Genomic DNA, 57,671 nt, shown 5'->3' on the forward strand with positions numbered 1-57,671 from the left:
TGCGGTAGCGACAAGCCGCGCGCCTTGAGCGCCTTCATCAGTCGTACAGCGATAAAGTCATTGGCGCATACAAATGCCTGCGGCCATTGAACCAGCTGCTCCAGTCGTTGTTCCATCCAGTCTGTTTCAAAAATAAAAAATTGATCATCATCCATAATACACAGCCCCGGATCAAAGGAAATGTCCTGCTCCAGCAAGGCATGGCGATATCCGAGCCAGCGCTCGTGAAAGCTTTTGCAATGCTGTCTGTCGCCGACAAAGCCAATTCGTTCGTAGCCGCTATCCAGCAATTGTTTGGTCAAGCGGTAGATGCTATGTTCATTTTCCATTAGCAGCACGTCTGCTTGAAAGCTGGAATAATCCGTCTCTGCTGCGCAATCGATGAAGATCGCCGGAATGCCCAATCGGGTGATCATATCGCTGTAAGCGGCATCAAAAAGTTCAATACATACGATGCCATCCACCGCAGTGCTGTCGAAGTTGTTCGGCAGTTTGCCAGCGTCGCGCTCATCACTGCGCACAATATGAATCGATAGATTATAGCCTTCGGCGCTAATTTTTTTCTCCAGACCGCTGATCAGAGCGGAGCCAAAGTGTGACGTATTGGGCATATTGGTCGTCAGCAGAGCGATATTGCCATTTTTGCGCGGTAGCAGATTGTCGGTTTCCATATAGGCGAATTGTTTGTATTTTAGCTCAATTGCTTTTTGAATGACCTTTTGCCGGGTTTCGGCGGGGATGGCGGCATTATCGTTGAGTGCTTTGGATGCGGTATTGCGCGAAATGCCCAGCGCATCGGCAATATGCTGAATCGTTATCTTTTCTCGGGTCATAGTCCGTATCCACCTTTGTATGATTGGGTTGGAAAATCCGCTCATAAGATTACATAGTTTGAATATAAATCAGTTTAAGGGCAAAAGCAATTCCTGATGTACAAATGTAAACTATAATTGTGCAAATGTTTATTTTTTGATAATGTTTTTGTCTCTTTATTTTTACATTTTATATTGACATATGAACAATTTATTTGTTAAATTGTAAATGAAAAAAGCGACAAATGGATGAAGTACAATCGCATATGTAAACACGAATACGAATTAGCAGTGCGGAACAGAAGGGAGCGGAACATTTATCTGGCGGGAAACAGCCATCGTAACCGCACAAAAATGTAAGCGATTACTTATAGAGCTGATTCTGGGGTTAGAACGTAACTGTAATACTATCACCGACATGAAACGGGGGAACAAGCATGGAAAGCTCCGCCAAAGCAAGCAAACGGCATACCGGGCAAACGTTACTGCACAAGCGTCGGACGAGCGAAGGCATCTGGGCGCAGCTCAAGAAAAATCGGTTTCTATATGTGCTGCTTACACCTGCACTGCTGCTAACGCTCATATTCAAGTACGGTCCGATGTACGGCGCGATCATCGCGTTCAAAGATTTCAGCCCGATTCGCGGCATCTGGAACAGCGAATGGGTTGGGCTCAAGCATTTTGAGAAATTTCTGACCTCGCCAAATTTTGAAACGATTTTTATGAATACGCTTAAATTAAGCGTCTACGGACTGATCTGCGGCTTTCCGATTCCAATTTTGCTAGCGCTGATGCTTAATCAGATTCGCCGCCGTGGGATTAAGAAAAATATTCAGCTTTTTCTGTACGCACCGAATTTTGTATCGGTGATCGTAATCGCGGGTATGCTGTTTATTTTTCTGTCACCAACCGGACCGATCAATCAGCTGATCAGCTTCATTACAGGCACGCCATTGATGTTCATGACTGATCCAGAGTATTTCCGCTGGGTGTACATTTTGTCGGATATTTGGGCAACAGCGGGCTGGGCATCAATCATCTATGTGGCAGCACTTGCCAATGTTGATCCTGAGCTGCACAATGCTGCCAGTCTGGACGGAGCGAGCTTACTGCGGCGCATCTGGCATATTGATCTGCCGACGATCAAGCCAATTATGGCGATTGTGTTCATTTTGGCAGCGGGCGGCATTATGTCCATCGGCTTTGAAAAGGCGTATCTGCTGCAAACGTCGATGAATCTGCCATCCTCTGAGATTATTGCAACCTATGTGTACAAGATCGGTCTGCAATCAGGCGATTACGCGTATTCTGCTGCGGTTGGACTGTTCAATTCCTTAATTAATGTCGTGCTGCTGGTCGGCGTGAATCTGATCGTGAAGAAGCTGAACGATAATGAAGGGCTGTATTAAACGCTAATCGTAACTAAGATTCACGAAAGGATGAAGCTCATATGCTAATTCAAAATTCGCCATTTGACCGGTTCATGCTGGTTTGCATGAAGCTGTTTCTCATATTGGCGGTGCTGGTCGTCGTCATTCCATTTGGCTATATTATCATCGCTTCATTTATGGACCCGACCGTGCTGCTCAATCGCGGACTGTCCTTTCATCCGGGCGATTGGAGTCTGGAAGGCTATCGCAAAATTCTGAGCAATGAAGCAATGATTCGCGGATTTTTCAATTCGGTCTGGTATGCGGCGGCATTCTCAATTATTACGGTGCTAGTGTCGATTGGCGCTGGGTATGCGCTAGCTGACGATTCGCTAGTTGGACGCAAGACGGTGATGACGCTACTCATTATTACGCTCTTTTTCGGCGGTGGATTGATTCCGACCTATCTGTTGATTCGCGAACTCGGCATGCTCAATACACCGTGGGCGCTGCTCATTCCGGGCGCGGTCAATGTGTGGAATATCATCTTGGCACGTACCTTTTTCAAAGGCATCTCGCGTGAGCTGAAAGAAGCGGCAAATGTAGACGGCGCGTCTGACCGAATCATTTTCACCAAAATTGTACTGCCGTTGTCCAAGCCGATTATGTTCGTACTGGCGCTGTATGCGTTTGTCGGGCAATGGAACTCGTACTTTGACGCGATGATCTATCTGGAAGATTCCAAGCTGTTTCCGTTACAGCTCGTGCTGCGCTCTATTCTGATCCAGAATCAGGCGGCACCCGGCATGATCGGCGATCAGCAGGCGATGGCAGAGCTGAAGCGATTGTCTGAGATGATCAAATATTCGTCGATTGTCATCTCCAGTTTGCCACTGCTGGTCATGTACCCGTTCTTTCAGAAGTATTTTGAAAAAGGCGTTATGGTCGGCTCGCTGAAATAAGCGCAAGCCCATCACAATGTAGGCACATCATAATAATCCGGTACAACCGGAGGAGGTTGCGATCTATGAAAACAGTCAAACCCGGCAAGAACATCTATGCTGCTGTCGGTATTCCTGCACTCGTACTGGCACTGCTAGTCACCGGTTGTGGGGGTGAATCGGCTCAACCGCAGAAGACCGCAGACGGCAAGCCGATTCTGCGCATTCTCACTTCCAGTTCGCCGCTTGCGCCCGCCGATCCGAATGACAAGCTAATCCTGCAACGCTTGGAAAAGAAGACCGGTGTACATGTGGAATGGACAAGTTATACAAGTGATGTATTCGCTGAAAAGCGCAATCTGATGATTGCTAGCGGTGATCTGCCCGATGCGATCTTCGCAGCGGAATATAGCGATTACGATCTGCTCAAGCTGGCAAAGGACGGTGCGATTGTGCCGCTGGAAGACCTGATCGACCAGTATATGCCTAATTTGAAAAAGGTGCTGACGGAGCGACCGGAATATCGCACGATGATCACCGCACCGGACGGGCATATCTATTCGTTTCCGTGGATCGAGGAGCTGGGACAGGATAAGGAACGCATTCAGTCCGTAGACGATATGCCGTGGATCAATCAGCAGTGGCTGGACAAGCTACATCTGAAGATGCCAACGACGACGGATGAATTGAAGCAAGTTCTGACCGCCTTCAAAACGCAAGACCCGAACGGCAACGGGCAGGCGGATGAGATTCCGCTCTCCTTTATTGACAAGCCGGGCGGCGAGAATCTGACATTCCTGTTCGCCTCGTTCGGACTAGGCGACAATCCTGATCATACAGTTGTGACCAATGATGGCAATGTCTTGTTTACCGGTAATCAGGATGGCTACCGGGAAGCGGTCAATTATATCCACGATCTGTACAGCAATGGATTGATCGATATCGAGTCGTTCCAGCAGGATTGGAATACGTATCTTGCCAAAGGCAAAGATGATCGGTACGGATTGTATTTTACATGGGACAAGGCGAATATTACTGGCATGAATGAGACATACGATCTGATGCCGCCAGTCGCCGGACCGGATGGCAAGGTGAATGTAACGCGCAACAATGCCATCGGCTTTTTCCGTGGCAGCATGGTTGTGACGAGCAGCAACCAGCAGCTTGAGCAAACTGCCAAATGGGTTGATCAGCTGTATGAGCCGCTGCAATCGGTACAGGATAACTGGGGCACATACGGCGATACTACCCAGCAGAATATTTTCAAACTGGATGAGCAAAAGCAAATGCTCAAGCATCTGCCGCTCGAAGGATCTGCACCGGTAGAAGTGCGTCAGAAGACGAGCATTGGCGGTCCACTGGCGATCTTGAGCGATTATTTTGGCAAATATACGACGATGCCGGATGATGCCAAATGGCGGATGGATCTGATGAAAAAAGTACTGGTGCCGCATATGCAGGCAGATCATACGTATCCGAATGTCTTTTTCAGTATTGACGAGCTGGATCGTCTATCTACGATTGAAGCCGATCTATTCCCGTACATGCTGCGCAAGCGAACCGAATGGTATCAAAATGGCAAAGCAGATCAGGAGTGGAATGAGTATATACAAGAGCTGGATCGACTTGGACTACAAGAATGGCTGAAAATCAGGCAGGACGGCTACAACCGCAGCCTACAACAGACGGGAGAGTGATTGCATGTCTTTGCAAATACAACATGATTATCGTGGGGCGTACCATTTCTCGCCTGCACGCGGCTGGATGAACGATCCGAACGGTATGGTATATCTGGATGGGGAATATCATCTCTTTTTTCAATATCATCCGTTTGGCGAGACGTGGGGACCGATGCACTGGGGACATGCGGTATCGGATAATCTGGTGCACTGGAGGGAGCTTCCAATTGCGCTGGCACCGGATGAGCTGGGTACGATCTTCTCCGGCAGTGCGGTGGTCGATTGGCACAATACGACTGGCTTTTTCCCGGAGCAGCCGGGCTTGGTGGCGATCTTCACCCATCATGACGAGCAGCCTGGGCAAATGGTACGGCAAAGCCAGAGTCTTGCTTATAGTCATGATCGTGGACGAACATGGCAAAAGTATGCTGGCAATCCGGTCCTGACTTGTGAGACACGACCGGATTTTCGCGACCCCAAAGTATTTCGATATGAGCCGGACAATAGCTGGATTATGATCGTTACGTGTGGGCAGACGGTGGCACTGTATCGGTCATTCAATTTGCTGCAATGGAGTGAATTGAGTGTATTTGGCGAAGGCATTGGTAGTCATGATGGCGTATGGGAATGCCCAGATATATTTCCACTGCCCGTGCACAATGGAGAGCCGGATGAGCAGCGCTGGATTATGCTGGTCAGTATCGGTGATGCAGGCACCAGCGCGGAAGGATCGCGAACCCAGTATTTTATCGGACAGTTTGACGGGACGCACTTCATACCGGATGAAGCTTCACAGCAGGTGCGCTGGCTAGATCATGGGCGAGATAATTATGCGGGTGTGAGCTGGTCAGACATTCCGGCAGCAGATGGACGACGGCTGTATATTGGTTGGATGAGCAATTGGCGGTATGCGAATACGACACCGACTGGCAGCTGGCGCGGAGCGATGACGATTGCCCGCGAATTGCTTTTGGAAAAAGGAGTGGACGGTTCCTTGCAGTTGCTTCAGATTCCGGTGAGCGAATTAGAGCAATGTCGCCATTCACTACTGCAACTGGAACAGGCGACACTAGAGCAAGTAAGGACAGCGCTAGCTCCATTGCGACTACGCAGTTATGAGCTACATGTTGTTCTGTCGACGACAGCATCGGTGGAATGGGAAGTGCTATCCGATGGACAGCATCGTACCGTGATCGGAGTCGATGCGGTGGCTGGCACATTGTATATTGATCGTACTGTATCCGGTGATGAAGTATTTCATGATCATTTTGCCGGACGGCATGAAGCTGTGTTATCGGCAAATGAGGCTGCGCTGTCAGCGCATGTACAGGTGCGGGAGCTGCGTATTTTCGTAGATCGCGGATCGGTGGAGGTGTTTGCCGACGGTGGTCGTGCTGTGATGACCGATCTGGTCTTTCCGACAGCGGGTGCAGAGCGATTAGGCTTGATGAGCTGTTCTGATGAACAAAATGAGAAGCCAAGGATATCAGTAGCTGTTTATGATGTATCCACCAGTCGGCAAGCGTAAATACGAGCATACAGCATCTCTACATACAAGACGCGGGAGATGCAGGTATGTACGATGACAAGAATGTACAGACCAATACATGACGCTTCAAGGAGGCGGGAATTTGAATAGCGAACAGGTCGTCACATCCCAGTGCAACATGAGCGATAGAAGCCCGAATACAGGCAATAGTAATGGAATGCAACACAATCATACGATGCGCAAGCAGCACAGGAACGTTGGAAATCATCACTATCCAATCTTGCTGCGTAGATGGGGTGCATTGTTGCTTGTTGTCTGTCTGTACAATTGGCTAAGTGCCACGGCGCAGGCGGCAGACACATCGCAGTCAGGAGAGGGCGCAACTATGACCACTCATCCATCGGTACTGGCGGCAGCGATTGCCGCCGAAGGCGAAACAGCAACATGGAATCAGAATTTGACCAATGAATATACAGTAGGCGATGCAGTCTGGGCGCTGGATCGGCGCGGAATGAGGGGAACAGTATCAGCAGGAGAACAGGGCAGTATGAAACTATACGCCCAGCCAACAGGCAAAGACATGGTACTGATGACCGATCTGATGCCAGTGGACGATCAGTCAGAGACGCAGCAACAAACACCGTCACCGATGCAGGCAGGGCTTGTATTTCGTACCGATGAACAAGGACAGCAGGGATATGAAGTGATTGTTGTTCGTAATGGCAATCGCATCACTGTCCGCTTGCAGCAGTCTGATGGCACTATCATTCAGCAATCGCAGCACAGTTATCCTAGCGAATCCGGCGTGAAGCATCGGCTGGAGCTGCATGTGCAGGATCATCATATGCAGCTGTATGTAGATGGCTATGCACAACCGGCGCTTGATACCGAGCAGCTGACCGATGGCGCGGACGCAGATATGGCGGGTATTATCGTACAAAGCGGTGCGGCTTCATTTCAGGATACGTATCGGATGACCGGGCAGCAATTTTACGGCGAGGATTATCGTCCGGCATATCATTATTCCGCGCTACGCGGCTGGGCGAGCGATCCGAATGGATTGGTGTATTATGATGGCGAGTATCATGTATTTCATCAGGACGGCGGACGCTGGGCGCATGCAGTTAGTACCGATCTGCTACATTGGAAAAATCTGCCCTTTGCGCTGGAATGGAATCAGCTCGGACATATCTGGTCAGGCTCTATTATCGCTGATGAGCACAATGTCTCCGGTTTGTTTGACGGAACGGCAGAAGGCAGCGGCTTGATCGCGTATTATACGTCCTATACACCAACGCAACATAATGGCAATCAGAAAATTGGAATCGCTTACAGTTCAGATCACGGGCGTACGTGGCGGTATCCGACCGACCGTCCAGTTGTGATTGATAATCCGGGTAAAAGTGCGACAGAACCGGGTGGATGGGATTTTCGCGATCCGAAGATTGTGCGTGATGATGCGAACAATCGCTGGGTGATGGTCGTATCCGGCGGTGATCATGTGCGCTTGTTTGTATCGAATAATCTGCTCGATTGGACATTAACGGACAATTTTGGATATGGCAATTATATTCGTGGCGGTGTGTGGGAATGCCCGGATCTGTTTCCGTTGCAGGCGGCAGATGGCACGGTCAAATGGGTGCTAATGATCAGCACCGGTGCCAATCCCAATACAGAAGGCTCGGACGCGGAATATTTTGTCGGTCAACTGCGTGCGGATGGCAAATTTATTAATGATAATCCTGTTGGTACGGTGCTGAAGACAGATTGGGGCAAGGAATTTTACGCTTCCATGTCATTTGCCGGATTGCCACAGCAGCAGCGCATCGTTATGGCATGGATGACCAATTGGGATTACGCATTTGACCAGCCGACCGGCGATTGGAAAGGCGTACTGACGATTCCCCGTCAACTGACGTTAGTATCAACACCAAGCGGATATCGTCTATCCCAGCAGCCAGTGCAGCAATTGAACACACTGCGCACCCCATTATGGCAAACGCAAGCGACAGAGCTGACCCCGGACAGCCCCAATCTGTTAGCTGGTCTATCTTCTGCTAGTTACGAGATTGAGGCAGAGATACGCTTGCCACAACAGCAACCGGCATCATCGTTTGGCTTCCGTTTGTTGGCAAATGGTGACGGTACACAGTTTACCGAGGTCGGCTATACGGCAGCAGATCAGCAGCTATTCATCGACCGTTCGCAATCTGGCATTACGAACTTCTCACCGTTATTCCGTACCCGTCAGCAAGCGACATTGCCATCAACCGATGGCGTGATTCGATTGCGTATATTGGTGGATCGCTCGACTGTAGAAATATTTGCCAATAACGGACAAACGGTGTTCAGCAGTATCGTATTCCCAGATGCCGCCAGTCGCCAGATGAGCTTGTATACAACCGGCGGTAATGTACAGATTGTATCGTTAAAAGTGAATCGATTGAGCAATGTATGGGATAGTCAGCGACCATAACATGAGCATGGACGTGCTGCTTATTTTCACAAATAATAAGCAGGCTCCTCCTCCGCAGACCGCGCGAAAAAGCTGCTGCGATACAGCGACGGGCTAATGCCGAAGTGACGGGTGAATTTGCATGTAAAATACGTCTGCGAATTGAAGCCAACTTCATAAGCAATCTCGCCAATATAGCGGGAAGTACTGCACAATAGCTGTTGTGCCTGTTCCAGTCTTAGCCGAAGTACCGTATCCATAATCGTCTCACCTATATGTTGCTTGTATAGATGGGATAAGCGCGAAGGCGACAGACAGACGAGCTGGGCAAGCTGCTCGACGCGAATATCTTCTGTATAATGGCGCTGCAAATACTGCTGCACCTCTTCAATGCGAGGATCGGAATGCTGATGATCCGTTCCAGCGTGCATGGCAAGCAGCAGCAACACTTCACTAAGCAGATGAAATGTCAGCTGACGATAACCCGGATGATCGGCGCGATCACCGTATTCCATCAATCGCTCCAGCACATATTGCAGTTCCTGACATAATCGACCATCCTGAATCAGTAGCGGTCGTTCCGCATGCGGGGTTTGCAATTGATGCAGCCAGCTGATCCATTGCGGACAGGCTTGGAACTGACAGCATACCCCAGCTGCTCTGCCAGGGAGCGGTTGTACCCAGTGCACATCCTGCCCCGGCGGAATCAAATATATTCGTGATCCACCTGTCGCTACCGATGTACTAACAGCGGAAGGTAAATAGATTAACGTCCAGCGATGCGTCCCGGTTGCGGCATCCAGCGGGGATAATATGGGAAGATGATGATACTCCATTACAAAATCGGTATTCATCCAAACGACCTCCTTCTCCATCAATCAGGCAGACTCAACACCTTCATATGCGAAATGTAAGCGTTTTTATAAATAGGATAATCAAATTGCAAATGCCGCACAAGGGAGAAAAGACGCACTGTCATATAAAAAAAGCGCAATCCGTAACGACTACGGGTTGCGCTTTTTTGCATATGCAATGGTGCGTTATGGATAGAATTCATCAAACGTTATGATTCATGCGATGTTAGGAGAATAGAATTCAAAATACGATTACCAGGCAGCTTCCGGTTTCAAGCGCGCGGAAGGAACCACTTCGGAAGGTTTCGGTGGAATGATCAGGTACAGCTCACTTGGTGTTTCTTCAATGGTCGTCAGCTTGATATGCTCTGGAAACGAAATGCCCATCACTTCCTGCAATGCCTGTTTGGGATTGGTTTTCAAAAGCTCCAAAAATCCCGGGTCTTCCCATGCTTTTTGAATCACCTGATTGTGAAAAATGGCTTGGCTGGACATACCCATCATTCCCTTCTTCAAATGGTTATATTTTCCTATTACTATAACATGCAATAATCCTAAAATCCATATCTTTTGTCATATTTTTCTTGTTATTTTAAGGAGATATGCGAGCATGGTACCATAGACTGCCTTGTTGCATCAGCAAATTGCGGTGCTGATCGACTTGCTCTGTCATTCGATTTAATTGGCGAATCAGATACGCATGAAAATGGTTCAAGTATGGAATGGAAGAAGAAGGGGAGACAGCCAGATAACCGTCGGCAGCGATGGCGGCATAGCGCCGAAGAATATGATGATCGTAAATAGCCTGATGCACTCGTTGTTCCGTCAGAACTGGCACGGCTATCGACATGGGAACATCTGTAGAGGAAGTGGATTTGATCGACAATTCCTGCCGAATCAATGACAGCAAACAATTGTAATTACCGTCCGCCAGATCTTCCGGCCAGTCTGCGGCATCATCGTTCATTTGTAGAGCGATCAGCACTTCATCCAGTTGTTGCATCAGCACTGGTAATTGATCTGGCAATCGTGCTTCCAGCAGTAATAGTGCTGCTGACAGCTTGAGCGGACTGGCTTTTCCAGCAATTTTCTGCCGATCCTGTGCAAAATAATCGCTTTCCTGCTCCAGACTCACCGCACTCGCCCATTCGCTAACAAACCGGTGATAATATTCCCACAACCGCGCCTGATCATGAGTCGTCTGTGATAAAATCAGCAGAAACTCGCTGTGTAGCATCTGACTGAGCGGCACGAGCTGCTGGCGATCGATGCCATCAGATTGCCGATCCTGACGATCCATCAGATCATCCTGAATGAAAAAGTGCAGCATGCCCATCACATTGCCCAGCGCTGCTAGCTTGGCTACTGGAAGCAGCGATGTCGGTGACAGATGATGCAGTCGCATTGTTAGTGTGCGTTCCAACCAGAACGGTAATAGATAACAGATATAATTTTTGATGCTGCCCTGTTTGCGAATATCAAACCCGGACAGGTAATGAAGTCCCAGAACATTCAGCGGTGCCGGGAAGCGGTGAATCCGCTGCTCTGCTTCAGCAAACAATTCATAGATTTGCGGCCTGAAATCCTCCAGCCAGTCCATTGGCTCACCCCTTTCTGTATCTATTTATTATAACTTGCCAATTATTGGATTCCAAAGAGGAATAAAGGGGGTATTTTGGCTTTTATTGAGGAAATTTGTCGGCTGGAATCTAAGCCCATCATAACCCTATTTTTTACTTTTTACATAGGGCGCAAGGCATGGAAATGAGGTCTGGCATATAATTTTTTTTGAATAAGTGATACAAACATTTGAACCTGCCCGTCTTTCTTATAGCTGCAGCGGAAAGGAGCATTCCAATCGATGAACAACCCGGAACCGGAACAGTTCAAACAAATCTTTTACGATCATTATCCGACTGTAAAACGCAAACTATACGCGATGGTACGTGATGATGCCGCGGCGGACGATCTGGCGCAGGAGGTCTTTTTGCGGCTCTACCGCAATCCGCCCGACAATCCCGACGTGATCGGCGCCTGGCTGCACCGAGTGCTGACCCGCATCGCTTATGACTATATGGACAAAAAAGCGCGTGAGCGCCGATTGCAGGACAAGCAGGAGCAATACTACGATCTGAATCAGCCGTCTCCATCCAATGGCGAGGATGTGATGATCCGTCAACTGGAACATGAGGAAGTGCATCAACTGCTAGATCAGTTGCCCGAGCGTGACCGACAGGCACTGTTGATGAAGTATTCCGGCTATAGCTATTCCGAGATCGCGGAACAACTTCAACTGAGACCGCCAATCGTAGGCACCCTGTTGCATCGCGCCACGAACAAACTACGCAAGAAAATGCTGAACTCCACCTGAGGAGACAGAGACAAAGGAGGAATTTGCAGGTGACTAGACATCCTGTGCAAGGCAACAACAACCATGGCGATCGCCACGAGCATCCGCAGCGCCCCATTGATACTACCACGCCAAACTCGGCTGCCGATCAGACAGAAACCGATGCGGCATGGATGAAAATGCAAACCCTGCTTGCCGCCGAAACGCCTCATCCCAGCTGGCAGGCATGGGCAGAACGTGATCACGCTGTATCCGCATCCGCAACATCCGTACCGGAAACAGCCACTACATCGACCACGAAAGGATTGAATACTATGAATCATCCATCACCCGCTGCACCAGAGCAGCATAATCGTACCAAGTCCCGTCGCTTCAGCAGCAAAGCTCGCAAATGGACAACCGGCATTGCCGCGTGTGTCGTAGCTGGCGCCGTGCTGGCAACACCATTTGGTAATAATGCGCTGGCATCGCTGCTGAATCAATTCCGTATGCAGGAGCTGACCGCTGTGAACGACGAAGGCATTTCCGACATGCTCACGCAGTATCAGCAAAAAGGTGTGACTTCCGAAGACATCAACCGTTTTGGCGTCTTTTCCTCATCGAATGGTTCGTATGAAGGTGAGCATACCGCTGACGAAGCAACGAGCAAGCTCGGCTACAGCTCCATTCCAAAATCGGCTTTATCCCCAGAACAAAATCGCGTCTATGTGAATCCGTCCCATACCGAAACGTACAAGCTGAATACCGAAGCGGTGAATAGTGCGATTACCCGTCTCGGCGGTACGATGCTGTTGCCAGAAGAAATGAACGGCAAACTCATCACCCTGACTATGCCGGCAACGATCTCCTATACATTGGAGCAGAATGATGATGTGTGGATGAACCTCGATCAGATGGATGTACCGAATGTGACCTTTGATGAAGGGGTAGATGCAGCGCGTGTATTCGAGACGATTTCCAACCTGCCGTTAATGCCGCAAGATGTCAAAGACATGCTGCAAAAAGAGAAAATTCTCAAAGGCGAACTGCCACTGCCGATTCTGTCCAATGCGCCAAGTGAACGTGTACAGGTGAACAATATTCCGGTCGTGATTCAAACACAGCAATACGGCGATGTGGACATGAATACAGCGCAAACCGAATATAGCGCATACTGGATCAAGGATGGCGAGCTGTTCACCCTGCGTGGCAATGACAAAGCATTTACCGGTTCAAGCGATGTAGCTGCCAAAGTGAAGGAATTGACTGCCTCATGACGCAACCCGCTATTCATATCAATAATCTAACCAAACAATATGATAATGGACGCGGCTGTCGCAATGTACAGATTACCGTTGGACAGGGGGAAGCCTTTGGCTTCCTCGGTCCCAATGGTGCTGGCAAAAGTACACTGGTGAAAATGCTAGTCGGTCTGATCGCACCGACAGGCGGATCGGCTACTCTGTTCGGTGATGCGATCGGCACTGTTGCTGCCAAGCGGCATATTGGCTATGTGCCGGAGCTGTATCGATATCAGGAATGGTTGACCGGCAGAGAGGTCGTTCAACTTCACGCTCGTTTGTGTGGATTGGACAAACCAACGACACAGCGCCGTACAGCCGAATTGCTAGATCGTGTAGGGATTGGCAATCGTGGCAAGGACAGAGTGAAGCAGTATTCCAAAGGCATGCAGCAACGTCTCGGCCTCGCCTGCGCGCTTATCGCCGATCCACCCATCTTGTTTCTGGATGAGCCGTCATCTGCGCTTGATCCGGTCGGTCGACTGGATGTACGTAATCTGCTGCGGGAAATGAAGCAGGAAGGCAAGACCATTTTCCTGAACTCGCATCTGCTGGAGGAAGTGGAGAATATTTGTGATCGGATTGCGCTGCTGAACAACGGCGAGATTTTGCGCCACGGAACAGTACAGGAAGTACTGTATACGCAGACACGCTGGCTATTCAAAATCGGGGGCTATACTCCCGATATTTTGCCGTGGTTAACCGAAACGAGCGGTGTACCGATCCATCCGGCACAATCGCTGCCATCCGGTGAACGTAACGGTGGCAGTATGGGCGACGAAATCTGGCTGGAAGCGGCGATTGATAATGAGCAGCAGGTCGGTCTGATCACGACGCTGATCGTCAATCAGGGTATGACGCTGTATCATGTATATCCGGTACGGGAACGGCTGGAAGAATGGTTTATGGAAGCCGTATCTGGACTCAGTCACCGGGGGGAACAGTAATGAATATTATTATCGGAATGACATGGAAAGAACTGATGCGCAAAAAGGTACTGCTGATGACGATGGTCATGACTGTGCTATTTCTCATTCTATTCTGGTTTATTGCTCGCACATTGACTGGCGACAATGTGGCGTCAAACACAGGAGCGGTCGATCTGGTAGCGCGATATGCGCAAGGTTCGATGCTGCTCACACTTGGCTTTTTCTTCGGTAGCTTTATTTTGGCGTTTCTCGTTATATTCAGTTCCTTTTCGGCGATTTCTGGTGAAGCGGAGATCGGTATTATGCAGGCGACATTGACTCGCCCGGTTCCTCGCTGGAAATGGTATGCAGGTCGCTGGCTCGGTTATGTATCGTTTGGTGTCCTGTATGCGCTCGTATTGTACGTATCGATTGTTATCGTGACTGCTACGCATACGATTGTACCCGGCAACTGGCTAATTCATCTGCAATCCTTTTTGTTATATGCGCTGACCGTACCGATTCTGATTACGCTCAGTTTACTCGGCTCAACTGCCTTCTCCGCGCTCGGTAACGGCGTATTCATGACGATGCTATATGGTGCAGGCTGGCTAGGCGGCATGGTGGAAAAAGTAACTTCTATGATGGGATTGAAACCGGATGTACAGCAGACATTAAGCAATATTACCGGTCTTATCTCGCTGCTGATGCCTGTCGATGCGCTTCAGCGCAAAATGCTGGCAGTCATGCTCGGACTGAAAGATCTCGCTGGGCTGGTGGATGTCGGCGCCTCGCTATCTTCGACTATGGGGCTGGGGCAGGTCGTGTCGACGAGCTTTGTCGTCTATGCCATCTTGTATGCGTTAGTGTTGCTAGTATGGGGCATGCGCCGCTTTCAGCGCAAAGAATTGTAAAGCCAAACACTGCTTCCCGATACAACTGCGGGTATGCGGTGTTTTTGCTTTGTTCTACTCTTCTATATACTGCACATCCTGCGATGGAATATGGTACACTAATGCCTGTACGAACAGACAGGAGATGACCTCATCATGATTCACGAATTTATACTGGATGCCGACTGGAAAGGCGGACGCAATAGCGAAGGCACCATTTCCACCGGTAATCTGAATATAGTAATCTCGATCCCGCAGCCGATGGGCGGACCGGGCACAGGAACCAACCCTGACGAGATGCTACTTGGCGCAGCAGCCACCTGTTATATCATTACACTGGCAGCGATGCTGGAACGTTCGAATATTGAAGTGGAACAACTAACGATGCAATCGCAGGGCAATGTCGATGTGACGAACAATATTTTCACATATAAGGAAATTATTCATCGTCCGCATATCGTACTGCCTGCCAGTGCGACGGCGCAGGACTTGGACAAAGCCGAACTACTGGCACACAAAGCCGAGCAATCGTGCATGATCTCGCGTGCCTTGGCAGGCAATGTACAGCTGTCCACCGAGCCGAATATTCATACAACTACAGAATAACGATACATCCGCGATATATCCCTATACTCCATGAAAGAAGGTCTATGTATGAAAACTCAATTACCTGTATCTCCACTCGTTGCTGCACTTGGTCTGACTCCGCATGAAGAAGGCGGCTGGTATCGTGAAATGTGGAAAGCGTCGTTCGAAATTCCACAGCAAATTTTGCCACCGCAGTATTCAGGTCCACGCTTCTCCGCAACGTCGATCTATTTCCTGCTGCATGCTGATGAGATTTCCGATTGGCATGTTGTGCATTCAGACGAGCTGTGGCTGATCCATTCCGGCAGCCCGTTAGAATTGACACTTGGCGGTAAAGGCGACAGCCCGGAAGAAGGAGAGAAATTCATCCTCGGTTTGGATATCGAAGCAGGGCAATTGCCACAGGTGCTCATTCCAGCCGGTGTATGGCAAATGGCACGTCCGCTCGGCGATGAGCCGGTATTCGTCTCCTGTGTAGTAGCTCCAGGCTTCCACTATGACGATTTCAAGCTGATCGAGCGCTAATTACTATGACCTGGTACACGCTAGGTCAGCTATTGTCGGCAATCCGTATCGGGCAGAAGGCACGAACGATGGATGGTATACGCGTCGTTCTGCGCAGTGATGCCGGGTTGGTCTGGGCAGAAGGACGCACAGCCGGTCAACCGGTTGGATTGCAAGAGCATCTGTTCAGCGATCTGTGGACGATTTTCGAGGATGAAGAGACGCAGAAGTGGCTGCCAGAGCGCGATAGATACGAACGGCGTTTACATGAGATGCTGGAAAATCAGTATTTGGAATGGCGCGCCGATCGTCTGGAAAGTTAACCCGTTATATTCAGCTTCAGGATGCTACAATAGTAAGAATGCAAGATTATTGTATAAACGTGATTGGACTCGACCCTGGACGGCATATTCATATGCGTGCGGGGTCTTTCTATATGGATTTATTTAGTGAGCTACGGTACAATAAATATTAGTCATCTTTTCCAGAAATTAATAGAAATTTTCAGCGATATCATATTATTTTTTTGGAAATCAGATGTAGGCTGGCACAGTTCATGGTATGATCGAAGAATAGAATCGAACTTTGTCGACAAAATGGCTAATGTACTTATCTATCTATGCATAAATATGAATGCTCATAGGCAAGTACTGATATAAATGGGGGTAAAACTGCAATATGAAACAGCGCAAGAGCCTGTTGCCCAAACCGATCCCGGTCACTGTATATATTCTCATTGCTATGACCGTCGTATTGCTCATTGTGAATACGATTTATTACTTAACGTCACGCAGTGCCCTGATCTCTGTACAGGAACAGAATATGCGCGTCATCTCCGAACAGATCCGTTCATCGATCAAGCTGTCTCAGAACGGAGAAGAGTTTGTGGAGAATCTGAACGGTGAGAATCTCAGAATGGCAGCGCAGGCAGTCCAATCTACACTTGGCAATCAACTTGATAACATTACCGACGATGAATTAAAGGCGCTAAGCAAACAGATTGGTGTAGATCGGATTACATTATTCCAGCAACAAGGGGATAATGTGGTACCGGTTCGCTCTTCCGATGAAACTGATCTGTCCCGGTGGAGCACTTGGCGTTCCGATTGGCTGAAAGCAGTCAAGCAGCTCATACGTGGGCAGGAGCCGGATGTTGAACTTGGACAGAAGCTGCCCAATTTCTGGGCGGCACCGCTTATATCCAGTGAAGATGCGGATGTAACGAGTAGTGAGAAAATGGGCTTTTACTATGATGGTTCTGCCGATTACGTGATTAATGTCTATACGGATGATGAATCGGTTCGCGAATACCGCAAGGATACCGGTGTAGAAGCAATTATCCGCGAAATTCTAAATGGCGAAACGAATCGTCAGACGCTGGGGATTTCTATTTTCAATCCACCGATCTTTTTGGATCAGTCGAATCAGTACAATTCGCATGGTGTAATCTGGTATGACGAGAACAATACGATCAATAATGATTACTCGTACAAAAGCGCAACTGACCGCGATAATATCCGGCAGGTGAATCGTACCGGACAATTGATCTCGGTTACCGAAACCTACAATGGTCAGCAGGTACTGAAAACCTTTATCCCGGTAGAGCTAACCTATCCGGCAATCATTATGGTAGTCTCTGATTTGACTGATCTACAGGGAAGATTAAGCGAGCAGCTGTTGTTGATCTCGCTGTCCATCATCCTGTGTACGTTTATCATTATTGCGATTGTGCTCGCCGTTATCGCTATGCTGAATCGCCGCACCGAAGCAGTGGCGCAAAGCGTACAGAACGTATATCTGGAAAATATCGATGCCCTGTTCAACTCGATCAAGGAGCAACGACATGACTTCAATAATCACGTCAATACGATTCAATTATTGGTCAAAATGAAAAAGTATGACGATCTATCCGCCTACACCGCCGAGCTGGTCGGTGAGTCGATCGCGATGAACCAGATTATCAACATCAATCTGCCAGCGATGTCCGCGTTGATTCAAGCGAAAATGACGCAAGCGTATGATCGCAAAATTCGATTTGAATACGAGATTGCCAATCTGAAATCAGTACAATTCGGTACAGTCAAATCGACCGAGCTGGTCAAGATCGTCAGCAATCTGATCGACAATGCCTTTGATGCTGTAACCGAAACCGAGAATGCTGACAAATTGGTCAAAGTAACGGGGAGTATCCGTGGTGAACAATTAACGTTTACCGTCGGCAACAATGGCAACCCGATTCCCGAAAAGCTAAGACAGCAGATCTTCGAAGCCGGATTCAGCACCAAACCATTGAACCGCAAAAACTCCGGTCTCGGTCTGGCAATCGTGTCCAAGATCCTGAAAAAGCACCGTGGGGTCATTATGGTGGATAGCGACGAGGAATGGACCGAATTTTCAGTGCGTTTGCCACTGTAAACGGACTGTCGTATGCTTGGTATCATTTGAGATGTTGTGCTGGGCATATCTCGTAATGTTCACACGGATACGATTCAACATAATAGCGATGGCAACATGATAATCATCGTTATACCAAACACCCCATGCACGGGAATGTTCTCCTGTGTATGGGGTGTTCTTTTTATAAATAAGGACGATGCAAGCTTGCTGATGATTGCGATCTAAGTAGCTAGATAGCCAGTCATGCTAATGTGCCGCTATTTGGCGTTTTGCGGAATATGTTTGGATGTGCTTGTAGAAGTTGCAGATGATTTGCGCTTTTTGCCAGCCGATCCGGTTAACCAGTGCCCGCCGGGCAGCTTGGATAACAGACTGGTCAGAATAATCGCTGATGGCGCCACAATCGCAAAGCTAAGCAATGTCCAAGGCAGATGATATCCCGTCAAATCCAGCTTACGAGTGAAGCTTGCTACGCCTGCCAGAATTAGTGCATGTGACAAGTATCCGCCAAATGAATACCGTCCACACCATTTCAGAAATCGTACCATGACATTATGTTGCCGCGATAATAATAATGCCAGTCCATACATGAGCAGCATATGTGATACGACAATAATGAACGTTGTTGGCTTTAGATATGTCGATACATTGAGATTAATGACATCAGTGGAATGCTTGAGCAGATCATAGCCGAGCCAAATATACATGATCAGGAACACAAGCGTACTCCACGGCAGCAGCTTCAGCACAACTTCGCGCCACGTCTGAATGGCCGATCCACATACCGCACCGAGAATAAAATAGAAAAAGTAAAACGGAAACTCATTCACCCGATGTTCCAGCAATGTCTGTCCGATTCCGGTCAGCGTCCATTGTGGGAACACATAATAGCATAGATACATCAACCAGCCATACAGGACTGCTAGTACCGCCAATACCGTAATCACGCGCTTACGCTGCTGCTCCGGGGTACGCTGAACCAGCGCCTTTTCCCGAAATTGCATTACCAACCAGCGAAACGCCGGGAACAGTAAATAAAACTGAAAGATCATAATGACGAACCAGAGATGATATCCGTTCGTCGGCGCAAATAGCTGCTCAATCAGGAGCCGCCAGCTTCCTGTTTGCCAGATTGGCTGATGATCTGCCAGTTGAACAGTTACCCAGTAAATCAGCGTCCAGATTACAAACGGCACATAAATATCGCCAATCCGCTTGAGCAGTACTGGTCGATACGGTCGTCCCTGCCCATATTGGTAAAATAAAATCGCACCCGCCAGAAAAACAAATGTCAGCGTGCCAAAGCGAGTGAAATGATACAGCATGCCAAGCATAATGGAGTCCGCAGGTACAATATCACTACGGTAAATATATTCGCCGATGCTATGCTGCATTACAACTGCAAGAAAACACATCCCGCGCAGTAATGCCCATTCATCGATCCGATCTTTGGTCATAGGGTCACCTCTGTTATCAATAACGAAAAAGTTGTACTAGTGAAACATTGTAACACTCAAATATGAATGGGGGGTGAAAAAGGTGGACTTTTTTTGGTGGGGGTGGACGGGGGACGCTACGGAAAGGGATAAGGGGAAACGGCTTGGGTGGAGTCCAGGAATCTACGAAATGGGAGGGGCGGTAGATTCCTGGACTCCAAAGGCGCCGTTATCCCCTTATTCCCTTTCCTTCGCTCCGTGCAAGGAGGGAAAAAGTCCACCTTTTTCGGGAGAGGAGGGAAGCAGATGGGGATATGAGTTTATGTTGGTGGTGGAGAGCTTGGGAGGGAGAAGTGAAAAGTGAGAAGTGAAAAGAGAAAAGAGAAAAGAGAAAAGGGAGAAGGGGCGAGGGGGGGATTGAAAATGTGTATGTGAATGATGATCTTTTTTACGTGGGGTGGATGTAATAATATCGATGGGGGTTGTGACAATAAAAACAAACGTCCTTGTCTGTTTTAGACGAAGGACGTTTGTTGGGGGTGTTGGTTGGGGTGATACGATGGTTAGTTGGTATGTTACATAGATGGAGTGCGGATCGTTTTCGTTATTGTACGTTGACGCTCCATTTGGAGATGTTGATTTGGCCGTCGCCGCCGAAGACTTCGGTGCCGAATTCGACGCTGCTGACGTATTTGGTGTTGGCCATCCATTTTTTGTTGTTTACCAAGTAGTCGGTAAAGTTTTTGACGTTCAGGGTAGCGTCGGCTGTGTTGGAGGTGCGGACGAAGGAGAAGACGTTCCAGCCTTTGCCGCTGCCTGCATCGAGCCAGCCTTTGTTAACTTTCCAGCTGCTGCCGCCGATGTTGACGGTCTCTACGTAGGTGCCCAGGGGACCTGCGTTGGTGTTGTTGAGCCAGATCATCACTTCGTCGGTTGGAGTGGAATCCCAGCTTGCTTTGTTGGTGTTATGGAACCAGACATCATAGGCAGCGTTGTATGTGCCCGATGCTTTGATCGAATAACCAACAGTGGCGTTGATGTTTTTGTTATCTGACAGACGGGTTGGGAAGCCGCTGCCCGGTGTGTAGCCTTCCGTCCAGTGCCAGCCGCTTACGATGGATGGGTAGGCTTTCACATCAGAGGTGGTGCTTGGCCAGTGCCATACCCAGCCGAGGTTGGAATCGCTGTTGTGGTAGATGTTTTGCCACCAGCCTTGGACTTTATCCTGACCCCAGACGTTGTTGAATATGTAATATTTGTTGTTCGCAAAGTTTAGCTTGGCGAACGCTGTGGATGAGTCGGCAGCGGATGCGCTGAGTGGAGCGATGGCAGCAGACAACAGAGCGACGGACAACAGGACACGGAGCAGACGTGCTTTTTTGGAAATGGATTTGAACATAGGTTTCTTCCTTTCGAATTGTAATTTTACAGATTTCGGACTATATTTTACCATCTGACAGCAGAAGAAGCTGTATGAATATAATGAACTGAAGATAGGAAAATAAAGCATCAGACAACGTATTGACGCGTGCTTTAGAAAATAGACGTTATCGCTGTCGAATCATGGGGTTTGTAGGTCTAAAGACTCTTTTTTATGAAGGATGTTTGACAGTTGGAAAAAATCGCGAGTATGATAAAAGCAACTTTTACACGAGGGGAGGTTGGACAATATGACCTGGGATAATCAAATGAATATTCAGCAACGCACCGATGGTAAATCCTTCGACGTGCAGCACAACAATGATTATGGCTGTTTGACAATTGCATATTCCGAGTTTTTATTTTCCAACCTCCTACGGACGACATAATCTTCAGTCTGCGGAGTTATACAAGCGGGCATCTCTATAATGGTATGCCGCAGGGAAATAATCAGGTGCGCTTCGATGCCTGATTATTTTTTATGGAAATGACGTGGTTTGCACATGTCGTGCTTACAGATGCAGCACGGCTGTACTTACGAATCCAGATGAATTGGATCGCTATGATAGTGATCGCTCAAATATGGATTGCCACCTGTCATCATTTGTCTAACTTCTCTCATTGCCGAGCATGACAACTGCATATCCTGTTGGATCAGAGCCGCATTTCCTCAACAGAATTGCTGCCGATTCAACAGACGTAAGCCGCAGCCCGTAACAAGGGTTGCGGCTTTTTGTATAGTTAGCGATCATTGCAGCTAGTCTGGGCATATAAAAGTCAGATACACAAAACGTACAGCCTACAACAATACATGAACAGAGACACGAAAGGAGTGATTGACATGCAAGTAAGTCATGAGATGCAAGTGATAATCCGTGCGGAGATTCAGCGGATTGAACAAGAACAAGATGTCAAAATACTATATGCCTGCGAATCAGGCAGCAGAGCGTGGGGGTTTCCTTCGCTGGATAGCGACTACGATGTGCGCTTCGTGTATGTACACAAGCCGGAATGGTATTTGTCTATTTTCCAGCGTCGTGATGTTATCGAATATCCAATCAGCGACCAGTTAGATGTAAACGGCTGGGATCTGATCAAGGCACTGAATCTATTTCGCAAATCAAATCCGCCACTGCTGGAATGGTTAGCTTCGCCAATTGTGTATCATGAAGCCTACTCACTGGCAGAGCAGATCAGGCAATTATCGCCGCTTGGCTTCTCACCGCGTGCTTGCATGTATCACTACCTGCATATGGCAAAAGGGAATGACCGCGGATATTTGCAGGGCGAGATGGTAAAGAGCAAAAAGTACTTTTACGTGCTGCGCCCAGTGCTTGCCTGCCGCTGGATTGTCGAAAAAGGCACGATACCGCCAATGTCCTTCCATACGCTGGTGGATGAATTGCTGCCAGAAGGTCTATTAAAAAGCGATATTCATAAACTATTACAACGCAAAATGTCCGGCGAAGAATTGGATCTGGAACCGCGCATCGTATCGATTCACGAGTTTCTTGCAGTACAGATTCCTCAATTGGAACAGCTGGCAGGAGCGCAAGTTGCGCCTGCCGAGTCGATCGATAACAGATTAGATCAATTGTTCCGCGATACGCTGTCTGAAGTGTGGCATACAAGCTCAACAATAGAAAGAGGTTTAAACCCATTATGATAACAAATCAACATCCTTTAATGGATAGCAGCCATCCTGGCGCAAATCCATATATTCACGAAGTGAAGCTTCCTGCTGGGGATCTTCGCGTGTATGCTAACCCCGAATTATTCGCCGGGTTGGACTATAAAGTATTCGCCATGGCGAACAACAATCTACAAATTCCGGGCATTCGCTATATGGGCTATACTCCGGATGTGCATGTAGGCGTCGGAACCTGCATTGGCACAACTGCGGTCTGGGGCGGTGAAGACGGATGTGTATCGCCTTCCATCGTCGGTAGCGATATCGGCTGCGGTATGCGGGTGCATCTGACCAATCTGCACCGCGATGATCTCAAGGAGGTCAAGCTGCGCCGTAAGCTGGTCAAAGCGATTGAGAAATATTTACCGATGGATTCACAACAACGCGGGCACTTTAGCGATCTGCGTCTGGAGCATGTCGTGAACAAAGGGCTGCACGCCCTGCCCGGTAAATACGTACCCGACAGCTATACTCCCAAAAAATCAACGTCCCTTACGCATGTTGAAGAAAGCCGCTTCAAATTTGACGAAAATGTACTGAATCAAGTGAGCGATCGTGCGTGGCATCGGGGGCATCGTCAACTCGGTACACTTGGCGGTGGGAATCATTTTGCCGAGATACAAGCGCTGGAGATTGATGAGGAAAACCGTCATATCGCTGAGGCATGGGGCATGTACGATGGACAAATTGCCATTATGGTTCATTCCGGCTCACGTTCATGGGGCGGCGGTATTAGTCAGGATAGCAATCCAGCCATGATCGCCGCTATGCATCGGCTTGGACTGGGCACAGCTGATTCGCGGCTGGCATTTCTACCATTGTCACATCCAGAAGCACAGCATTATGTGAATCTGATGTATTCGGCGCTGAATTATGCAACCGTGAATCGCCATCTGATCGCATTTGCCATTCGTGAAGCATTCCGCGATGTGTTTGGCAATCAGTGTGAGATGCGTACATTGTACGATCTGATGCACAATTACGCGTGGTCAGAATATCGCGGCGACGAATCGGTATTTGTTCACCGGAAAGGTGCGACTCGCGCCTTGCCAGCTGGACATCCCGGCAATCCCAAACCGTACTTGGAAACTGGGCATCCAGCGCTCATTCCCGGCTCAATGGGCACATCCTCATACATTATGGTCGGCGCGCCGGGTGGCGAAGACAATTATTATTCAATCTGCCACGGCGCCGGACGGGCACGTTCCCGCTCCGCGACGAAGCGTTTGGTAAAAGTGGACGAATTCGCCAGTTCCATGAAAGTGGGCACGGATGACGAAATTGTCGTCAATCAGCGCTCGCTGGCGAGTATACTGGATGAATCCCCGCAGGCGTACAAAGACGTCGATCAGATTATCGAAAGTGTAACTGGTGCTGGACTGGCTTCCGTTGTAGCCAAATGCAAACCGCTGGCAGCGATCAAAGGCACCAACTAATCGGAGCATCGACTTCGACTCATTACAACTTTGCGGAGCAAAGGCGTATAATCCAAGATAGACCATGAATGTTGGATCAGACATACTTCATTTGATACAGGTATTTCATTGTATAGTACGACATCATGGAATTTGTATAACATGAGTTTATATTTTGTATCAGATGAAGCTTATCCATCTTGAGCAGTATGTCTGTACCTTTGATCAATAGCATGACCTGATGTATCTCGATAATGAACGATTGTATGAAATACGATAGAACAAATTTTATAAAATGAACCTACAAAGGAGGGTGACGGATTGGATTCTACCTACCGCACCAGTAACGAACCTACGCGTGCCGCCGAACCAACAACAGCGGACGCAATTATTGTATATGACCAACAGGACCCTCATCTGTCCACACGTTATGCTGATTATGCCCGTATTATCGCGGGAATCGAGAAGAAGCTGTGGGAACAATATCGGGTGGAATATAAGCTGTATGCCAGCGAAGACCCGAATGTGGAATACTGGGCATTGCTAGAGGATGATGTGCGCGCAGGCGTAGACAAGCTGGAGCATGTTGTCCGCATTTATGACCGGCTGGAAGAATGGACATTTTTATATGATGGTGACAAGCCGGAGCCAGACTTTGATGTGCACCGCTCGCTGAAAAATAACGTGTTTGCTTATACGGAGGCTGGCGTTGCATTAGCAAGAATGCCGGTGTTCCGCGAACATGGCATTTCGAATGACGATCTCGTGTTTGCAGTTAGCGATGAGGCACTGCTGAAGTTTCTGGCAGATGTACGTGTGCGTCAGCGGCAGCAAAGTCTAAAACGGGTAACAGTGTTCACCGATGGTCGACATGGTATTAACCGTCAGCTGGAACCGGTCAGTCGTGCCGTATCGCGTGATGATGTCATTATGCCGCCGGAGATTAAGCAGGATATTTACCGCTCGCTGGATCGCTTTTTTGAAGAGGATCGCAGCTTTTACGAGAAATACGATATTCCGTATAAACGCGGGATTCTGCTGTATGGTCATCCCGGCAACGGGAAGACGACGCTCGTTAAATCGATTGCAGGCAGTGTCCCAGGACCAGTCGCTTACTGGCAAATTACCGAATATACAAGCAGCGAATCGATTGAAGAAGTGTTTGAAGCAGCAGGGCGGATGATGCCGATGGTGCTGGTGATCGAGGATATCGACTCCATGCCGACGGAGGCGCGCTCCTTTTTCCTGAATACGCTGGATGGCGCGACGTCGAAGGAAGGGATTTTCCTGATTGGCACAACCAACTATCCAGAAAAGATCGACCCCGGTCTGATGAATCGTGCCGGACGCTTTGACCGTGCATACGAGATCACGCTGCCGGATGAAGCGCTGCGTTTGGAATATTTCCGTCGCAAAAAGCTGCATGAATTTGCCGGCGACGAAACGGTGGTCGAAGCGGCGCGCATTACCGAAGGCTTTACATTTGCCCAGCTGGGTGAGTTGTATGTATCGGCAGCACTGCACTGGCACGAAGAAGGCAAGCTGGATCTGCATGAAGTCATTCAAGGGCTACGCGGCGAGCTGGACAAGAGCCGTAAAGGCGTCTGGCTACGCAATGGCGAAGGTCGAATGGGCTTTCATTTCTAAGAGATAGATGGAGATAGATCACATCATTTACTTACAACCAATACGATAAAGATAAATACGACAGAGGCAAAATCAAGCAGCGAGTGCGTGCACTGGCTGCTTTTTGCTGTGGTGGGAAGACGAGATAGATGCGATCTGTGCAATGTCTTTATTTTTATATGGTCCATGTTGGATAGGAATCATAAAACGGAAGCTTGCATAATACGGGTGGAAAATAGAGAAATATAGCAAGCGAATGGAGAAGAAGGCAGGAGAGGAAGGAATCGGTTTTGCAAAAGGGATGAATAGAATATGCTGACTAGCTTGTTGTAGAGCCGTATAAGATTACGGTTTCCGTATTTTATATAAATGAATATACATAAGGAATATCGCTCGTTTTATATGGAATAAAAATACATATAATTCTATAATTGGTTCAGAAGATGGATGTAACCAAACGATTTGGATAAAAGGAATAAAGACTTGTTATTTCCAATCCGTGATTGTGATCTTCCCGGTTACACCGTTGTTCTGTACATAATGACAGCTGCTTAGGAATAAGTCTGCTATGCCATCTTTACTGTGTTGATTGTTGCTTTATATTTTATTCGATCGGGAGGTATTTTCATTGAAAACGAGATTGTCTTTGCGACACAAAACTTCTTCTAAAATAAAATTGTCGCTACTTAGTACCGCGTTATTGGCAGCGGTTGTACTACCATGGACAGGCGGCGAGCACGCGTATGCCGCATCTACAGGCGGTTATGCTACAACGAATGGTTCCAATGAAGCAGCAGTAACGGTAACGAATCTGACCGAACTGCAAAATGCGTTTGATGCGAACAAGCATCATATTGTGATCAAAGGCAATATTTACGGCGGCACCAAACCGAAAACGTTTACATTTGACAGTACTAAGTGGAACAACACGACTATCGAAGGCGCAGCTGGCGGCGGAGCCGTATTACAAAATATCCAACTGAAATTCAGCGGCGAATTGCTGGCATCCGGCACCAATATCGAGAACGTGGTTATCAAAAACATCACCTTCTACGGCAATATCAAAGACCTGCAAAACCTGAGCGGCGCGGACACTCAGCCCGGCGGCATCGGCACAAACTATCTGGGTGCTTCCTTCCGTCGTACGAGTAACATCTGGGTTGATCATGTAACGATGTACAACATTAGCGACGATCTGTTCGTCATCTCCCAAGGTTCGGACTATGCGACCGTATCGAATAGCCATTTCTATTTTACCGATACATGGCTGAACATGAACCCGAACCCACTGTGGAACTGGGTCGGCACGAACCAAGATCTGGCTTCCGAGCGTCTGGCGATGATCATCGGCTCCAACAAAAATGACTCCTACGAATACGGCGGCAAAAAATTGCATGTTACGCTGCATCACAACTGGTTCGGTCCCAATATGAAAGGACGCCCACTGCTGCGTGGTTATGTACACATGTACAACAACTACTTCGATAACAGCACCCAGCCGTCCGGCAACAACTCCAAAGGCTTCAACCAGCAACAATACAACGCCGCCCAAATCGGCAGCGGCGGTAACATCTTCTCCGAAGGCAACTATTTCTACAAAACGAATAACAGCCACCAAGTCGGATTGGACAGTAGCGGCGACAGCTACAAATTCTACGAGCGCAACAACGTCTACAACGCAACAACCGGAACGAACGCACAAGCATCAACCTACCCAAGCGTAACGTTCCCATACAGCTTCACCGTAGACAACGCCGCCAACGTCCCTAACAGCGTCCAAGCCAACGCAGGTCCAAAATAAAGTAAAATAAAACACACAAAAAACCAGCCAAAACCATCTCCACCCCCAAGCCCTTGTTCCTTCATCACCGGAACAAGGGCTTTTTTTGCATTCTATTCCCACCACACCAATCCCCATACCCAATCCACCAAAATTCACAATAATCTACAGAAGACTTTAATCAACATCCAACCAACGCCCCTTATCCTGCCCTAAAAAATAGCTTGAAATCAAGCAGACCAAAAAACAAAATCACCTTAAACGAACAAACGAACAAACGAACAAACGAACAAACGAACAAACGAACAAACGAACAAACGAACAAACGAACAAACCAATCAAAGTAAAAGACTAAAACAAAACAATCCCTACACCATGCGATACAAGTTACATACTGCACCCCCGCACTCCAAAACTACCCACCCACCAAACAGGTTTGGTCACATTAAGCTCGGAACGGAGGGAAGGAAATAAGGGAAAAGGACGACTTTGGAGGGGCGGGAATCTTCATTCTATTCCTATTCCAAAAGATTCCCGCGGCTCCACCGGAGTCCGTTCCCTTATTCCTTTCCGGAGTGGACGAACCAATAATGTGCCAAACCTCCCCCTATAAGACATATAGCAAAAAACTATTTGACAAAAGGCGACAAATTCCATTAGCATTATTAAAAATAAAAAAGACAAATTTGAAACAAAAGGGGAATAAAAACCAATGTCGAAACGTTTTTCGTTCGTCATTGTTCTGATGTTACTCGTCGCAATGCTGTCTGCATGTGCCTCGGGTAGTTCTACTTCCGAACAATCGGCTTCAGGCAGTGAAAGCGGCACCGCGAAGAAGAAAATTGCACTCGTCCTTCCGGAAGAAATCGGCGTGAACCAGTTTTTCGTACAGATGGATGAAGGGTTCCAAAAAGCCGGCAAAGAATTTGGCGTGGAAACAAAAACGATCCAATCGTCCGATCCAACCGCTTTTGAACAAAATATGCGTGCTACCGTCGCAGAGGATTATGATCTGATCATCACCGCTACATTCCAAGCGGAAGATGTACTGAAACAGGTCGCACAGGAAAACCCGGACAAATCGTTTGCTATCATTGATACTACGGTCGATCTGCCGAACGTGCGCAGCGTCGGTTTCCGTGAATATGAAGCATCGTATCTGCTCGGCGCGGCTGCTGGACTCGCAACTAAGACCAACGTGGTTGGTATGGTTGCAGCACAGGACGTACCGCTGCTGAAAAAATACAGCGAAGGTTTCAAGCAGGGACTGGAATCGGTCAATCCGAAAGCCAAATTCCTGATCGGTTATGTCGGCAGCTTTAACGACCCGGCAAAAGCAAAAGAACTCGCACTGGTACAATACGGTCAAGGTGCAGACTTTGTTGCTGGCGCATCCGCAACAAGCGATCTCGGCGTATTCGAAGCCGCGAAGGAGAAAAATCTCTACACCTCTGGTCAGGATACCGACCGTACCGTTGAAGACCCCGATCATATCGTACTGTCCCAGCTGAAAGGCACGGATGCAGTCGCGTATGAAACGGTCAAAGACTTTGCTAATGGTAGCTTCCAATTTGGTTCCGCCAACTACGGCTTGAAGGAAGAGGGCGTTGGTCTGACCTTCGTAACCAAAGACAGCGAATCCAAGCTAAGCCCATTCATCGGCGAAGACAATATCACCAAGCTAAAACAGATCAAGGACGACATTATTTCCGGCAAGATTACTGTAAAAAATCCGCTGGAGCAATAAGGATTCATCCTGATCGCTGATCATACACAATCATACGAGCACGGCAAGTTGACGAAACCGGCTGCTTCACCGAGCAGCCGGTTTTATTGTGTTTTTATGAATCTTGTATCGCTTACGTGAAGCGTATATGGCTCACGCATACTCAATGAAAGGGATGCAGACATCTTGTACAGAGGGGGAATGAACAGATGACGGTTTTGCTGGAAATGCAGGGCATTACGAAAAAGTATGGCGAATTTACCGCCAATCGCGATATTCATTTTGATGTGCGAAAGGGTGAGATTCATGCGCTTGTCGGCGAGAATGGCGCAGGCAAAACGACGCTGATGCGTATGCTGTATGGCATGGAGCAGCCTACGTCCGGGCGCATTCTGGTGAACGGCAAGGACGTTCATTTTCATGACCCGTCTCAGGCGATTCGGCAAGGCATCGGGATGGTGCATCAGCATTTTATGTTATTTCCAAGCTTCACACTGGCGGAAAATATCGTCATTGGCGGTGAACCGAAAAAAGGCGCTTTTTTTGACCGACAGGCGGCTGCGGATAAGGTCAAGCAGCTAGGCGAGCAGTATGGCATGCCAGTCGATCCGTGGAAAAAGGCGGGCGATTGTCCGCTTGGGGTACAGCAGCGAACCGAGATTCTGAAGGTGCTGTATCAGGGTGCGGATGTGATCATTTTGGATGAACCGACAGGTGTACTTACGCCGGGTGAGGTCAAGGAGCTGCTACGTTCGATCAAGCGATTGGCAGCACAGGGCAAAAGCTTCATTCTGATCACGCATAAGCTACATGAAGTGATGGAAGCAGCGGATCGTATTACTGTATTGCGTGATGGTGTGATTACCGGACAGATGGATGCCAGTTCGACAGACGAGGAGCAGATTTCGCGTCTGATGGTTGGGCGTGAGCTGGTACAGATGAGCCGTGCCGGACGACAGCCGGGGGAAGTCGTACTGCATGCACAACAATTGCAGCTATCTGGTGGCAAAGGCAGCAAGCCGCTGCTGGATAACGTATCGCTTACAGTACACCGGGGTGAGATTGTTGGTATTGCTGGCATTTCCGGTAATGGGCAATCGGAATTGTTGCAGGTGATCGCCGGATTGCAGCAACCGGATAGCGGTACAGTTGAGCTGAACGGTAGCGATGTAACCGGTGCGCCAGTACGCCGCATTCGGGAACAGGGGTTAGCGCATATTCCCGAAGATCGGTATCTATGGGGGGCTTCGCGTGAAGCGACCGTACTCGACAACGGCTTAATGGGGCATCAGCATCAATATCGCAAAAAAGGGCTGATCGACCGCAAATCGTTACGACAGGTGATGGACGGTTGGGTGAAGCGATTTGCTATCAAAACAGGCTCGCTGGATACGCAGGCACAATTTCTATCTGGTGGTAACTTACAAAAGCTGATTGCGGCGCGCGAATTTGCGCAGAACAAACCGTTTCTAATTGCCGCTGAGCCGACACGCGGTGTCGATGTTGGTGCGATGGAGCTGATTCATGGCGAATTGCTGGCACGTTGTCAGGCGGGCGATGGCATTTTGCTAGTATCCTCTGAATTGACCGAAATCTTGAAGCTGTCCGATCGCATTCTAGTTATGTACGAAGGCAAAATCGCTGGTGAGCTGGCGGCAGAGGACGCAACCGAGGAGCAGATCAGTCTGCTCATGGCAGGAGGGAAAAGGCAATCATGAATACACTAAAACGTACACTGCTAGGACTGCTTCAGCCAGTCATCGCGGTCGTGATCGGTTTGCTGGCAGGCGCGGTTGCCATTATGCTGATCGGCGATTCAGTCATTGATACGTACCGAGAAATGTGGAACGGCGCATTTGGCAGTTTTTATTTTCTGACGAATACGCTGACGCGTGCAACACCGATTATTTTGACCGGATTGGGTGTAGCGCTGGCGTTTCGAGCGGGATTTTTCAACATGGGAGCGACTGGGCAGATGGTGCTGGGCGGACTAGCGGCAGCGATTACCGGTCTATATATGCCGGGACCGGGCTGGCTGGTGATGATCGTATCGCTGCTGGTTGGTATGGTGGTCGGCGGATTGTGGTCGCTGTTTGCGGGGTATATGGATGCACGCTTTGGTGTGAATCTGCTGATCTCGACGCTATTGCTGAACTATATCGCTTCGTTGTTCGCAGGATATATGGTGTCGTTTCCACTCAAGGATCGCACCGGATCAGCGGCAATGTCGCAGACGCCGATGTTGCCTGCGGATGTGTGGTTGCCGAAGCTATTTTCCGGGATGAGTCTACATGCGGGCTTCATTCTAGCTGTGCTGGCAGCGGTCGCGATCTATATATTCATTCATCATTCTGTGTCCGGGTATGAGATTCGGATGCTGGGTAACAACCCATTTTTCGCGGCATACGGCGGGGTCAAGCGTGGCAAAATGATGGTCGTAGCCATGCTGGCAAGCGGCGCACTCGCCGGACTGGCGGGCGCTGGCGAAGTGCTTGGTACACAGCACCGCTATTTGGACGGGGCGCTCACTTCGGCAGATTACGGCTGGAGTGGAATTATGGCGACATTGCTTGCTTCCTCGCATCCGATTGGTACGGCGGTAGCAGGTATTCTGCTGGCGGCGCTGCAAACTGGGGCGATGGGCGTGGAGCGTAATACGAATGTACCGCTAGAAGTAGCGAGCGTCATTCAGGCGACATTGACGTTGTTCGTGTCGGCTCGCTTCGGCTACCTGTTCCTCAAGCGCAGAAAGGAGCGTAAAAACAATGGATCAGCTGTTTGATATTTCGCTTTTTAACTCTACACTGCGCATCCTGACGCCTATTCTGCTAGCGGCACTTGGCGGCGCGATCTGTGCGCGTGTTGGACTGTTCAATGTCGGGTTGGAAGGGCTGGTGCTGGTTGGTGCCTTTTCCGCGATTCTGGGCAATCATTTGTTAGGAAATGTGTGGTTGGCGGTCGTATTTGCGGTCATCTGTGTGATGCTGTTTTCATTGTTGTTTGCGTATATTAGCATCAACTTGAGGGCGAATGTGATCGTAGTCGGCATCTCGCTGAACTTTCTGGCGGCGGGGCTGACAACCTTTTGCCTGCGAGCGATCTTCGATGTGAAAGGTGCGTATTACGATAAAAATATGCAGGGATTACCGAAATGGGACATTCCGCTGATCAAGGACATTCCGGTAGTCGGCGGGATCTTTTCCGGGCATTCACCGCTTGTGTATACAGCATTTGTGGCGGCGATTGTGATGTGGATCTATCTGTTCAAAACGGTCAGCGGGTTCCGTCTACGTGCCGCTGGTGAGAATCCGGTTGCCGCGCAAAGTCTGGGCATTCCGGTACGCCGCATTCAGTATGGTGCAGTGCTAGTATCCGGTATGTTATGCGGGCTAGCGGGCGCGCAGTTGTCGCTCGGTCAGGTGACGATGTTCACCGAAGGCATGACGGCGGGACGCGGCTTTATCGCGCTGGTGGCGACGATGCTTGGACAATCGAACCCGCTCGGCGTGGTCGCATCGAGTCTGCTGTTCGGGCTGATGGACGCATTTAGCATTCGTTTGCAAGGGTTTGCATTGCCAGCGCAGTTCACGCAGATGCTCCCGTATATCGTGACACTGGTAGCGATGTTCTTTTTCAAAGATCGCAGTTATCTCAAGGATGCGCAGCGTGCTAACGGAAGCTCGCGCTGATTACGCCCATTTGACAACTGAATGAACGTACATTGGGAAGCATGTGTACTGTACAAATGAAAGACAAACAAGGCACAATAAGGAGGAACGGAGATGACACGCACCAAGGCAGAACGCATCAAATCATCCAAGACACCGTTATCCCGCAATATAACAGAGGAACAGGCGAAGAGACTGCCACCGGGGCAGTTTCTGACCGAAACCTTCCCTATTCTGCATGAAGGGGAAGTACCGGAGATTGATCTGGCAACATGGCGGCTACGCATCTTCGGTGCAGTGAATCGGGAGCAGGAATTTTCGTTTGAGCAATTGTCTGCACTACCCAGAGTGCAAATGACCGACGATATTCACTGTGTTACTCGCTGGTCGAAATTCGATACCGTCTGGGAAGGTGTACGTTTTCGCGATCTGTTGGAGCAATTGGATGTGCAGCCCGAAGCAAAATATGTGATGGTGCATGGCGGCAACGATTACGAGACGAATGTTCCACTGGGGGAATTGCTGCACGATCATGTGCTGCTGGCATATCATTATGACGGTAAGCCGCTCACGCCGAAGCATGGGTGGCCTATGCGTCTGGTCGTGCCACAGCTGTATTTTTGGAAAAGTGCGAAATGGATCAGTGGTCTGGAATTTATGATAGAAGACCGTCCCGGCTTTTGGGAGCAAAATGGGTTCCATAACGAAGCCGATCCGTTTCGCGAAGAACGTTTCTCCGGCGAGGCATTGCCAATCCCGGAAGATGAATGGACGAAAAAGGAGTATGATTGAAGCATGTTGATGCCCATTTTGCAGGTGAACAGTGAAGATATTCCAGAATACGCCATCGTCTGTGGCGATCCGAAGCGTGCTGCCGTCATCGCAGCACAGCTGGACAATCCGCGCGAGCTGGCGTTCAGCCGCGAATACCGCAGTTTCGTTGGCACACGCGATGGTGTAGAAATCGCCGTTGTCAGCCACGGTGTTGGTTGCCCGGGAGCAGCGGTTTGTTTTGAAGAACTGATTCGCGCCGGAGCCAAAACGCTCATCCGCGTCGGCACAGCCGGTTCCTATTCCGCCGACCATCCCGCAGGTAGCCTAATCGTGAGTACCGCGGCGGTGCGCACCGACGGATTGACTCGCCAGCTCGTACCGGATGGCTTCCCCGCTGTAGCGGATAGCGATGTAACCGAAGCCCTGTACCGCGCTGCACGCGCAAGCGAAGGCGTCGTACAAAAAGGCATCACCGTCACACTGGACGTCTTCTTCAACGGCGTCGAAGAGTTTCCACACAAAAAGTTCAAACAAGCCGGAGCCCTTGCCGTCGAAATGGAAATCTCTGCTCTCTACGTGATCGCTACCTTGCGCGGCGCACGCGCCGGAGCCATCGTCGCCCTAGACGGCTACGCCGATGCCGATCTGGCAGAGGAATACGATCCGAATACGAACACCGTAGCCAATGCGATCCAGCGCGAAATCGAAGCCGCCATTCAGGCGACGGTGCAATTGGCGAAGCATGCTGAATAGATCCGATTTACAAACAAAACGTCCATCCAACTCTATTGGGTGGACGTTTTGTTGTTTTTTAAGATTCTCATTCTGCCTGTCATTCCAAAGGAACGAGATGGTTGAAGGTAGCACGGAGCTGTCTCCACAACCCTTTCCGAAGCGGAGCCTACTAACAGCGTCTCTTCCCACTCCCCCACTATTTATTGAAATTAAAGCGTTTTCTAAATCCCCAATATACGCTATATTAGATGTTGTTCCATCTACACTCATCTTATACAAGCAAGCCAACCATCAATCAACGTCAGTTTATCTATCCATCCACGATGTATGATCACAATTATCATGATCCGAAGGGAAGAACAGTGATGCGCAAAATGTTATGGGTATATGCCTTGCTAGTCATTGCCCTGATCATTTATATCGTACAATATCAGGCACAGGATTCGTCTTCTACCTGGAATGAGCAGGGCATGAAGGGGGATATTAACGAAAAGTACGTCATGATCACCTTCCAGTCCGGTATCGAATACTGGAAAAGTGGACTCAAAGGGTTTGAAGATGCTGCCGAGGCGCTGGATGTATCGGTAGAGTATCAAGGCTCCATGCGTTACGATGCACGCGAGCAGGCAATGATCGTCGAGCAAGCAATTGCCAAAAAGCCTGCTGGCATTGCCATTTCTGCCATCGATTCGCCGTTACTTGTGCAAGCTGTGAATAAGGCAGTCGATCAGGGCATTCCAGTCGTAATGTTTGATGCCGAGGCACCGGGCAGCAAATCGTATTCGTTTCTCGCTACTGACAATCGCAATGCAGGTATTCTTGCCGCCGACCAGATGGCAGATCGGACTGGTGGCAGTGGACAGATTGCGATTATTACACTCGGCAATCAGCAGAATCACAAAGACCGAACAGCTGGTTTTGAACAACAGATCAAGCAGCGTCATCCGAATATGAAGATTGTCGCTGTGGAAAATGACGAGGGCGACGCCATTCTGGCACAGCAGCAGATGACTCGTTTATTCAACCAATATCCGCAACTGAACGGCGTATTTATAACCGAAGCAACAGGTGCTAGCGGTGTCGGCGCAGCGGTAGAGCAATGGGTGCAAGCTCCCGGTCATACGTCCAAGGACAAGCCGGTCATTATTAGCTTTGATACGAATAAGGAAACGCTGGATATGGTGCGCTCCGGTACGATTGATGCGACCATCGCGCAAGGAACATGGAATATGGGCTACTGGTCGCTGCAATATTTGTTTCATTTGCATCATGGGCTGACGGTTCCTGCACCATCGCTCAGCGGCATCGTGTCGCCGGTTCCGGTGCGTGTCGATACCGGTGTATCGGTCGTCACGAAGGATAATGTCGGGGATTATTATGCCAAATAAATCTATAGGCGAAAATCGCTTCTTGCGCTGGTGGCGACAGGACTGGCGCAAGTACCATCCTGAGAATCTGCCGCTCCACACTCAGCTCATTACCTTGTTCCTGCTGATTGGCATATTGCCTGCAATTTTGCTAGGTGTGATGGTGAACTATACATCCGACCGGATTATAGAGCGGCAGGTGACCGATAATACGCTGCAACTGATCGACAAAGTCAATCAGACGCTGGACACCTATATGGAGCATATGCAGAGCATCACGTATCTGATCAGCTTTGACTCCGGTGTTGTGAATTTTATGAATGCGGCATTAAGCAATACGGCAACTCCTGATCTCAATGACGATGAACATGCGGATTCTTCGTTATCTGGTACATCCGTATATCAGCTGCGCCAGTTTTTGCAGGGCTTTACTACGGTATATCCAGAAATTGCCGGTATTCTGATCGTCAATCGCAATGGTGAGTATGTTAGCAACGAACTGTACGCCCGTAATCCGCAGCAACGTTTGACACGGGAAACATGGTATCGTGAAGCAGTCGCCAACAAAGGGCTATTCACCATCGTCGGTCATCCGTCCGGTCGCAATGTGACGAGTCATACGAATTATCTGGATAGCGAAGTCATCTCGGTCGCCCGTGCGCTGTACGATCCGCATACTGGCAATATGCGCGGAGTGGTGCTGATCGACCTCAAATTGCGAGTAATCGCTCAAGCCGCCAAAGATGTACGATTAGGCAAAACAGGCTACCTAATGGTCACCGATGCTAAGGGGCAGCCGATCTATTCGCCGAAAGGACCATTTGAGCAATCTGTTCCCGCCCGTCTGGCGTCCTCATTAACATCTGCTCAGCAGGATGTGTTTACGAGTGAAATGCAAGGACAGCAGCTCCAATTCGTATATACTACCTCTGACTATACCGGCTGGAAAACGGTCGGTGTATTCCGGCTCAGCGAGTCGGTGGCGGAGTCGCGGATGATTCGCTTTTACGTGGTCATCTTTTTGTTTATCGTTTGCTTTGCCGGGTTGACGGCTTCGTACGGATTGGCGCGTTCGATCTCGCAGCCAATTCATCGCTTATCTGCTCTGATGCAAAAGGCGGAAGCCGGGGATATGACTGCTCGCTACATGAGCAGTCGCCGTGATGAAGTCGGTATGCTAGGGCGCAGCTTTAACCGGATGATTATCGAGATTCGCAATCTGCTACGGCTCAATCGTCGGCAGGAGCGGCAAAAGCGTGAAGCTGAGCTGCGCAGTCTACAGGCGCATATTCGACCGCATTTTCTGTACAATACGCTGGATACGATTCAATGGATGGCGCGGAAAAAGGGTGCCGAAGACATCTCGCAGCTAGTCGATTCGTTATCCAAGCTGTTTCGCATCGGTCTGAGCGGGGGCAGTGATATTATTACACTGCATGAAGAGGAGCAGCATATTCGCAGTTATTTACAAATTCAGCAGACCCGGTATCGCGACCGATTGCATTATACGCTGGACATTCCTGCACATTTGCAGGGAGTGTATGTGATCAAGCTGCTACTACAACCGCTGGTCGAAAATGCGATCTATCATGGAATCCGCGCCCGTCGTGGACCGGGCATGATTACGGTGCGAGCAGAGCAGCAGGAGGAGATGCTGATCTATACCGTAACCGATGATGGAGCCGGGATTACTGAAGAACGGCTTGCCGAATTGCAGCAACAACTGGAGCATCCGCTCGATACGCTAGGTAGTCGTGGACCGGAGCCGAGTGGCAGTTATGGACTACTAAATATTCAGGCGCGCATTCATCTGGCATATGGAACACGGTATGGATTGACGTTGCAGCGCGGCGAACAGGGCGGAGCAATCGTTACGGTGACTCAGCCGCTGCTGCGCCAATTTCCACCGCATACGATTCGTCAGGAGGAGGATGACAATGAGTGAACGATTGCAGGTCATGATTGCTGATGATGAATACATTATCCGCGAGGGTATTCGCGAGTCGGTAGACTGGAAGGCGCTCGGCATGGTCGTCATCGCCGAGGCGGAAGACGGAGAAGAAGCGCTGGAACTGGCTTTGGAGAACGACATTCATATTTTGCTTGTCGATATGAATATGCCTTTTATGGACGGGATTACGGTCATTCGTCGAATCCGTGAGCACCAGCCAGACTGTCGGTTTGTGATCATTACGGGGCATGACGAATTCAGCTATGCGCAGGAAGCGATTCGGCTTGGAGTCAAAGATTATATTCTCAAGCCCGTCGATCCGGTGCATCTGCGCAGTGTGCTGAAGCAGATTGCGACCGAGCTGAATGGGGATTGGCAGCAAGAGCAATATTTGAAGCAGGCGACCGACCAGATTCGGCGCAATATTCCGCTGCTACGCGAGCAATTTTGTCTGGATTGGCTGCATGGACGACTGCTGGATGCGGAAGTGCAGCATCAGCTGCAATTTCTGGATTTGCCAACACAATTGCCTGCCGCCTTGTTGCTGATACGCTGGTCTGGTCACGCGGAAGGGCGACCGCCACTTCAGGAGTATGACCGTCAGCTACTGCTATTTGCAATTGGAAATATCGCCGCTGAATTATTAAACGATATTCCGCTTGTAGCCTGCCGTGATGCTTCCGGTATCATCGTGCTCTGTCTGTGGCAATTGCCGCAGCGCAATATTGGTGAACGTATTATAACAGCAGTTCGCGATTATATCGGGCTGCATATCCAGCTGCATATCCAGCCAGTCGGTCATGTGGATGAATCGGATTTGCCGCTGAATGCACTATCACCTGCCTACCGCTTTGCGAGACAGATGATGGACGGACAGCTTCAGCTATCGCCATTAGTGCGGCGAGCGCGTAGCTATATTGCCGAGCATTACGCTGATCCGCAGCTTACGCTGGATGTGCTGGCAGAACAGCTGCAAGTATCGTCAGCATATCTGAGTCGGACGATGAAGCGCGAACTGGGATATTCATTTATCCATCTGCTGGTGCAGGTGCGGATGCAGCGTGCGGCGCATCTACTGGCGGAGAGTGAGTGGACAATTTTGGAAGTGGCGGAGCAGGTAGGGTATGAATCTCAGCACTATTTCAGCACTGCTTTTAAAAAAGTGACGGGTGTATCGCCCAACCGCTATCGCCGCGAGAAGGTTCCGCATTAATGTAGGCGAAGCTCGCGATGATAACAAGGAGACCAGCCAGTCGTCAACAGCCAGATGAACCAGTTCATGAACAATTAGATGAATCAGTCGTGAATAATCAGATCATCAGACCTCAACAATCAGATCAACGTATGGTCTTTGGCGGTCTTTCTAGCATAGAATTAATGGACATCATAGTGTGAAGTAGCTTGCCGTCAAGGAACAGCTATAGTATAGTGGAGCAGTATCTTTGCATGATATGTACTGCTACCAAGATACAAGCAGACACAAATATGTAAAAAAGAAATACCACTCTCCCAGCAAGCATCATACGCATTCCCATTTCCATGCTTACAATAACCTGTATCTTCCAACCATGATCATGCAGACAGTATGTATATACAACAATGGGAATATACGATATAACTTCATAGACGTAACAACCGGAGGAGCCTGTCAACGCAGGCTTCTTTTTGTCTTTTTTGGGGAGTTTCAGATTGGAGATCAATAGCTGACTGGCTAATTCGATGTAGGGGGGTTATGGGTACTATATAGTAGCAGGGCTTGTTTTTGCACTGTTTTGCTTGAAATGACGTGGTATAGGATCGGCTTTGCTGCCGATTTGATATAAATCTATCCATACACAAAATAGAAAATTCGGGGGTGTGTCCAAGGGTGTATGTGTTGCATGCTGCCATTCTGGCTCCATTTGTACTGGCTGTGCTGGTGCCGCTGATTCGCAAATATGTAAAATCCGTACATACCGGCTGGTTTGTGCTCATGTTGCCGGTGCTGCTCTTTACGCTGTTTCTTACTTACTTGCCGGTGATCCGCTCAGGGGATACCGGTGTGATGACCTTGCCGTGGATGCCGTCGCTGGGCATTGATTTTGCGGTCTATGTAGATGGGCTAAGTTTGTTGTTTGCCTTGCTGATTACCGGAATCGGTGCGCTCGTTGTGCTGTACTCCATTTATTATCTCGATCCAGAGCAGGAAGCGATTCACCGCTTCTATTTGTATCTGCTTATGTTTATGGGTGCGATGCTAGGCATTGTGTTGTCGGATAATATGATTGTGTTGTATACATTTTGGGAGTTGACCAGTATCTCGTCGTTCCTGCTCATTGCGTTCTGGTATGAACGGGATCGCTCGCGGTATGGGGCGCTGAAGTCGATTCTCATCACCGTGTTTGGCGGATTTGCTATGTTGGCAGGCTTCGTGCTGCTACATGGCATGACTGGCACATGGAGCATTCGCGAGACGATTGCTGCCTTGTCGCAGATTCAGGATCATCCGCAGTTCATGTTGGCGATGATTCTGGTGCTGCTCGGCGCATTTACCAAATCGGCGCAATTTCCTTTTCACATCTGGTTACCTGATGCGATGGAAGCGCCGACGCCAGTCAGTGCGTATCTGCACTCAGCGACGATGGTCAAGGCGGGTATCTATCTGGTCGCACGTTTCAGCCCGATATTCGCAGGGGAAGCAGAGTGGTTCTGGATCGTGTCGCTGGGCGGGATCATTACGATGTGTTATGGCTCGATGATGGCAGTACGCCAGAACGATCTCAAAGCACTGCTTGCCTATTCGACCATCTCACAGCTTGGCTTGATTATGTCGCTGTTCGGTGCAGGATCAGTGGCTGTGCATCTCGGATACGGCGAAGAATCGCTGTTGTATGCGGGCGCAACGACAGCTGCCATTTTCCATCTGATTAACCATGCTACCTTCAAGGGCGCTTTGTTTATGGTTGCCGGGATTGTCGATCATGAAACAGGCACCCGTGATATACGCAAGCTCGGCGGGCTGATGAATCTGTTGCCGATTACGTTTACGATCTCCTGTATCGGCGCATTCTCGATGGCGGGCTTGCCGCCGTTTAATGGATTTTTGAGTAAAGAAATGTTTCTTGAAGCGATGGTGGAGCTGACGCATGCCGATCTGTTCAGCTTGAGCACATGGGGCATATTGTTCCCGATTCTGGCATTTGTCGGCAGTGTGTTTACGTTTGTATATTGTATGGTTCTGGTCTTCAAGACGTTCCGTGGACCGTATGATCCAGAGCAATACGATACGAATCCGCATGAACCGTCGTGGGGGATGCTGTTGCCACCAGCCATTCTAGCGCTGCTCGTATTAGTATTCGGGTTCGTGCCGAATCTGTTGTCGTACAGTCTAATTGAGCCAGCGATGCGTTCGGTGCTGCCGGGTCTCGTGCCAGAAAGTGGACATTATGAGGTGCATATCTCATTCTGGCACGGATTCACACCAGCATTGTGGATGACGGTGGGCATTATTCTACTCGGTACGCTTCTGTATGTGCTGTTGCCGCGCTGGGAGCATGTATACCGATGGTATCCTGCCAAATTCACACTGACCCGATTGTATGACGGCTTGCTGCATTATGGAGAGCGTCTGTCACGCGGTATCACGCTGCGTTATATGAACGGTTCAGTGCATCATTATCTGGTATATATATTCGGTTTTATTATCGTGCTGGTTGCGGTGGGGTTGTTCCGCGCGGACGGCATCTCGTTATCACTGGATAACGCTGCACCGACTAGCATCTATGAGATCATATTAATCATTCTGCTAGTTGGCTCAGCAGTTGCCGTGCCATTTGCTCGTCAGCGGTTAACGGCGGTAATTATGACCGGAGCGGTCGGTTATCTGGTGACGCTGTTCTTCGTTTTCTTCCGCGCACCGGATCTGGCGCTGACACAGATGATTGTAGAGACGGTGTCGGTCGTGCTGTTCTTGCTCTGCTTTTACCATATGCCAGAGCTGCGGCGTGAAGTAACGACAAAGGTATCGCGCTGGCTGAATACGATTATCGCGATTGGGGTCGGGGTGATTATGACGCTGGTGTCGCTAGCGGCAAGTGGAAGCAGTAGCTTTGACAGTATTGCCAGTTATTTTGTGGAAAATAGTCATGATCTAGGCGGCGGCGACAATGTGGTCAACGTCATTCTGGTTGACTTCCGTGGCTTTGATACATTTCTGGAAATTACTGTGCTGAGTATTGCTGCACTGGGAATCTTCTCTATGATCCAGCTGCAAATGAAAGTCCGCGATACCGGCGCACGCATCTTATATGTAAAGCCGAAGATCGAGCTGGCACCTAGTGTGCCGATTGGTCGGACGCGCAAGGAAACACGCACCATCTCGGAAAATATGAATCTGTTCAAAAGTAATGACGTGATTCTCGCGACGGGTACGAAGGTGATCGTATTCATCATTCTGACGTTCGCGCTGTATCTGTTCTTCGCCGGGCATAACAATCCGGGTGGCGGCTTTATCGGCGGTCTAATGGCAGCGGCGGCGCTCATTCTGCTGGCGCTGGCATTCAATGTAGAGCTGGCGCGCCGAGTGGTGCCGATTGATTATCGCGATCTGATCGCAACGGGACTCGGTATTGCCTATCTGACCGGAATAGGTTCCTTCTTATTCGGTATGCCGTTCCTCAGTCATACATTTGCGTATGTAGAGCTGCCATTCCTCGGCAAGACCGAGCTGGCAACGGCGATGATCTTCGATCTGGGCGTGTTCCTAACCGTCATCGGCGTGACGATGATTATTATTTTACAAATAGGGGAGGACCGCTGATATGGAAATATGGATGTCGCTTGCTGTTGGCATACTGTTCGCTGTTGCCGTCTATCTCATTCTGTCTCGCAGTCTGCTGCGCATCATTCTGGGTGCTTCGATTTTGACGCACGGGGTGCATCTGCTGCTGCTAACCATGTCGCGGCTAAAAACAGGTGCCCCGCCACTACTCGGTGAGGAATCCGGTTCGTATGTTGATCCGCTGCCACAGGCGCTGATTCTAACCTCGATTGTGATTAACTTTGGCGTGACCGCCTTCTTCTTCGTACTGGCGTACCGCTCGTACATCCGTCTGAAAACGGACGATATGGAGGAGGTGAAGCGCAAAGGTGGCCAATAATCTGCTTGTATTTCCACTATTGATTCCGCTCGTAACGGCGGTATTGCAAATATTCGGACGCAACAATATCCACTTTCAAAAGATTGCCGGTATCTTCGCGGTACTGCTCAATATCGGGATTGCCTGCTGGATCATCGCTGATGTGCAGCAAAATGGCATTCAGGTACTGCCAATGGGGAATTGGGCAGCGCCATATGGCATCGTGCTCGTTGCCGATATGTTTGCAGCGCTGCTCGTGCTGACTACGTCGATTCTGGGCGCGGTGTGTCTCTTTTATGCATTTGCCAGTATCGGGGAAGAACGGGAAAAGCATCACTTTTATCCGTTTTTTCAATTTTTGCTGGCAGGGGTGTATGGGTCGTTTCTGACTGGGGATTTGTTTAATTTATTTGTTTGTTTTGAGGTGATGCTGATCTCGTCGTATGCGCTGATCGTACTAGGTGGAACCAAGCGGCAATTGCGCGAGACGCTAAAATACATTTTGATCAATATTGTCTCGTCGTCGCTGTTCGTTGCATCGCTTGCGTATCTGTACGCGGCGACCGGCACGCTCAATATGGCGCATCTGTCACAGCGCATTGCCGAAGTCGGACAGACAGGCATCATTAGTGTCATCGCGTTATTGCTGTTGACAGTATTCAGTCTGAAAGCAGGGCTGTTCCTATTCTACTGGTTGCCCGGTCCGTATTCGTCACCGCCGACGGTAGTCTCCGCGATCTTCGCTGGATTGCTGACCAAGGTAGGATTGTATGCGATCATGCGCACATTTACGCTGATCTTTTATCATGATACAGGGTTTGTATATGATCTGATCGGCTGGCTGGGTATTGCCTCGATGGTGTTAGGCGTCATCGGAGCGGTTGCTTATCGCGAAATTAATCGCATTCTGGCGTATAACGTGATCGCTGGTGTCGGTCTGATCGCCTTTGGTCTGGCAACGGCTACTATGGCAGGGATGCAAGGCGCGATCTTCTATATGCTGAACGATATGATTATCAAGGCGCTACTATTCATGCTCGCCGGGGTGATGATCGGTGCAGCGGGAACGGCGCGTTTGCAGCAGATGAGCGGTCTGATCCGGCGTATTCCGTTGACAGGCTGGATGTTCTTCGTTACTGCGCTCGCATTGGCTGGCGTACCGCCACTCAGCGGATTCGCGGGCAAACTGTTAATTGTGCAGGGAGCGATGGAGCGAGGCTGGTATAGTATGACGCTGATTAGTCTGGCTGCCAGTCTGGTGATGCTCTACTCCGTCATGCGTATCTTCATGCTAGGCTTCTGGGGGAAAGAACGACCGCTGGCGGATGAGCAGGATCATGTACCGGAAGATGTATATCGTGACTGGATTGCCGAAGCGGGGAATCCGAATCTGCTGCCTGATGCACAGGAGAATGTGCTAGAGCATCGCTGGGGCATGTTCAAGCCAGTCGTACTCATGCGCTCGGCATCTGTATTGTTTGTACTCGTCATCGTGATCGGATTGGGTGCAGGCTATATACAGACCTACATCGCTGAAGCGGCGGGTGTGCTGATGGAACCGACACTGTATATTCAGGCTGTACTGGGAGGCGGATGAGAGATGGGATTCCAAATTGTACTGAATCTGCTAATTGCCTTCGTCTGGATGTCGCTGCATACTTCATGGGATACGCCCAGTTTCGTCATCGGTTATCTGATCGGCTTGCTGCTGATCTTTGTATTGCATCGCTTTTTCCCACAGCCGTTTTATGGACGTAAATTGTGGGCAGTGGTGAAGCTGATTGTGTTGTTCTTTTCCGAGCTGGTCAAATCAAGCTTTGTCGTATTGAAGCATATTGTCAGCCCGAAGCTGGATATCAATCCCGGCATTCTGACGTATGAAACGGACCTGACATCCGACTGGGAACTGACGCTATTATCGACGCTTGTCTCGCTCACACCGGGTACGGTACTGATCGAAGTGTCCAAGGAGCAGCATCTGGCATATATTCATGCGATTGATATTCGGGATGAACAGAAGTTGTCGAACGATATTCGCAATACATTTGAAAAAGCGATCAAGGAGGTGACCCGGTAATGCCAATGTTGCAAACTGCACTGCTAATTACGCTGATTCTGCTATCGCTGGCGATTGCCGGGTGCATGTATCGGGTGCTCAAAGGACCGTCGATGACCGACCGCATTACCGCACTGGATACGATTGGGGTGAACCTGATCGCCATGATCGCGGTACTGTCGATGATGCTGGATACACAGGCGTATCTCGAAGTTATGCTGTTGGTCGGCATTCTAGCGTTTATCGGAACGGTTGCTTTTGCCAAATACATTGAACGTGGGGTGGTGATTGAACATGAATACGAAGATACAGACGAGCAGCCTAATACAGACGATCGGTGAGCCGGTCATCGCGATTCTGATTGTTCTTGGTGCGGTGCTGAGTGTGCTGAGTGCATTTGGCATTATTCGGTTTCCAGACGTATATTTACGTGCACATGCCGCGACCAAGAGTGCAACGCTGGGGGTGCTGTTCGTGCTGACGGGAGCATTTCTATTCTTCTGGGTGTATGACGGCTATCCGAGTATGCGGATTCTGCTGGCGATCGTATTCGTGTTTATCACTGCGCCGATTGCTGGTCATCTGAACGCCCGTGCTGCTTATCGCACCGGTGTGCCGCTATGGAAGCTGGCAAAGGACGAACTGAAACCAGCACTCAAGGAAAAAGGCATCGACCGCGAGCGAGCGGAGCGTGAACCATTAAATTAGATGGGCAAGATGGATCCATAGATGCGTCAAACCTGCTTAACCAAGCGCCATATTGAAGATATAGGAAGTGCACGATTGTGATCTAGCACTTGTCTCATGCAACCTTCTACCCTACTAAATCTTCTCGAAAGAAAGAAGGATATGACATTTCTATCATGCAAGTGGGTATATAATGTTGTATCATGTCTGTTACGAGAAATCGAATAGGAGTTGATGTTGATGAGTAGCATTCGAGCAAGCCGATCAAGTCGCATTACCTTATCCGCCATCCTTTGGAAAAGCATCTGGTACGGATTCATCGCCGGTATGATCTCTGGTATGGTGAAGATTGGTTGGGAGAAAATCCTACCGCCACGCACGATGGCACGGGATGCCACCAACCCGCCGCAGCAACTGTTGCAGCAGCTTGGATTGTCACAGGATACGACGCATGCGTTTGTGTATTATTCGACCGATCAGAAGGTATTTTATGTGGCGCTTATTATTCACTTCGCCTTTGCGATTGTGTTCGCGGCGCTGTATATTTTGCTGGCGCAATACTGGCACAAGATTACATTGTGGCAAGGTGCAGTATACGGGATTGTGATCTGGATTCTGTTCCATCTGTTGTTAATGCCTGTGATGGGTACCGTACCAGCAGCATGGAACCAGCCGTTTGACGAGCATTTCTCGGAATTTTTCGGTCATATTATCTGGGCATGGAGTATTCATGCGACTGCCTTCTTCCTGATCGCTCAGGATCGTAAGCAGACATTGCGACAGTTGTAATAGGGTTGCCGCTGCGTCAATAGTGGAAGATCTTCGTTGTTTGGATGATGGCGAAGACGAGTGAAGGATTACGCTCAATAAGCAATTACGCTTGATGGGTGATTAAACGTAATGTGCAATGAGACGTAATGAGTGATATTTACGAATAACATGTGTCTGGTAAAAAGCTCCTTTGTGCAAATGGACTATGCTTCTGATCGTTGGAAACGTAGAGCCGTTGCAGCAAGGAGCTTTTTTGAGTTGATAATAGTAACGAAGTGGGATGAGAGACATGCAGACGTGAAAATCAATGAAGTAGAATTAATAGAAAATAAAAGAAACTAACAGCAACTATGAGGTAATAATCAACAACAGACAAGACGATGCTTGCATCGAATGCGGATAGAGGCTATTTTGTCATGGGAAGAAATCTATGCTAGAATCATGTTGGATGAATTGTTAACCTTAATTTTATTTATAGGTTAACAATCGAAAATTGCCTATCCCAAAGGAGATATCCGATCCATGATTTCATCTACTGTTTCCCCTACATACTGGAACGATCTTGCACAGCAAGTGCTAGACGGCAAGCTGTTATCGCATGAGCAGGCGCTATTGATTTTGCAATCTCAGGATGATGAATTGCTGCCAATCATGCAGGCTGCGTATGTGATCCGTCGCCACTTTTACGGCAAAAAGGTCAAGCTTAATATGATCATCAATGCCAAAAGTGGACTCTGCCCAGAGGATTGCGGCTACTGTTCGCAATCGATCATCTCCACTGCACCCGTGCAAAAATACAGCTTGCTGGATCGCGATACGCTGCTGGCAGGTGCGCGTGAAGCGCTAAACCGTCAGGCAGGGACGTATTGCATCGTTGCTTCTGGCAGACGACCGAGCGGACGCGAATTGGAGCAGGTGGTGGAAGCGGTCAGAGAAATCCGCGCTACGATGCCGCTCAAAATCTGCGCCTGTCTCGGCTTGCTCAATGAACAGCAAGCACAGCAGCTCGCCGAAGCGGGCGTGCATCGATATAACCACAATCTGAACACCAGTCGCGACCATTATCCGTCAATCACCACTACACACAGCTACGATCAGCGCTGTGAAACGGTAGAGCAAGTGAAGCGTAGCGGCATGTCGCCCTGCTCAGGCTTTATCGCCGGCATGGGGGAGAGCGATGATCAGCTTGTTGAGCTGGCGATGGCATTGCGTGAGCTAGGTGCCGATTCGATCCCGGTTAATTTTCTGAATCCGATTGCCGGAACACCGCTCGCAAACCGTCCGCATACACCAGCGATGCGAGGATTGCGCATTCTGGCGATGCTGCGCTTCATCTGTCCGTCTACAGAAATTCGTGTTGCTGGAGGACGTGAATTGAATCTGCGCACCTTGCAGCCGATGGCGCTGTATGCCGCCAATTCGATCTTTGTCGGCGACTATCTTACAACGCCTGGACAGGAAGCAACGCTGGATTATCAGATGATCGAAGATCTGGGCTTTGAGATTGAGCACAATGCGCTTGGGGATCATGTAGGGTAGAGACAGTAGCAAGCGTAAATGAGGAACCTAGAATAAGCATGAGGAATCTAGGATAAGCACGGACGTAGTTTATCATGTTATAACAATCATTACTGCGGTGCAGCCACATAATCCAGCAGCATGTCGATCACTGGCTGTACGACCACATCGCCTTCATGTCGGTCTTGCAGCTCTGGCGTAGACGTCATACTGACGCGTTGCAGCACACCCATCACCGTCTGAAAAATAAGCACCCCGGCATGGGATACATCCAGCTGCGGCTTCAGCGAACCGTCACGTACACCCTGTTCCAGCGCATCCTGCAAAAAGTCACGTCCGGTTCCGTGCTGCACAAATTGAGCATAGCGCTGCCGCAGCTCGTCATCCACCCGCATCTGCTCATAATACAGATCAAACAGCGCGACAAAGCGCAGCTCTTTTCCATGAGTGAAGGCATAGTCGACCCATGCCTGCAAAATGCCCGCTAGCCGCTGCCGCCCATTTGTCTGCGGTAGATCGCTGGCGGTTAATCGTTCGGTCATATCACGCAGAATGTGTATTTGCACATCCAATACCAGCTCATTCATATCGCGAAAATGCTTATAAAACGTCACCCGACTGATACCAGCCTGATCGCACACATCCTTGACCGTAATATCTGGAAAATTCCGCTGTAAAAACAATGTTGCACCTGCCTGTACCAATTCCTCCCGATGATGATTGCGCAATTGCTGATGCCATGTTTGCTGTTGCTTCATCATTTATTCCTCCATATGAGCGCTCTTTGTAAGCGCCGTTTGATTGCGCGTAAGCATCAATGCTGCCAGTAACACAACTGCCCCGATCATATAGGGTAGTCCAATGCGGTAATCAAATAACGTACCCGCAACAATCGGTCCAGCAATATTGCCGATACTACCATACGTTGTATTGAGTCCAGCGACGAATCCCTGTTCGTCATCCCGTGCATGATTCGCCAGCAACGTATTCACCGTGGGACGCAAAAAGGCGTTGAATGCAAAAAATAACGCCGATACCGCCAGCAAGTACCATAGATTCACCGGAATGAGCATCAACACTAGCGCTACCGCCGTCATGATCAGCGAGAGACGAATGAGTCGGTATTCTCCAATACGGCGAATGACTGTATCCAGCGCCCAGATTTGCACGACGATCCCGATGACCGCACCTAGCGTAATGATGATCGCAATCTGTGCTGAGGTGAAGTTATATTGCTGCTCCACATAGAGTGAATATACCGTTTCATAATTGACTAGCCCGAACGTCATCACTAGAATGAGCAGCAAATAACGAAAATAAGGAGTCCTGAACGAAGATACCAGCTGCGATATCATCGACGGCGCAGCCTGTTGACCACGAACCTGCTGTGTTCGACGCTCAGGTGGCAAGGTTTCCTTGAGCAGCAAGGTCATTACCGTTGCTACTAGCCCTAGCGCTGCCGCGACCAGATACGGCACGCGAATGCCGTATTGCGCAATAATCCCGCCAATCCCCGGACCAAGCACCATGCCCAGATTCATCGCCGCACTGAGATACCCCATGCCTTTTGCCCGCGTCGTACTCGTTGTTACATCTGCAACATACGCAAGCACCGACGGCACCATAATACCAAGCCCGATTCCGCCGATAAAGCGCGCCATATATAGCGCAGGCAGACTGTACGATACCGCAAACATATAATCCGAGATCACCGTCAGAAACAGCCCGGCAAGAATCATTTTTTTGCGTCCATAACGATCCGACATCCGTCCACCGATCGGGGAAAAGATAAACTGCGCTGCACCGAATGCCGCCACCATATAACCTGCCGCTGTACCTGCCGCATCAAACTGCTTCAAATATTCCGGCAAAATCGGGATCACCATCCCCTGACCGAGCAGTGCGATAAACAGATTGAGCATCAAAATGCCAAGCGGAAAGCCACTTCCGGCTTGAAGGGAAGGTGATTTTGTCATCGTATGTAAGCTCCTTTTAATGAATTACACAAAGTAATTGTTAACAGCATGTAAACGATTATAAATGATGATTTTTGGAATTGTAAAGGATATTCGGCGACTGAGCACCACAAATGCCGCACAAACGCAAAACTGCCATACTCAACAATGCACATTGAGTATGGCAGTTTAGATATTGCGTATCGGATCGGAATCAGTACAATTGGAACGTCTGCGTCTGCGTCTGCGTCTGCGTCTGCGTCTGCGTCTGCGTCTGCGTCTGCGTCTGCGTCTGCGTCTGCGTCTGCGTCTGCGTCTGCGTCTGCGTCTGCGTCTGCGTCTGCGTCTGCGTCTGCGTCTGCGTCTGCGTCTGCGTCTGCGTCTGCGTCTGCGTCTGCGTCTGCGTCTGCGTCTGCGTCTGCGTCTGCGTCTGCGTCTGCGTCTGCGTCTGCGTCCTGCTTCGTGCGCCGGATCGTACTGTTTTTACAATGAATTACGCTTGTTGTACCGGCAGCAATCCTCGTTCCTTGAATACTTGTTTTGCAACCGCGATTGCATTCAGTACTTTCGGAAAACCGGTATACGGCGAGCAGTGCATCAGCGCTTCTACGATCTCGGCTGGTGTTAATCCTACATTGAGCGAAGCGTTAATATGCACATGAAGCTGTGCTTCACAGCCACCTTGCGTAGTGAGCGAGGATATGGTCACCAGTTGTCGCTGCCTTGCATCCAGCGTATCGCGCGAATATATATCGCCAAACGCATATTCGATCACATATCGTCCCAGATCTGGCGCAATCTCTTGCAAAGACGCAATCACTCGTTCACCTGCCTGACCGTCAATCTCGCGCAATTTGTTCCAGCCGCGCTCATATCGATTGTTCTCACGGAATGTAGCCGTACCATCGTCAGTTGAAGTTGAAGTTGAAGTTGAAGTCGGAGCGGGTTGAGACATGCTTTTGTTGTCGGAAGTATGGGTTGCGGAAACAGGTTTTGTCATTATCATCATCCTCCTGAAAATGAAATAGTATAACGCTGATAACGAATACGCTCTTCATCATTCATATGTATACTGAAGTGCATCCGCTCTCTGCACAATTAGCGTATCGCTTAGAGCGCGCTCAAAGGCAAGCATGAATGTTTTAAGCCGTATGTTCGACTGTATTAGGGACGTTGCACCATGTTTTTTTATACGATTTGCAGTGCAGCATGGAATCATCTGCATTTATGTACACTCATCCATACATAATTCTTACTATTCCACTTGGAAATAGATCATCCACCCAGCGTCAGTATGATATAGTAGACCATATGGAACCTTCACTGAACATACAAGAAATGGCGGACATCACCGGACTCAGCGCACATACGCTACGTTATTACGAAAGAATCGGGCTGCTGCGTCATGTCGCACGCAATACACAGGGATATCGTATCTATTCTACGCAGGATGTAGCGTGGGTCGAATTTCTCCTGCGTTTGCGTGATACCGGCATGAATATCGCTGGAATGCAGCGCTTTGCAGAGCTGCGCAGTCAGGGCGATGTGACGGCAAGTGAGCGGCGGCAGATGCTGGAGCAGCATGAGACGCAATTGCAGCAGCAACTTGTGTCATTGCAGGATCATTTACACAATATCAGCGACAAAATTCAATACTATCGTCAACTGGAACAGCAGACCACACAGCAATCGTAATGTGAATGCCATCGCTGATATGCGAACCGCAAATAAACAGAATCAAAACAGAATCAAAGGAGCCTTAGTCATGACCAGCAAAGTGGTACAACATATTAGCGAACTTGTCGGCGATACGCCGGTATTAAAATTAAACCGTATCACCTCGCCGGAATGGGCGGATGTGTACGTGAAGTTAGAGTATTTTAACCCCAGCGGCAGTGTAAAGGATCGCGCTGCACTAAACCTAATCATCGAAGCGGAAAAGGCAGGAGAGTTGAAGCCCGGTAGCATCATCATCGAACCGACCAGTGGCAATACCGGCATCGGGCTGGCGATGAACGCGGCTGCCCGTGGATACGGCGCGATCTTGATCATGCCGGATAATATGTCGCAGGAGCGCATCAGCATTTTGAAGGCGTACGGCGCGCAGGTTGTGCTGACACCTGCCGCTGAGAAAATGCCCGGTGCGATCCGCAAAGCAGAGCAGCTGCTCACCGAGATTCCGGGCAGCTATATGCCGCGCCAGTTTGACAATCCTGCTAATGCGGATGCCCATCGTCATACGACAGCGCTGGAGATACTGGAGCAGATGGAGGGGCAACTGGATACGTTTGTCGCTTCCGCAGGTACAGGCGGTACGATTACTGGAACCGGAGAAACGCTGCGCGATCATCTTCCATATGTGCGCATCATGGTCGTCGAACCGAAAGGCTCGCCCGTTCTGTCAGGCGGTCAACCCGGTCCGCACAAGCTCGTCGGCACCAGTCCAGGCTTTGTCCCGTCGATTCTGAATACGTCGATCTATGATGAGATTGTACAGGTGGCGGATGAGGATGCACTGTCCATGATGAAGGAACTGGCGAGAACAGAAGGGCTACTACTCGGTCCGTCCTCAGCAGCGACGGTGTGGACAGCAGTGCAGGAAGCGAAGCGGCTAGGTGCAGGCAAGAAAGTATTATGTATTGCCCCGGATAATGGGGAGCGGTATATGAGTATGGAGCTGTGGTAAGTATGTTATGAACAGTCATAATGAAACCCTCTGCCCGTTGCTGGGATAGAGGGTTTCGTCGTTTGGGAGTTGTTGATTATTGAAATAAAAGGATCAACGTACTAATATCTTTGTGCGGATTCCAGTCTAGAAACGTCATATGCAATGATTTGCCAAGGATGATGTCATAGTTGATGCTATTTTCAATAAGTTCCAATTCCAACTCTCTTTTGGCGATCCGCAATTGTTTGGAGAATCCTTTGTTCACTAGCTTTTGTTCCAGTTGCATTACGAAGCCTGCTCGGATCACGACGAGGGTCTGTTCATTGACCCAGAAGGACTCGATGAACGAAGGCGGGTTCTCGATTTCGTGCGAGATTTCTGAGATCGCATCGTGGATTTGTTGTTTTCCTGCATAGTCTTTTTGAGGGACAGTCGAGATCCAGTCGCTAAATACAAACGTCATGCAGCCTACATTGATGTCGGATTTCCAATCTATAAATACATAGAAAATGCTTTTACCTGTTGATTTGATAATGGCTTTTTGGAGTAGGGGAGAGATATATTCATGTAGTAGAGTATGTACATAGAGGTATTGTGTGTCAGAACTAGTAGGTAATCTGCTGTCCGTCCAATCAACAAGTTGCTCCAACCAAAAGGAATAGCCAAACTGGTGATCCATAAATTCGATATGTTGAGGATGATTACCAAAATGCGTTTGGCATAGAAGAGTGCATTTCTCAATTAATGTTTTGGTCTGATCCATTTGATTCAACACGAAGCCGCCTCCTATCTCGTATTTGCTATGTATTACTTAAACGGCTTAACAAAATGAAAACGATGACTTGCTGAAATTGGTCTGAATTTGTACTATGTACCCATTGTTTTGTGAAATAAGTCGCGCACCATTAAGTTGCTGAATTGCTTGGCGCATGCGACATTCAACATAGAGGCAACTGTAGTTTTAGCGACAAATTGCACAGAATATAAGTCGAAAGTGCTCACATTTTGTCCCGGTTATGTAATATGAACCTATGTTGAAATATGTAAACCAACCCCCTCTACAGCGTAGATCGTAGAGGGGGTTGGTTTGTAAACAGCCTATGCTGCTCACAGTGAAAATGCTTTGTTTCAGCTAATCTAACAGTCGCCCGTGATCATGCCACTGTCCATACATCTTATTGTTGCGTGTATGTAGGAGCAAGGTGTCCAAACGATTGGCAAATAGCTCCGGCTGCCTGGAAAAGAGAACTCAGACCGTTTCCGATTGTTGATACCAAAATAGAATGTAATCGTTCATCACAGAAGAATGCCCAAGCTGGCGCAACATTGTAGCGATATTCCCACGATGATCCGTGCCATGATTGACCAGATGCAGCACAATCTCTTCCAGCGACGTTTGCCGAACACCTACGTAGGGATTGTTAAGCTGAATCGTACGTTTCAGATCGGTTTGCTTGATCCATGTATCGTATTGCTGTGCTTGTTGGCTGAGTCGTTCGTCGAATTCTTCTAAGCTCCAGTCATTTCCCTGCTCCATCAACGGACGACTTTGTTCCAGCGCTTCCGGCATATCGGTTCCTTGCACGACGAGATACCACATCTGATCGACCGCATATAGATGCGTCAGCGTGGCGGCAAGAGTAGGGTACGAGCTGGCAGTTTCCTGATGTAACAAAGCGGAAGGCAATTCCCACAAACGATTCAGAATTGTCTGATTCGCCCAGTGATGGTAACTCAGCATGTTTTCGGCAATATTGTTCATGGTTCAGATCTCCTTTGATAGGTGGAATGTTGATGTCTGATACCAGTATAAAAAAAGAAGTATGACAACAGACTGTCATACTTCTGTGGAGAGATTAGAATTGGTGATGTTGTACGCTGCGAACAGGAGAGTGGATCATACGGAGAAGTCATTCTTACGTTCATCCTGTTCGTAATAGGACAACATTTGCCGCAGCTGCTGACGCAAATGGACGCGTAGCTCCGGTGGATACAGCACCTCCGCCGCACTGCCAAAGCTCAACAATGTGCCGCATAGCCACTTGCATTGCAGTGGATGGCAGATGGTCAGACGAACAGTCATACTGCCATCGTCGTGAAACTGCCGTTTTGTATACTGGAATTGATCCAGCCCATTCGCAAGCGCTTGTTGGCGAATGTGGATCACTACATCCACCATTTCGTTTGCTAGGGAATGAGGATCGGTCGTTTGAGCATCTGCTGTCGTCTGCGATTCGGGTACCGATTGATCTGGAATATTCGTCTTCGACTGCTTTTGTATATGTGAAGTACGATCACGCACAACCTGTGGTCGAACCGCAAAATGCTCATCCCGCAGCACCACATCCAGCATCCGCGATAACCGAAATTCACGATAATCCTGACGAGAACGACAATACCCGTACACATACCACGCACCATATTTAAAATAAATCCGTACTGCTTCCACATCCCGCGCCGTTCGTTCATTGCTCGCGCTAATATAGTCAAAATGAATCACCTGATGCTCCGCTATCGCTTCACGCAGCAAACGCAGTACGTCTGTATCCGTATGATACGATTGGAAATTAATATCCAGCCGCGGCATCTGCTGAACCGGTTCAATACTTTGCAGCCGTTCAATCGTACCCTGTACCCGCGCATCGTCAAACATCGTCGACAGACTGTGCAGTACCGTCACTAGCGAAGCAACATCATGCGAACCGAGCAGACTTTTATCCAGCCTATAGCCGTCGATCATGCCATATCCACCGTTACTACCCTGATGCGAAATGACCGGAAACCCAGCCGCCCCGATCACATCCATATCGCGATAAATTGTTCGCGGCGATACCCCGAACTCCTCCGCCAGCACGGTAGCGGATAGTACTTCATGATTGAGCAGCTTATAAATGATGGAGATTAGACGCTCCAGCTTCATGGTGAGTTCCTCCCATCGTCATACTTCTTCCCTTTGCATCCGTGGATACAAGCCACTGTTGTATCGCATACCCATCCTTGATTCCTTGCTCATACATAGTCGATTCAGCAAGTGAACGTAGATCCGTCATCCTATCGCTATATTGAATCAAAGCTGCCGTTAACTCGTCTAGAGATCGAGGATGAAGGGACGGCTCTAAGATAGATTGAAAGCAAACTTCGCACTCCTCATTTATGTGCTGGTATTCTTCATTCTGCAACAGTATCTTCTCATGGATATGCGCCATCTGCAATGACAGCATCTGATAGTAATTTGTTTTTAAGATCATATAGCATCGCCTTTCTTAAGGTAGGTTGATTTCATACACATCATGACTTTTCTCAGACATCAGCAGTGTTGTTTTGATTATAAAAGGCGCATATCTCTCAACATAGAATGTAAACGTTATGTTCGACAGATCGAAGGATATCTTCGACTTTACGAATGCGATGTACGACAAGACGAACATATCGTTTCGTTTTTACAAAAGTAAGTCCGATTTTTATAAAAAAGGTCGGATAAACGAAAAGACAGCACTCCATCCCCAATGCTATCCTATTTCAAGAAAGCGTTACCAAAATATCTCAACGAGCATTACCGGGTGTCTATCAACTACGATCCGCCCGACAATGCACAACCAACCATTCCAATGTCAAACGTGCTATTTCAGCACTATAACGAAAGGAGCATTCGTGATGAAAAGGGGACTAATCCTGCTGCTGATCGCTGCCATGATGATTACACTCAGCGCCTGCAATCTGGCGGAAAGCAGCGTGGGCAGCAGTGAGAAAGGCTATATCGGTATCGCCATGCCGACCAAATCGTCGGCACGCTGGGTCGCGGACGGGTCGAATATGGTCAAGCTGTTCCAGTCCAAAGGCTACAAAACCGATCTTCAGTACGCCGAAGATGTCGTCGAAAACCAGATTTCCCAGATTGAGAACATGATCACCAAGCAGGTTGACGTTATCGTCGTCGCCGCCATCGACGGCAACACATTAACCGACGTCATCGGCAAAGCGCATGCGCAGGGCATTCAGGTCATCTCCTATGACCGCCTGATCATGAACACGCCGTACTTGAGCTACTACGCCACCTTTGACAACTTCAAAGTCGGCGTATTGCAAGCATCTTACATCGAGAAAAAGCTCGGACTCGACAAAGGCAAAGGTCCGTTCAACATCGAACTGTTCGGCGGATCGCCAGATGATAACAACGCCTACTTCTTCTTTAACGGCGCGATGTCTGTCCTGCAACCGTACATCGATTCCGGCAAGCTCGTCGTCCAGAGTAAACAGACTACGATGGCACAGATCGCCACCTTACGCTGGGACGGCTCACTCGCCCAAGCAAGGATGGATAATCTGCTCAGCGCCTACTACGGCAGTCAGAAACTCGACGCCGTATTGTCCCCATATGACGGCATCAGCATCGGGATCATCTCATCCCTCAAAGGCGTAGGCTACGGCTCCGCCGACAAACCGCTGCCAATCATCACCGGACAAGACGCCGAACTCGCATCGATCAAATCCATCGTAGCGGGCGAACAAACCCAGACCATTTTCAAAGACACACGCAAACTCGCCGAAAAAACCGTCGGCATGGTCGATAGCATCCTACAAGGCAAACAAGCCGAAGTCAACGATACCAAAACCTACAACAACAACATCATGGTCGTCCCAGCCTACCTGCTCGACCCCGTATCCGTCGACAAAGAAAACGTCAAACAAGAAATCATCGGCAGCAACTACTACACCGAACAAGAAGTCTACGGCGACAACGCACCTACCAATTAAACAACAATCAAACATCAACACAACCGTATAAGAAACC

General features: G+C 49.1%; 49 protein-coding genes (1 of these 49 running past the window's edge). 37 read left to right on the forward strand and 12 right to left on the reverse strand.

Annotated elements, in window-relative coordinates; translation table 11 throughout:
* Positions 1-833, reverse strand: partial view of a LacI family DNA-binding transcriptional regulator gene (locus ACDE64_RS04990; protein ID WP_411349192.1) — the 5' portion only. The gene continues 232 nt to the left of window position 1, outside the view; only the first 833 of its 1,065 coding nucleotides appear in the window; the start codon lies at positions 831-833; its stop codon lies off the left edge, out of view.
* Between the two features lie 416 nt (positions 834-1,249).
* Here ACDE64_RS04990 and ACDE64_RS04995 point away from each other — a divergent pair, with 416 nt between their 5' ends.
* From ACDE64_RS04995 to ACDE64_RS05015, 5 genes are all read left to right on the forward strand, one after another.
* On the forward strand, positions 1,250-2,221 hold the full coding sequence (locus ACDE64_RS04995) for an ABC transporter permease (protein WP_411349193.1): 972 nt from the start codon (positions 1,250-1,252) through the stop codon (positions 2,219-2,221).
* Between the two features lie 41 nt (positions 2,222-2,262).
* The gene (locus tag ACDE64_RS05000; RefSeq protein ID WP_411349194.1) at positions 2,263-3,144 is read left to right on the forward strand and encodes a carbohydrate ABC transporter permease; all 882 of its coding nucleotides are present in this window, start codon (positions 2,263-2,265) and stop codon (positions 3,142-3,144) included.
* A gap of 65 nt (positions 3,145-3,209) precedes the next feature.
* Entirely contained in the window at positions 3,210-4,820 is a 1,611-nt protein-coding gene (locus tag ACDE64_RS05005; protein ID WP_411349195.1) for an ABC transporter substrate-binding protein, read from the forward strand.
* A gap of 4 nt (positions 4,821-4,824) precedes the next feature.
* Positions 4,825-6,330 (forward strand): glycoside hydrolase family 32 protein, encoded by a 1,506-nt coding sequence (locus ACDE64_RS05010; RefSeq protein ID WP_411349196.1) that lies wholly within the window; start codon positions 4,825-4,827, stop codon positions 6,328-6,330.
* A gap of 103 nt (positions 6,331-6,433) precedes the next feature.
* Positions 6,434-8,767, forward strand: a complete 2,334-nt coding sequence (locus ACDE64_RS05015; protein ID WP_411349197.1) for a glycoside hydrolase family 32 protein — start codon at positions 6,434-6,436, stop codon at positions 8,765-8,767.
* A gap of 26 nt (positions 8,768-8,793) precedes the next feature.
* On the opposite strand, the gene ACDE64_RS05020 is transcribed toward ACDE64_RS05015, so the two are convergent.
* The 3 genes from ACDE64_RS05020 to ACDE64_RS05030 all read right to left on the reverse strand — a co-directional run bounded on the left by ACDE64_RS05020 (position 8,794) and on the right by ACDE64_RS05030 (position 11,200).
* Entirely contained in the window at positions 8,794-9,600 is an 807-nt protein-coding gene (locus ACDE64_RS05020) for a helix-turn-helix domain-containing protein (RefSeq protein ID WP_411349198.1), read from the reverse strand.
* 252 nt (positions 9,601-9,852) lie between these two features.
* Positions 9,853-10,095, reverse strand: a complete 243-nt coding sequence (locus ACDE64_RS05025) for an NHLP leader peptide family RiPP precursor (RefSeq protein ID WP_411345405.1) — start codon at positions 10,093-10,095, stop codon at positions 9,853-9,855.
* A gap of 97 nt (positions 10,096-10,192) precedes the next feature.
* Positions 10,193-11,200: a hypothetical protein gene (locus tag ACDE64_RS05030; protein WP_411349199.1), complete on the reverse strand. Its 1,008-nt coding sequence runs from the start codon at positions 11,198-11,200 to the stop codon at positions 10,193-10,195.
* A gap of 261 nt (positions 11,201-11,461) precedes the next feature.
* On the opposite strand from ACDE64_RS05030, the gene ACDE64_RS05035 reads away from it, so the two are divergent.
* From ACDE64_RS05035 to ACDE64_RS05070, 8 genes are all read left to right on the forward strand, one after another.
* The gene (locus ACDE64_RS05035; protein WP_411345407.1) at positions 11,462-11,971 is read left to right on the forward strand and encodes a sigma-70 family RNA polymerase sigma factor; all 510 of its coding nucleotides are present in this window, start codon (positions 11,462-11,464) and stop codon (positions 11,969-11,971) included.
* Positions 11,972-12,000: 29 nt separating this feature from the next.
* Positions 12,001-13,206 carry a hypothetical protein gene (locus tag ACDE64_RS05040; protein ID WP_411349200.1) on the forward strand — a complete coding sequence of 402 codons (1,206 nt, stop codon included), beginning with the start codon at positions 12,001-12,003 and terminating at the stop codon, positions 13,204-13,206.
* Positions 13,203-14,177, forward strand: coding sequence for an ABC transporter ATP-binding protein (locus ACDE64_RS05045; protein ID WP_411349201.1), 975 nt, complete (start codon positions 13,203-13,205; stop codon positions 14,175-14,177). The genes ACDE64_RS05040 and ACDE64_RS05045 overlap by 4 nt, the downstream gene beginning before the upstream one ends.
* Entirely contained in the window at positions 14,177-15,052 is an 876-nt protein-coding gene (locus ACDE64_RS05050; protein ID WP_411349202.1) for an ABC transporter permease, read from the forward strand. Before ACDE64_RS05045 ends, ACDE64_RS05050 begins: the two co-directional genes overlap by 1 nt.
* Positions 15,053-15,187: 135 nt before the next feature.
* Entirely contained in the window at positions 15,188-15,637 is a 450-nt protein-coding gene (locus ACDE64_RS05055; RefSeq protein WP_411349203.1) for an OsmC family protein, read from the forward strand.
* Between the two features lie 48 nt (positions 15,638-15,685).
* A complete protein-coding gene (locus ACDE64_RS05060; protein ID WP_367054157.1) occupies positions 15,686-16,144 on the forward strand; it encodes a cupin domain-containing protein in 459 nt (152 codons plus the stop codon).
* A gap of 5 nt (positions 16,145-16,149) precedes the next feature.
* Positions 16,150-16,446 carry a hypothetical protein gene (locus ACDE64_RS05065; RefSeq protein ID WP_411349204.1) on the forward strand — a complete coding sequence of 99 codons (297 nt, stop codon included), beginning with the start codon at positions 16,150-16,152 and terminating at the stop codon, positions 16,444-16,446.
* 355 nt (positions 16,447-16,801) lie between these two features.
* On the forward strand, positions 16,802-18,538 hold the full coding sequence (locus ACDE64_RS05070) for a sensor histidine kinase (protein ID WP_411345413.1): 1,737 nt from the start codon (positions 16,802-16,804) through the stop codon (positions 18,536-18,538).
* Positions 18,539-18,777: 239 nt separating this feature from the next.
* Here ACDE64_RS05070 and ACDE64_RS05075 read toward each other — a convergent pair whose 3' ends face one another.
* The gene (locus tag ACDE64_RS05075) at positions 18,778-19,977 is read right to left on the reverse strand and encodes an acyltransferase (protein WP_411349205.1); all 1,200 of its coding nucleotides are present in this window, start codon (positions 19,975-19,977) and stop codon (positions 18,778-18,780) included.
* Positions 19,978-20,560: 583 nt separating this feature from the next.
* Positions 20,561-21,355, reverse strand: coding sequence for a GH12 family glycosyl hydrolase domain-containing protein (locus ACDE64_RS05080; protein WP_411349206.1), 795 nt, complete (start codon positions 21,353-21,355; stop codon positions 20,561-20,563).
* An 861-nt stretch (positions 21,356-22,216) separates the two neighbouring features.
* Here ACDE64_RS05080 and ACDE64_RS05085 point away from each other — a divergent pair.
* The 21 genes from ACDE64_RS05085 to bioB all read left to right on the forward strand — a co-directional run bounded on the left by ACDE64_RS05085 (position 22,217) and on the right by bioB (position 48,277).
* Positions 22,217-23,041: a nucleotidyltransferase domain-containing protein gene (locus ACDE64_RS05085; RefSeq protein WP_411349207.1), complete on the forward strand. Its 825-nt coding sequence runs from the start codon at positions 22,217-22,219 to the stop codon at positions 23,039-23,041.
* Between the two features lie 20 nt (positions 23,042-23,061).
* Positions 23,062-24,501, forward strand: a complete 1,440-nt coding sequence (locus ACDE64_RS05090; protein ID WP_411350231.1) for an RtcB family protein — start codon at positions 23,062-23,064, stop codon at positions 24,499-24,501.
* 366 nt (positions 24,502-24,867) lie between these two features.
* Complete coding sequence (locus ACDE64_RS05095) at positions 24,868-26,127, forward strand: AAA family ATPase (protein WP_411350232.1); 1,260 nt, start codon at positions 24,868-24,870, stop codon at positions 26,125-26,127.
* Positions 26,128-26,734: 607 nt separating this feature from the next.
* On the forward strand, positions 26,735-27,907 hold the full coding sequence (locus tag ACDE64_RS05100) for a polysaccharide lyase family 1 protein (RefSeq protein WP_411349208.1): 1,173 nt from the start codon (positions 26,735-26,737) through the stop codon (positions 27,905-27,907).
* Between the two features lie 691 nt (positions 27,908-28,598).
* The gene (locus tag ACDE64_RS05105; RefSeq protein WP_411345419.1) at positions 28,599-29,633 is read left to right on the forward strand and encodes a BMP family lipoprotein; all 1,035 of its coding nucleotides are present in this window, start codon (positions 28,599-28,601) and stop codon (positions 29,631-29,633) included.
* Between the two features lie 188 nt (positions 29,634-29,821).
* Complete coding sequence (locus ACDE64_RS05110) at positions 29,822-31,330, forward strand: ABC transporter ATP-binding protein (protein ID WP_411345420.1); 1,509 nt, start codon at positions 29,822-29,824, stop codon at positions 31,328-31,330.
* Entirely contained in the window at positions 31,327-32,394 is a 1,068-nt protein-coding gene (locus ACDE64_RS05115) for an ABC transporter permease (protein ID WP_411345421.1), read from the forward strand. The genes ACDE64_RS05110 and ACDE64_RS05115 overlap by 4 nt, the downstream gene beginning before the upstream one ends.
* On the forward strand, positions 32,378-33,301 hold the full coding sequence (locus ACDE64_RS05120) for an ABC transporter permease (protein ID WP_411349209.1): 924 nt from the start codon (positions 32,378-32,380) through the stop codon (positions 33,299-33,301). Before ACDE64_RS05115 ends, ACDE64_RS05120 begins: the two co-directional genes overlap by 17 nt.
* Positions 33,302-33,394: 93 nt before the next feature.
* Positions 33,395-34,072 (forward strand): sulfite oxidase-like oxidoreductase, encoded by a 678-nt coding sequence (locus ACDE64_RS05125; protein ID WP_411349210.1) that lies wholly within the window; start codon positions 33,395-33,397, stop codon positions 34,070-34,072.
* 3 nt (positions 34,073-34,075) lie between these two features.
* Positions 34,076-34,807 carry a nucleoside phosphorylase gene (locus ACDE64_RS05130; protein WP_411349211.1) on the forward strand — a complete coding sequence of 244 codons (732 nt, stop codon included), beginning with the start codon at positions 34,076-34,078 and terminating at the stop codon, positions 34,805-34,807.
* Between the two features lie 347 nt (positions 34,808-35,154).
* Positions 35,155-36,177: a substrate-binding domain-containing protein gene (locus ACDE64_RS05135; protein ID WP_411345425.1), complete on the forward strand. Its 1,023-nt coding sequence runs from the start codon at positions 35,155-35,157 to the stop codon at positions 36,175-36,177.
* Positions 36,167-38,101 (forward strand): sensor histidine kinase, encoded by a 1,935-nt coding sequence (locus tag ACDE64_RS05140; RefSeq protein WP_411349212.1) that lies wholly within the window; start codon positions 36,167-36,169, stop codon positions 38,099-38,101. Before ACDE64_RS05135 ends, ACDE64_RS05140 begins: the two co-directional genes overlap by 11 nt.
* Positions 38,094-39,320, forward strand: a complete 1,227-nt coding sequence (locus ACDE64_RS05145; RefSeq protein WP_411349213.1) for a response regulator — start codon at positions 38,094-38,096, stop codon at positions 39,318-39,320. Before ACDE64_RS05140 ends, ACDE64_RS05145 begins: the two co-directional genes overlap by 8 nt.
* Before the next feature lie 654 nt (positions 39,321-39,974).
* Positions 39,975-42,905, forward strand: a complete 2,931-nt coding sequence (locus ACDE64_RS05150) for a Na+/H+ antiporter subunit A (protein ID WP_411349214.1) — start codon at positions 39,975-39,977, stop codon at positions 42,903-42,905.
* Between the two features lies 1 nt (position 42,906).
* Positions 42,907-43,245 (forward strand): Na(+)/H(+) antiporter subunit C, encoded by a 339-nt coding sequence (locus ACDE64_RS05155; protein ID WP_367054206.1) that lies wholly within the window; start codon positions 42,907-42,909, stop codon positions 43,243-43,245.
* Positions 43,235-44,821, forward strand: coding sequence for a Na+/H+ antiporter subunit D (locus ACDE64_RS05160; RefSeq protein WP_411345429.1), 1,587 nt, complete (start codon positions 43,235-43,237; stop codon positions 44,819-44,821). Before ACDE64_RS05155 ends, ACDE64_RS05160 begins: the two co-directional genes overlap by 11 nt.
* A 3-nt stretch (positions 44,822-44,824) precedes the next feature.
* Entirely contained in the window at positions 44,825-45,301 is a 477-nt protein-coding gene (locus ACDE64_RS05165) for a Na+/H+ antiporter subunit E (RefSeq protein WP_411349215.1), read from the forward strand.
* A 5-nt stretch (positions 45,302-45,306) separates the two neighbouring features.
* A complete protein-coding gene (locus ACDE64_RS05170; RefSeq protein WP_411350233.1) occupies positions 45,307-45,621 on the forward strand; it encodes a Na(+)/H(+) antiporter subunit F1 in 315 nt (104 codons plus the stop codon).
* The gene (gene mnhG / locus ACDE64_RS05175) at positions 45,575-45,988 is read left to right on the forward strand and encodes a monovalent cation/H(+) antiporter subunit G (protein WP_411345431.1); all 414 of its coding nucleotides are present in this window, start codon (positions 45,575-45,577) and stop codon (positions 45,986-45,988) included. Before ACDE64_RS05170 ends, mnhG begins: the two co-directional genes overlap by 47 nt.
* A 306-nt stretch (positions 45,989-46,294) precedes the next feature.
* Positions 46,295-46,756, forward strand: a complete 462-nt coding sequence (locus tag ACDE64_RS05180; protein WP_411350234.1) for a DUF1440 domain-containing protein — start codon at positions 46,295-46,297, stop codon at positions 46,754-46,756.
* Positions 46,757-47,260: 504 nt separating this feature from the next.
* The gene (gene bioB / locus ACDE64_RS05185) at positions 47,261-48,277 is read left to right on the forward strand and encodes a biotin synthase BioB (RefSeq protein ID WP_411349216.1); all 1,017 of its coding nucleotides are present in this window, start codon (positions 47,261-47,263) and stop codon (positions 48,275-48,277) included.
* Between the two features lie 89 nt (positions 48,278-48,366).
* On the opposite strand, the gene ACDE64_RS05190 is transcribed toward bioB, so the two are convergent.
* From ACDE64_RS05190 to ACDE64_RS05200, 3 genes are all read right to left on the reverse strand, one after another.
* Positions 48,367-49,017, reverse strand: coding sequence for a TetR/AcrR family transcriptional regulator (locus ACDE64_RS05190; RefSeq protein WP_411349217.1), 651 nt, complete (start codon positions 49,015-49,017; stop codon positions 48,367-48,369).
* Positions 49,018-50,232: an MFS transporter gene (locus ACDE64_RS05195; protein ID WP_411349218.1), complete on the reverse strand. Its 1,215-nt coding sequence runs from the start codon at positions 50,230-50,232 to the stop codon at positions 49,018-49,020. It lies immediately after the preceding gene.
* A 472-nt stretch (positions 50,233-50,704) separates the two neighbouring features.
* Positions 50,705-51,064, reverse strand: a complete 360-nt coding sequence (locus tag ACDE64_RS05200) for a carboxymuconolactone decarboxylase family protein (protein ID WP_411346705.1) — start codon at positions 51,062-51,064, stop codon at positions 50,705-50,707.
* A 458-nt stretch (positions 51,065-51,522) separates the two neighbouring features.
* Here ACDE64_RS05200 and ACDE64_RS05205 point away from each other — a divergent pair, with 458 nt between their 5' ends.
* The gene (locus tag ACDE64_RS05205; RefSeq protein ID WP_411349219.1) at positions 51,523-51,906 is read left to right on the forward strand and encodes a MerR family transcriptional regulator; all 384 of its coding nucleotides are present in this window, start codon (positions 51,523-51,525) and stop codon (positions 51,904-51,906) included.
* Between the two features lie 70 nt (positions 51,907-51,976).
* Entirely contained in the window at positions 51,977-52,897 is a 921-nt protein-coding gene (gene cysK / locus ACDE64_RS05210) for a cysteine synthase A (RefSeq protein WP_411349220.1), read from the forward strand.
* A 76-nt stretch (positions 52,898-52,973) separates the two neighbouring features.
* On the opposite strand, the gene ACDE64_RS05215 is transcribed toward cysK, so the two are convergent.
* The 3 genes from ACDE64_RS05215 to ACDE64_RS05225 all read right to left on the reverse strand — a co-directional run bounded on the left by ACDE64_RS05215 (position 52,974) and on the right by ACDE64_RS05225 (position 55,799).
* Positions 52,974-53,654, reverse strand: coding sequence for a hypothetical protein (locus ACDE64_RS05215; RefSeq protein ID WP_411349221.1), 681 nt, complete (start codon positions 53,652-53,654; stop codon positions 52,974-52,976).
* A 474-nt stretch (positions 53,655-54,128) separates the two neighbouring features.
* On the reverse strand, positions 54,129-54,641 hold the full coding sequence (locus ACDE64_RS05220; protein ID WP_411349222.1) for a DinB family protein: 513 nt from the start codon (positions 54,639-54,641) through the stop codon (positions 54,129-54,131).
* A gap of 135 nt (positions 54,642-54,776) precedes the next feature.
* Positions 54,777-55,799, reverse strand: coding sequence for a helix-turn-helix transcriptional regulator (locus ACDE64_RS05225; RefSeq protein ID WP_411349223.1), 1,023 nt, complete (start codon positions 55,797-55,799; stop codon positions 54,777-54,779).
* A gap of 734 nt (positions 55,800-56,533) precedes the next feature.
* Here ACDE64_RS05225 and chvE point away from each other — a divergent pair.
* Positions 56,534-57,634 carry a multiple monosaccharide ABC transporter substrate-binding protein gene (gene chvE / locus ACDE64_RS05230; protein WP_411349224.1) on the forward strand — a complete coding sequence of 367 codons (1,101 nt, stop codon included), beginning with the start codon at positions 56,534-56,536 and terminating at the stop codon, positions 57,632-57,634.
* Positions 57,635-57,671 lie beyond the last annotated feature (37 nt).

The organism is Paenibacillus sp. WLX2291, assembly GCF_046603665.1.
Classification (GTDB): Bacteria; Bacillota; Bacilli; order Paenibacillales; family Paenibacillaceae; genus Saccharibacillus.

What these genes read in the sequence shown, in the direction of transcription:
- bioB (WP_411349216.1), top strand. Translation starts at nt 47,261, where the DNA reads ATGATTTCATCTACTGTTTCCCCTACATACTGGAACGATCTTGCACAG.
- ACDE64_RS05050 (WP_411349202.1), top strand. Translation starts at nt 14,177, where the DNA reads ATGAATATTATTATCGGAATGACATGGAAAGAACTGATGCGCAAAAAG.
- ACDE64_RS05065 (WP_411349204.1), top strand. Translation starts at nt 16,150, where the DNA reads ATGACCTGGTACACGCTAGGTCAGCTATTGTCGGCAATCCGTATCGGG.
- ACDE64_RS05120 (WP_411349209.1), top strand. Translation starts at nt 32,378, where the DNA reads ATGGATCAGCTGTTTGATATTTCGCTTTTTAACTCTACACTGCGCATC.
- cysK (WP_411349220.1), top strand. Translation starts at nt 51,977, where the DNA reads ATGACCAGCAAAGTGGTACAACATATTAGCGAACTTGTCGGCGATACG.
- ACDE64_RS05190 (WP_411349217.1), bottom strand. Translation starts at nt 49,017, where the DNA reads ATGATGAAGCAACAGCAAACATGGCATCAGCAATTGCGCAATCATCAT.
- ACDE64_RS05170 (WP_411350233.1), top strand. Translation starts at nt 45,307, where the DNA reads ATGTTGCAAACTGCACTGCTAATTACGCTGATTCTGCTATCGCTGGCG.
- ACDE64_RS05045 (WP_411349201.1), top strand. Translation starts at nt 13,203, where the DNA reads ATGACGCAACCCGCTATTCATATCAATAATCTAACCAAACAATATGAT.
- ACDE64_RS05030 (WP_411349199.1), bottom strand. Translation starts at nt 11,200, where the DNA reads ATGGACTGGCTGGAGGATTTCAGGCCGCAAATCTATGAATTGTTTGCT.
- ACDE64_RS05115 (WP_411345421.1), top strand. Translation starts at nt 31,327, where the DNA reads ATGAATACACTAAAACGTACACTGCTAGGACTGCTTCAGCCAGTCATC.
- ACDE64_RS05135 (WP_411345425.1), top strand. Translation starts at nt 35,155, where the DNA reads ATGCGCAAAATGTTATGGGTATATGCCTTGCTAGTCATTGCCCTGATC.
- ACDE64_RS05225 (WP_411349223.1), bottom strand. Translation starts at nt 55,799, where the DNA reads ATGAAGCTGGAGCGTCTAATCTCCATCATTTATAAGCTGCTCAATCAT.
- ACDE64_RS05180 (WP_411350234.1), top strand. Translation starts at nt 46,295, where the DNA reads ATGATCTCTGGTATGGTGAAGATTGGTTGGGAGAAAATCCTACCGCCA.
- ACDE64_RS05010 (WP_411349196.1), top strand. Translation starts at nt 4,825, where the DNA reads ATGTCTTTGCAAATACAACATGATTATCGTGGGGCGTACCATTTCTCG.
- ACDE64_RS05165 (WP_411349215.1), top strand. Translation starts at nt 44,825, where the DNA reads ATGGGATTCCAAATTGTACTGAATCTGCTAATTGCCTTCGTCTGGATG.
- ACDE64_RS05070 (WP_411345413.1), top strand. Translation starts at nt 16,802, where the DNA reads ATGAAACAGCGCAAGAGCCTGTTGCCCAAACCGATCCCGGTCACTGTA.
- ACDE64_RS05220 (WP_411349222.1), bottom strand. Translation starts at nt 54,641, where the DNA reads ATGAACAATATTGCCGAAAACATGCTGAGTTACCATCACTGGGCGAAT.
- ACDE64_RS05205 (WP_411349219.1), top strand. Translation starts at nt 51,523, where the DNA reads ATGGAACCTTCACTGAACATACAAGAAATGGCGGACATCACCGGACTC.
- ACDE64_RS04995 (WP_411349193.1), top strand. Translation starts at nt 1,250, where the DNA reads ATGGAAAGCTCCGCCAAAGCAAGCAAACGGCATACCGGGCAAACGTTA.
- ACDE64_RS05145 (WP_411349213.1), top strand. Translation starts at nt 38,094, where the DNA reads ATGAGTGAACGATTGCAGGTCATGATTGCTGATGATGAATACATTATC.
- ACDE64_RS05005 (WP_411349195.1), top strand. Translation starts at nt 3,210, where the DNA reads ATGAAAACAGTCAAACCCGGCAAGAACATCTATGCTGCTGTCGGTATT.
- ACDE64_RS05080 (WP_411349206.1), bottom strand. Translation starts at nt 21,355, where the DNA reads ATGTTCAAATCCATTTCCAAAAAAGCACGTCTGCTCCGTGTCCTGTTG.
- ACDE64_RS05055 (WP_411349203.1), top strand. Translation starts at nt 15,188, where the DNA reads ATGATTCACGAATTTATACTGGATGCCGACTGGAAAGGCGGACGCAAT.
- ACDE64_RS05085 (WP_411349207.1), top strand. Translation starts at nt 22,217, where the DNA reads ATGCAAGTAAGTCATGAGATGCAAGTGATAATCCGTGCGGAGATTCAG.
- ACDE64_RS05110 (WP_411345420.1), top strand. Translation starts at nt 29,822, where the DNA reads ATGACGGTTTTGCTGGAAATGCAGGGCATTACGAAAAAGTATGGCGAA.
- ACDE64_RS05000 (WP_411349194.1), top strand. Translation starts at nt 2,263, where the DNA reads ATGCTAATTCAAAATTCGCCATTTGACCGGTTCATGCTGGTTTGCATG.
- mnhG (WP_411345431.1), top strand. Translation starts at nt 45,575, where the DNA reads ATGAATACGAAGATACAGACGAGCAGCCTAATACAGACGATCGGTGAG.
- ACDE64_RS05075 (WP_411349205.1), bottom strand. Translation starts at nt 19,977, where the DNA reads ATGACCAAAGATCGGATCGATGAATGGGCATTACTGCGCGGGATGTGT.
- ACDE64_RS05090 (WP_411350231.1), top strand. Translation starts at nt 23,062, where the DNA reads ATGGATAGCAGCCATCCTGGCGCAAATCCATATATTCACGAAGTGAAG.
- ACDE64_RS05125 (WP_411349210.1), top strand. Translation starts at nt 33,395, where the DNA reads ATGACACGCACCAAGGCAGAACGCATCAAATCATCCAAGACACCGTTA.
- ACDE64_RS05020 (WP_411349198.1), bottom strand. Translation starts at nt 9,600, where the DNA reads ATGAATACCGATTTTGTAATGGAGTATCATCATCTTCCCATATTATCC.
- chvE (WP_411349224.1), top strand. Translation starts at nt 56,534, where the DNA reads ATGAAAAGGGGACTAATCCTGCTGCTGATCGCTGCCATGATGATTACA.
- ACDE64_RS05025 (WP_411345405.1), bottom strand. Translation starts at nt 10,095, where the DNA reads ATGTCCAGCCAAGCCATTTTTCACAATCAGGTGATTCAAAAAGCATGG.
- ACDE64_RS05060 (WP_367054157.1), top strand. Translation starts at nt 15,686, where the DNA reads ATGAAAACTCAATTACCTGTATCTCCACTCGTTGCTGCACTTGGTCTG.
- ACDE64_RS05140 (WP_411349212.1), top strand. Translation starts at nt 36,167, where the DNA reads ATGCCAAATAAATCTATAGGCGAAAATCGCTTCTTGCGCTGGTGGCGA.
- ACDE64_RS05105 (WP_411345419.1), top strand. Translation starts at nt 28,599, where the DNA reads ATGTCGAAACGTTTTTCGTTCGTCATTGTTCTGATGTTACTCGTCGCA.
- ACDE64_RS05130 (WP_411349211.1), top strand. Translation starts at nt 34,076, where the DNA reads ATGTTGATGCCCATTTTGCAGGTGAACAGTGAAGATATTCCAGAATAC.
- ACDE64_RS05035 (WP_411345407.1), top strand. Translation starts at nt 11,462, where the DNA reads ATGAACAACCCGGAACCGGAACAGTTCAAACAAATCTTTTACGATCAT.
- ACDE64_RS05155 (WP_367054206.1), top strand. Translation starts at nt 42,907, where the DNA reads ATGGAAATATGGATGTCGCTTGCTGTTGGCATACTGTTCGCTGTTGCC.
- ACDE64_RS05195 (WP_411349218.1), bottom strand. Translation starts at nt 50,232, where the DNA reads ATGACAAAATCACCTTCCCTTCAAGCCGGAAGTGGCTTTCCGCTTGGC.